Source organism: Undibacterium umbellatum, from assembly GCF_014284125.1.
GTDB lineage: Bacteria > Pseudomonadota > Gammaproteobacteria > Burkholderiales > Burkholderiaceae_D > Undibacterium > Undibacterium umbellatum.
Genome location: NZ_JACOFX010000030.1, coordinates 1 through 40628, shown reverse-complemented (window position 1 = coordinate 40628; position 40628 = coordinate 1). Strand labels below are relative to the sequence as shown.

At 49.4% G+C, this 40628-nt stretch carries 33 protein-coding genes and 1 riboswitch; of the genes, 16 read left to right on the top strand and 17 right to left on the bottom strand.

Translation table 11 applies throughout. The features are described 5' to 3' along the window. The 7 genes from H8L47_RS29575 to H8L47_RS27770 form a co-directional block, all read left to right on the top strand. Window positions 1–200: hypothetical protein (locus tag H8L47_RS29575; protein WP_222616709.1), on the top strand; the 200-nt coding region annotated here is incomplete at its 5' end. Between the two features lie 529 nt (window positions 201–729). Then, the gene (locus H8L47_RS27795) at window positions 730–1326 is read left to right on the top strand and encodes a GspH/FimT family pseudopilin (protein WP_186957081.1); all 597 of its coding nucleotides are present in this window, start codon (window positions 730–732) and stop codon (window positions 1324–1326) included. 7 nt (window positions 1327–1333) lie between these two features. Next, on the top strand, window positions 1334–1888 hold the full coding sequence (gene pilV, locus H8L47_RS27790) for a type IV pilus modification protein PilV (protein WP_186957080.1): 555 nt from the start codon (window positions 1334–1336) through the stop codon (window positions 1886–1888). An 11-nt stretch (window positions 1889–1899) separates the two neighbouring features. Beyond that, a complete protein-coding gene (locus tag H8L47_RS30375; protein WP_186957079.1) occupies window positions 1900–2856 on the top strand; it encodes a PilW family protein in 957 nt (318 codons plus the stop codon). Further along, complete coding sequence (locus H8L47_RS27780) at window positions 2853–3413, top strand: pilus assembly PilX family protein (protein ID WP_186957078.1); 561 nt, start codon at window positions 2853–2855, stop codon at window positions 3411–3413. The genes H8L47_RS30375 and H8L47_RS27780 overlap by 4 nt, the downstream gene beginning before the upstream one ends. Before the next feature lie 50 nt (window positions 3414–3463). Then, window positions 3464–6961, top strand: a complete 3498-nt coding sequence (locus H8L47_RS27775; protein WP_186957077.1) for a pilus assembly protein — start codon at window positions 3464–3466, stop codon at window positions 6959–6961. Between the two features lie 33 nt (window positions 6962–6994). Beyond that, window positions 6995–7435 carry a type IV pilin protein gene (locus tag H8L47_RS27770; RefSeq protein ID WP_329605504.1) on the top strand — a complete coding sequence of 147 codons (441 nt, stop codon included), beginning with the start codon at window positions 6995–6997 and terminating at the stop codon, window positions 7433–7435. A gap of 17 nt (window positions 7436–7452) precedes the next feature. Here H8L47_RS27770 and nrdR read toward each other — a convergent pair whose 3' ends face one another. After that, window positions 7453–7905 (bottom strand): transcriptional regulator NrdR, encoded by a 453-nt coding sequence (gene nrdR / locus H8L47_RS27765; RefSeq protein WP_186957075.1) that lies wholly within the window; start codon window positions 7903–7905, stop codon window positions 7453–7455. 123 nt (window positions 7906–8028) lie between these two features. Beyond that, the gene (gene glyA / locus H8L47_RS27760) at window positions 8029–9279 is read right to left on the bottom strand and encodes a serine hydroxymethyltransferase (RefSeq protein WP_186957074.1); all 1251 of its coding nucleotides are present in this window, start codon (window positions 9277–9279) and stop codon (window positions 8029–8031) included. Between the two features lie 90 nt (window positions 9280–9369). Continuing rightward, window positions 9370–9506, bottom strand: a riboswitch (ZMP/ZTP riboswitch). A 199-nt stretch (window positions 9507–9705) separates the two neighbouring features. On the opposite strand from glyA, the gene H8L47_RS27755 reads away from it, so the two are divergent. The 6 genes from H8L47_RS27755 to H8L47_RS27730 all read left to right on the top strand — a co-directional run bounded on the left by H8L47_RS27755 (window position 9706) and on the right by H8L47_RS27730 (window position 18255). Further along, window positions 9706–10458 carry an SDR family NAD(P)-dependent oxidoreductase gene (locus tag H8L47_RS27755; RefSeq protein WP_186957073.1) on the top strand — a complete coding sequence of 251 codons (753 nt, stop codon included), beginning with the start codon at window positions 9706–9708 and terminating at the stop codon, window positions 10456–10458. Window positions 10459–10601: 143 nt separating this feature from the next. Further along, window positions 10602–11000, top strand: coding sequence for a tol-pal system-associated acyl-CoA thioesterase (gene ybgC / locus H8L47_RS27750; protein WP_186957072.1), 399 nt, complete (start codon window positions 10602–10604; stop codon window positions 10998–11000). Between the two features lie 61 nt (window positions 11001–11061). Then, the gene (gene tolQ / locus H8L47_RS27745; RefSeq protein WP_186957071.1) at window positions 11062–11757 is read left to right on the top strand and encodes a protein TolQ; all 696 of its coding nucleotides are present in this window, start codon (window positions 11062–11064) and stop codon (window positions 11755–11757) included. 16 nt (window positions 11758–11773) lie between these two features. Beyond that, on the top strand, window positions 11774–12217 hold the full coding sequence (locus H8L47_RS27740; protein ID WP_186957070.1) for an ExbD/TolR family protein: 444 nt from the start codon (window positions 11774–11776) through the stop codon (window positions 12215–12217). A gap of 10 nt (window positions 12218–12227) precedes the next feature. After that, window positions 12228–14090 (top strand): autotransporter assembly complex protein TamA, encoded by a 1863-nt coding sequence (locus H8L47_RS27735; protein ID WP_186957069.1) that lies wholly within the window; start codon window positions 12228–12230, stop codon window positions 14088–14090. 1 nt (window position 14091) lies between these two features. Continuing rightward, window positions 14092–18255: a translocation/assembly module TamB domain-containing protein gene (locus tag H8L47_RS27730; RefSeq protein WP_186957068.1), complete on the top strand. Its 4164-nt coding sequence runs from the start codon at window positions 14092–14094 to the stop codon at window positions 18253–18255. 81 nt (window positions 18256–18336) lie between these two features. On the opposite strand, the gene H8L47_RS27725 is transcribed toward H8L47_RS27730, so the two are convergent. The 8 genes from H8L47_RS27725 to H8L47_RS27690 all read right to left on the bottom strand — a co-directional run bounded on the left by H8L47_RS27725 (window position 18337) and on the right by H8L47_RS27690 (window position 25775). Then, complete coding sequence (locus tag H8L47_RS27725) at window positions 18337–21210, bottom strand: M16 family metallopeptidase (protein ID WP_186957067.1); 2874 nt, start codon at window positions 21208–21210, stop codon at window positions 18337–18339. Between the two features lie 107 nt (window positions 21211–21317). After that, window positions 21318–22112, bottom strand: a complete 795-nt coding sequence (locus H8L47_RS27720) for a hypothetical protein (RefSeq protein ID WP_186957066.1) — start codon at window positions 22110–22112, stop codon at window positions 21318–21320. Between the two features lie 130 nt (window positions 22113–22242). Then, a complete protein-coding gene (locus H8L47_RS27715; protein ID WP_186957065.1) occupies window positions 22243–22752 on the bottom strand; it encodes a DUF2867 domain-containing protein in 510 nt (169 codons plus the stop codon). A gap of 2 nt (window positions 22753–22754) precedes the next feature. Further along, window positions 22755–23141 carry a DUF6463 family protein gene (locus H8L47_RS27710; RefSeq protein WP_186957064.1) on the bottom strand — a complete coding sequence of 129 codons (387 nt, stop codon included), beginning with the start codon at window positions 23139–23141 and terminating at the stop codon, window positions 22755–22757. Next, on the bottom strand, window positions 23131–23313 hold the full coding sequence (locus tag H8L47_RS27705) for a hypothetical protein (RefSeq protein WP_186957063.1): 183 nt from the start codon (window positions 23311–23313) through the stop codon (window positions 23131–23133). Before H8L47_RS27705 ends, H8L47_RS27710 begins: the two co-directional genes overlap by 11 nt. Continuing rightward, window positions 23310–23699 (bottom strand): DUF6463 family protein, encoded by a 390-nt coding sequence (locus H8L47_RS27700; RefSeq protein WP_186957062.1) that lies wholly within the window; start codon window positions 23697–23699, stop codon window positions 23310–23312. The genes H8L47_RS27705 and H8L47_RS27700 overlap by 4 nt, the downstream gene beginning before the upstream one ends. Then, on the bottom strand, window positions 23683–25035 hold the full coding sequence (locus H8L47_RS27695; RefSeq protein WP_186957061.1) for an ABC1 kinase family protein: 1353 nt from the start codon (window positions 25033–25035) through the stop codon (window positions 23683–23685). Before H8L47_RS27695 ends, H8L47_RS27700 begins: the two co-directional genes overlap by 17 nt. Continuing rightward, the gene (locus tag H8L47_RS27690; RefSeq protein ID WP_186957060.1) at window positions 25032–25775 is read right to left on the bottom strand and encodes a TetR/AcrR family transcriptional regulator; all 744 of its coding nucleotides are present in this window, start codon (window positions 25773–25775) and stop codon (window positions 25032–25034) included. Before H8L47_RS27690 ends, H8L47_RS27695 begins: the two co-directional genes overlap by 4 nt. A 274-nt stretch (window positions 25776–26049) precedes the next feature. Here H8L47_RS27690 and H8L47_RS27685 point away from each other — a divergent pair, with 274 nt between their 5' ends. Next, a complete protein-coding gene (locus H8L47_RS27685; RefSeq protein WP_186957059.1) occupies window positions 26050–26667 on the top strand; it encodes a DUF3885 domain-containing protein in 618 nt (205 codons plus the stop codon). A 26-nt stretch (window positions 26668–26693) separates the two neighbouring features. Here H8L47_RS27685 and H8L47_RS27680 read toward each other — a convergent pair whose 3' ends face one another. Together H8L47_RS27680 and H8L47_RS27675 are read right to left on the bottom strand one after the other, a co-directional pair. After that, window positions 26694–28952 (bottom strand): helicase C-terminal domain-containing protein, encoded by a 2259-nt coding sequence (locus H8L47_RS27680; RefSeq protein WP_186957058.1) that lies wholly within the window; start codon window positions 28950–28952, stop codon window positions 26694–26696. Further along, entirely contained in the window at window positions 28949–30619 is a 1671-nt protein-coding gene (locus H8L47_RS27675) for a VRR-NUC domain-containing protein (protein ID WP_186957057.1), read from the bottom strand. Before H8L47_RS27675 ends, H8L47_RS27680 begins: the two co-directional genes overlap by 4 nt. Window positions 30620–30821: 202 nt before the next feature. On the opposite strand from H8L47_RS27675, the gene H8L47_RS27670 reads away from it, so the two are divergent. Beyond that, a complete protein-coding gene (locus H8L47_RS27670; protein ID WP_110257271.1) occupies window positions 30822–31187 on the top strand; it encodes a hypothetical protein in 366 nt (121 codons plus the stop codon). Between the two features lie 60 nt (window positions 31188–31247). Continuing rightward, window positions 31248–32186 carry a DUF5655 domain-containing protein gene (locus H8L47_RS27665; RefSeq protein WP_186957056.1) on the top strand — a complete coding sequence of 313 codons (939 nt, stop codon included), beginning with the start codon at window positions 31248–31250 and terminating at the stop codon, window positions 32184–32186. A gap of 49 nt (window positions 32187–32235) precedes the next feature. Here H8L47_RS27665 and H8L47_RS27660 read toward each other — a convergent pair whose 3' ends face one another. The 5 genes from H8L47_RS27660 to H8L47_RS29570 form a co-directional block, all read right to left on the bottom strand. Continuing rightward, on the bottom strand, window positions 32236–35553 hold the full coding sequence (locus H8L47_RS27660; RefSeq protein ID WP_186957055.1) for a type I restriction endonuclease subunit R: 3318 nt from the start codon (window positions 35551–35553) through the stop codon (window positions 32236–32238). 41 nt (window positions 35554–35594) lie between these two features. Then, window positions 35595–36974, bottom strand: a complete 1380-nt coding sequence (locus H8L47_RS27655) for a restriction endonuclease subunit S (protein ID WP_186957054.1) — start codon at window positions 36972–36974, stop codon at window positions 35595–35597. Beyond that, on the bottom strand, window positions 36971–37990 hold the full coding sequence (locus H8L47_RS27650; protein ID WP_186957053.1) for a PDDEXK nuclease domain-containing protein: 1020 nt from the start codon (window positions 37988–37990) through the stop codon (window positions 36971–36973). The genes H8L47_RS27655 and H8L47_RS27650 overlap by 4 nt, the downstream gene beginning before the upstream one ends. Beyond that, window positions 37987–40320 carry a type I restriction-modification system subunit M gene (locus H8L47_RS27645; protein ID WP_186957052.1) on the bottom strand — a complete coding sequence of 778 codons (2334 nt, stop codon included), beginning with the start codon at window positions 40318–40320 and terminating at the stop codon, window positions 37987–37989. Before H8L47_RS27645 ends, H8L47_RS27650 begins: the two co-directional genes overlap by 4 nt. 116 nt (window positions 40321–40436) lie before the next feature. Further along, window positions 40437–40628: hypothetical protein (locus H8L47_RS29570; protein ID WP_222616708.1), on the bottom strand; the 192-nt coding region annotated here is incomplete at its 5' end.

Below are 40628 nucleotides of genomic sequence, written 5' to 3'. Positions count from 1 at the left end.
TGAAACGATTACGCGCCAATGATAGTGCTGCAACCAGTGTGAAAGTAGGTTATCGTCAGGCTTTTATTCCGCATACCCCCGCTTATTCAGTTAAGCGGGGGTTTTGCTTTTGTGCGCGCAACAAAAAAAACAAAAATAACAAACAAAAACAAGGTCAAGACCTCTCAACAATGAGGCACCCAAACACAGAGTCGCACTGAGGAAGACATGCGGGATTCTTTGAGACAAGCAAGAACAGCAAAAACAGGAGAACTTCTCTGCTGTTACTCCGGGTCTTTGGCTCTTCACTTCACTCTTTATTTTTATGTTGCAGAGAGCGATTTGTCGCAGTAGGTTGCGCCGCGCGCACCACTTGTGTACTTTGCACATCTCCGGGATCATCACAACCAACGAGACTGGAGCTCCAGTTAGATAGCACCAGCCATTGTTGGCGAGAGGATGCTGGGCTTAGCTCCCTTGCAACCAGGATTGTTTGTTGAATAGTGCTCTTTAATGCACGACCCGGGCTTTGTGTGCAGAGGCTGGCATTTCAGCGTAAAACCTTCAAATCGCTCCTGCACGGTCAAGAGGATGCCAGACTTGTTTATATTGCCATTCAAGGTCACAATGATTTTGTAGGGTAACAGCTGTATATCTTCCACTCATCAGTAGAAGCTTACCGTTAATCGCGAAAGCATTGATGCATGCAGGCAATCAAATATATGATGTACAAACATAAGGCGAAAGAGTATGAACATGCAAAAATATAAACTGCTGCACTCACAACATGGCTTTACCTTGCTAGAACTATTAGTCGTGGTAGCCATCGTTGGCATCATTACAGCTATCGCCTTGCCAAACTACAGGTCGTTTCTCGTCAGTAATCGTAGTGCAACAAATACAGCTCTTTTGCATGGCGCGATCACACATGCAAAAACACTGGCTGGAATTAGCGGTGCGGTCACCATCTGCAAAAGTGAGAATCCTGATGCGCCCACACCGACTTGTTCCAATGTGGTCAGCAATGGTGCCGCAAACACTGGATGGGGTAGTGGCTGGATTCTTTTTCAAGATAGAAATGCCAATGGTCAATATGATGTCGGCGACACCCTTGTAAAGGTACAGCCGCCCTTGTTTTTGGGTGTTGCCGCAGGCTCTATCATTCCCGTACCAGCCGCACAATCCATTACCCTTGGAGGCATAGGCGGCACCACGATTGCCGGCGCTGCCATGTATTTTTATGTCAAACCACCGGATTCCTATGTAGGTCCTACCTATAACCGATATGTCTGCCTTTCCACCATAAGAAAAGTCAGTGTTGTAAAAACTTTACCTTGTCCTGCTTGAGGCTGTCATGAAACAGTTTAATTTCTATAAACAAAAAGGCGTCTCGATGGTAGAAATCGTCGTGGCCATGGTCATTCTGTCGATAGGGCTTTTGGGCGTTGCCAGCTTGCAGGCGAATACCTTGAAATATTTGAAGGCCTCAAACTATCGCTCCGAGGCCAGCCAGGCTGTATATGAAATCGCAGACCGCATGCGTGCTAATTTTATGGCAATTCAGGTAAAGACTCCTGCTGGGACTATTATTTATCCCAACTTCTATAGTTATCAAACCGCATATAGCGCGACTGTAGCAAGTTTACCAACGGTACCGCCATGTGCGGTGCCTATCAGTTGCACGCCTAAAGAAGTTGCGGATAAGGACGTGGCGGAGTGGCTGAGAAACCTTGGGACCCGCATGAATGGTGGTGCAGGCAATATCAGTCAGAATGCTAATGGTGGCTACGACATCTATGTTATGTGGAAGGAAGTCAATTATACGGCGCTCGACCCTTCATGCCCGAATGGTACTCCACCCTCACCAGGTGCTGGCGTGCGTTGTATAAAATTAAGTATTACACCTTAAGCGAGGCGAATGTGAACGGTATTAATTTAAGATATTCCCAAGGGAGGTCCCTGGTTGAGTTGATGATATCCATGACAATTGGGCTTATCATTTCGCTGGCCGTGACTTCACTATTTGTCAATAACTCAAAAACATATAAAGTCTTCGATGACAAATCAGTCATGGAAGAGAACGGCAGGATGGCTTTAAACATGATTGCCTATCATGTGCGTATGGCACATACAGCACCAACGAAAAATACTTCAAATCAAGCTGAAAGCGGCGGAGGTGTTTCTACTTATGACACCGCTCTGTTCGGAGATGCAATTTTTGGTTGTAGTGGAGGCTTTCTTTCGCCTGTTGCCGTTCCCGCTGCTTGTAATCCAGCCACTACGGGCCCTGATAGCCTGTTGATCCGTTATGTGGTTGATATTGATAATGCCAATGCGGCTGCAGCTTCACTTGCTGCGCCAACTGATTGTTTGGGGCAGATGGTACCGTCAGGTCCTGAAAATTTTACAGTAGAAAATCGTTATTACATCGCGAGCAATCCTGCAACAAATCAAAGAGAACTTTATTGTGCGGGAAATGGCGGTGTTCCACTTGGCGCCCCATTGCAGGCTGGAAGGCCAATCATGGAAAATGTAGTTGATATGAAAATTATCTATGGTTATGACCCCAATTATACTAAATCAGTAAATAGTTTTTATAGCGCTGTCGATTTGGCGTCTCCGACCGTGCCGGAACCAAATGAAGCGTTGCGATACCCGCTGCCACTTGATCCCTCGGATAAGGATAGCAAGTGGAGCCGTGTAATCTCAGCAAAAATCTGTATGGTAATGCGTTCTGGCAATGATGGACTGACACCAAAACCCATGACATATACAAATTGCTCTGGCTCTGTCGTTACTGCGACGGATAAACGCCTATATTCAACGTTTTCAACTGTAGTTGGCATACGTGGCCGCCTTCCTGGAAGAACATTATGAAAAATCTACACAACTCCCAAAAGGGCTTTGTCATGTTGACAGCCATGGTATTTCTCCTGGTTTTGACGATTCTGGCCCTGACTGCTGTGCGCAGAGCAACACAGGGTGAGAATATAGCCAAGAATATGGGGGAACAGAACGTTGCTTTTCAAACGGCTGAAACCGCCTTGCGTTACTGTCAAAAAGATTTTGAGCTTACTCTTGCTGGAGGATCAGCATTACCTTTGGGTACTGTTCAAACAGTGCATGGCATACCCATCAATTTGTATCAGGGCGGATTTCCTGATTTCCTTCTCCCTGACCTCTGGAGAACGAGAAGTAACTGGATCACTCGAGGATTCAAGCTGCCCGCCAACACTGTGCAGTATGTGTCCGAGCAGCCAGAATGCATCATCGAGGAATGGATCAAGCCAAATAAAGATGGCTATGGACTGGGCAGTAATGCGGGTAGTGCAAATTTGAAATCATCCTACGTAATTACTGCAAGAGCTCAGGGAGTGAATTCTAATTCAGTAGTCTGGTTGCAAGTAATCTGGTATCTCGGTAGTGGCTCGTAATTTTCGCTGTACGCTACTCAAGGCAGGTAAAGTAAATTGAAGAGGACATCATGACGAATAATTTAAGAAAACCAATCAGCTACTATTTGATCTGTGCACTGGCTGCACAGTTTGGCTGGTCTGCTTACGCACATGCAGGCATTTCACAAATGCCTCCACTGGTGAAGCCTAATGTGCCACCAAATATTTTTTACACGCTGGATGATTCTGGCTCCATGATGTTTGAGATGTTGCCCGACAATATCGCAAGAACTGGCAATAATGACGCAAGTGGCACTGGGTATAGTAATTACTGCACTAATGCTGGCGGTTGCTGGGTTACCAGTATGTTCCCAAGGCCTGCGAATATTTATAATATTGCTGGTGACTACGCTCTGCAGAATCGTGTGGTTGTTGGTTTTAATCACAATATTACAGTAGCGCGCTGGCGCTCGTCGGATGTCAATAAAGCGTATTATGACCCCAAGGTTTTGTATCAGCCTTGGGCGAGCCCTACAGGTGGTCTAATGGCACCCGCCAACCCCCAGGCTGCCCTATTGAATCCCGTTGCTCCTGACGGTGGTACGAATACCACTGTGATGAATTTGACGCAGAATCAAACCTTTGCCGATGGCTATGTAGCATGGCTGAATAATGCGGCAACTGCTTATGATACTGCGGGCCGTACCATATTTCCAGCTTTGTACTACATTTATAACCCGGGCGGTAGCTGCAACAAGAGTACCTTGTCTTGCTATACCAGGGTTGAAATCAAGACTGGCACAAGCTTGCCAGCCAAAGCTGCTACGCGTACAGATTGCCCAGGCAGCTCTTGTACCATTGCGCAAGAACAGCAAAATTTTGCTAACTGGTTTCAATACTACCGCTCACGTATTCTTGCAGCGCGTGCTGGCACAGGGCAGGCATTCTCCAAGCAAAGTGCAACCTTGCGGGTAGGCTTTGGTACGATCAATACCGCTGGCACTGTGATTAGCAGGATTTCCGACGATTTTAGTGATCCCAACAAAACCGCCTTCTTGAACACCCTGTACAAGCATAGAATGCCTGCGTCAAGCACACCTTTGCGCAAGGCGGTTGATGAAGTAGGGCAGTATTTCAGGAATCGGACCGCCACAGGCCCATGGCAAACACAATATGGCGTTGGTGCAACCACGACACAACTGACATGCCGCCAGAACTATAATATTTTGATGACGGATGGCTATTGGAATGATGCTGCCGCTGGCGGTGGTCGCACTCTCAATTACGATGGCACGGCTGGTCCCACTATCACAGGGCCAAATGCATCAACTTTTACCTACAATCCGGCGAATCCAGTCGGACCATACGCAGATACCTTTGATAATACACTGGCAGATATCGCGTTTTACTATTGGTCGCGTGATTTGCGCGAGGACTGGGGGCCTGAAAAGAAAAATGTTCCAGTCTCTGGTGCCGATCCAGCTTTCTGGCAGCATTTGGTGCATTTTACAGTCGGCCTCGGAGTAGCCGGTAATTTGAATTACCCTGGCGATTTGCCTGCATTAACTGCTGGAACCAAGCTGTGGCCAAATGGCGCATCAAATCAAATTGATGATCTGTGGCACGCTGCTGTAAATTCACGCGGCAAATTCTTTAGTGCATCCAATCCTACAGAGTTTTCTGCTGCGCTTGAATCGTCATTGAATACGATTTCTGAGCGCGTAGGTGATGCTGCTGCGGTCGGTACATCCAGCAATACAGTCGGTAGCGGCACTAGTTTATATACTTCCAGCTACCGTACGTCTGACTGGTCTGGCAAGATTGTGCAAAGACCATTGGACGCAGACGGCAACCTGACAGCAACTGGCTGGGTTGGCTCCGTACCTGCATTTGCGACAAGAAAAGACCAGGTGTACACCTATGTTGATGCAGCGACAAAAGGGCGAAAATTTGAACTGGCGAATCTGACCCCAACTGATCAGGCTTATTTTACAACTGAAGCGGCCACTTATACTCCTGCCAACTCTGTCACGGGAGCCAATATTGTGGACTATATAAAAGGCGGCCCTGACCTTGCGATATTGCGGCCACGTACCCAGGCATTTGGTGATTTTGTAAACTCAGCACCGCAGTACCTTAAAGAAGGCAATAATGATGGTTACAATTTCTTGCCAGCGACTGCTCCCGAAAAAGCAAATTCGTATAATGATTTCCTGACATCCAAGGCTGGACGTGCCCCTATGGTCTACATTGGTGGCAATGATGGTATGTTGCATGCACTTGATGGTGCGACCGGTGCCGAGAAATTTGCTTATGTGCCTAAAGGCATTATGAGCACGTTGCCACAACTTTCCAGAACGACTTACGGGCATAAATTTTATGTGGATGGTACGCCTACATTGGGTGATTACTGGAATTCAGGCTGGAAGACTGCACTGGTAGGAACGACTGGTGCGGGTGGTCGCTCTGTGTTTGCACTTGATGTGACGAATCCGACAGGCTTTGATCAAAGCAAGGTTTTATGGGAAGTCACCTCAGCAGACCAACCTGATCTTGGATATACCATAGGCAATGCAAAAATAGGCCGTATGCCCAACGGTGACTGGGTTGCAGTACTGGGAAATGGCTACGAGAGTGCAAACAAGCGTGCAGTCTTGTTTTTGATCCGGCTAAAAGATGGGCAAGTCACTAAAATTGATACTGGTGTAGGTAGTGCGGGAGCTCCAAATGGCTTGTCTTCACCAACCTTGCTGTTCAACGTAGACTCGACCATTAAGGCGATTTATGCTGGCGACATCCAGGGTAATCTGTGGAAATTCAGTACAAGTAATAGTGGGGCATCTGTTGCCTTCTCTGGGGTACCTTTGTTCAAGGCAGTGCGCTCAAGCAAACAGCAGCCAATTACTGCGCAACCAGACCTTACTTTTCATCCCAAAGGCGGAGTAATGGTACTGTTTGGAACCGGCAAGGTGTACGAGACCGACGATGCCTTGAATACGGATGTTCAATCCATGTACGGAGTATGGGACAATACCGGTGTTGCAAATGTTACAGCGAGTGCCATTACTGGAGGTCCGTCAGCACTGCAAAAGCAAACGTTGACTGCGTCTGGTAACAGTTATACTGTTGATAATAAGACGGTGGATTATGCTGTGAAACGCGGCTGGTATTTAGATCTTGATACCGTCCTTTCTACTGGTGAGCGCATTACGATAGACCCACAAGTGTATTATGATGAAGTCATCTTTACGTCTATTATTCCTGCTGGTGCGACAGATACTTGCTCCTCTGACGGAAAATCAACGACATTTATCTTGCGTGCGTTGACGGGTGGTATTTTTCCTTACCCGGTATTCGATACAACTGGCGACGGTAAAGTAGATTCGTCCGATACATTGATCGCAGGCAAACAAGGTACCTTGACCTTCGGTACTACGATTTTGCAAAAAGGGAATAAGTCGATTATCTATCAACCACCATCATCGGGATCTACTGATGTGAATGGACCTAAACCGACTAAAATGGATATTTCTCAAGGCGCGAATCCAGCGACCCGTGTTTGGAAACAATTGCTGCGCACAGATTAAGAAGTCCAACAGATAATTAAGTAGAGGTGTTAAGTGTTGCTACGTAAACGTGAAAAGGGTTTTACCCTGATAGAACTCATGATTGTTGTTGCCATAATGGGTATATTGGCAGCAATTGTCGTGCCGTCCTACCTTGATAATGTGAGGAAGGGGCGTCGTAATGATGCAAAGGCCAAACTGACGGAGAATGTGCAGTTTATGGAAGCTTTTCTGTCAATTAATGAAAGATACGATCGCGATAAAGGAGGGACGAACGTCGCGTTGCCAATTCTGGTTAGTCCCGCCGGAGCAACAGGGGGTAATGTAGACTACAACATTAGTTTTTCTGCACCGACCACGGCGGTAACCTATACGATCCAGGCTGTTCCAGTCAACAAGATGGCTGGAGATGCCTGCGGGACTTTTACGATCAACAATGCTGGCGCGCGTACCGTATCAGGCTCGCTTAGCATGGCAGACTGCTGGTACAAATAAGCGGTATTTTTTGTACCTCAGTTCTTCCTGACCTCTTGTATCGCCTCGGCAAATTCGGATACATCCTCAAAGCTTTTGTAGACAGAAGCGAAGCGGATGTAGGCGATTTTGTCGAGGCGTTTCAATTCGCGCATGACCAGTTCACCCAGGTGGCCGGAAATGACCTCGCGCTCTCCGCTGGACAATAATTTTTCTTCTATTCTTTGTATGGCGGTCTCGACTGCTTCGGCTGATACGGGTCGCTTGCGTAATGCGAGCATCAGGCTGGCGCGCAGCTTGGTTGTCTCATATTCTGTACGGCTGCCATTTTTCTTGACGATGACGGGCATCACCAGTTCTATGCGCTCATAGGTAGTGAAGCGCTTGTCACAGTCGGCACACCGGCGGCGCCGGCGTATGACATTGCCTTCTTCTGAAACGCGAGTGTCTATGACCTGGGTGTCATCGAGGTGGCAAAAAGGGCATTTCATAGCGTATGGTGCTCCGTTGGTTTTTCTAATTGTTTTTTATATTTTGATGATACAAAAAAGCCACTCAAGCGAGTGGCTTTTATTGTGCTGTCTGATACTTAAGCCTTGCTTCAGTCGAATCTCTTAAGCTTGATACACTGGGAAAGCATCTGTCAATTGTTTGACTTCGGCCTTCACGCGTTCTATCGTCGCTGCATCATGCGGATTGTCGAGTACGTCGGCAATCAGATTACCTACTTTAACTGCTTGTTCTTCCTTGAAACCACGGGTGGTGAAGGCAGGGCTGCCCAGACGGATACCGGAAGTGACCATCGGTTTTTGCGGGTCGTTAGGGATGCCGTTCTTGTTGCAAGTCATATGGGCAGAACCCAGTATGGCTTCGGCTTCTTTGCCTGTCAAACCTTTAGGACGCAGGTCGACCAGCATAACGTGGGATTCGGTACGACCAGAAACGATACGCAGGCCACGTTCAGTCAAGGTGTTTGCCAATGCAGCAGCATTCTTGACGACTTGTTCCTGGTAAGCCTTGAATTCTGGCGTCAGTGCCTCTTTGAACGCAACTGCTTTACCAGCGATGACGTGCATTAACGGGCCACCCTGGATGCCTGGGAAGATCGCCGAATTGATCTTCTTGGCGATCGCTTCATCATTCGTCAAAATGATACCGCCACGTGGGCCGCGCAGGCTCTTATGAGTCGTGGATGTGACTACATCAGCGAAAGGCACAGGGTTAGGATAAACACCCGCAGCGATCAGGCCAGCATAGTGGGCCATGTCAACCATGAAGTAAGCGCCGATTTCTTTGGCGATTTTGGAGAAGCGTTCAAAGTCTATGCGCAAGGCAAATGCAGAAGCACCGGCAATGATCAGTTTAGGCTTGGTTTCGCGCGCCAGTTTTTCCATTGCATCGTAATCGATATCTTCTTGCTCATTGAGGCCATAAGACACGACGTTGAACCATTTGCCTGACATATTCAAAGGCATGCCGTGGGTCAGGTGGCCACCTTCAGCCAGGCTCATGCCCATGATGGTGTCGCCCGGATTCAGCAAGGCAAAGAATACGCCCTGGTTGGCTTGTGAGCCAGAGTTAGGCTGTACATTGGCAAAGTTGGCATTGAACAATTGCTTCAGGCGATCAATAGCCAGTTGTTCGACGACATCCACGTGCTCGCAACCACCGTAATAGCGCTTGCCTGGATAGCCTTCTGCATATTTATTGGTCAACTGGGAGCCCTGGGCTTCCATGACTGCTGGGGAACAATAGTTTTCAGAGGCGATCAACTCGATATGCTCTTGTTGACGGACGTTTTCTTTTTGTATCGTAGCAAACAGTTCTGGATCTACGTTGGCGAGAGTATGATTTTTTGCAAACATGGCGGTTCCTGATTATTCCTGTTAATAAACAATGATTGTTGTTAATGAGGTGTCTGAAACGGATAGGGGGCAGCCTCATTGCTTTTACCATCAGGCTACCCAGGCGCACGGCTGGAGTCAGTTTGACTCCGAAATCTCACGCTTCCCGATGGATCTCCATCTTGGGCCAGGATGCTTGCCCGTCTAACAGGGCAGATATGGCCACTTCGCCAGTCACGTGAGATGAAATGGTGCAAGGATTTTACGTGATGACGTTTGAATGGGCAAGTGTCAGCGTCGCTATTGAAAAAATTAATGTTCGCACAAGTATGTATCCCGAAATTTTCGACGCTCAAGTATTGGATGGCAAAAGCACTTAAAATAGTATGCTTCAGAGCTGCATATGTCAGCTAGGCAGGTTACCTACAAAAAATGAAGGAATTCAGCATGATCGTATTGATTACCGGCGCAAGCTCAGGTTTTGGTGAAGAAATGGCGCGCAAATTTGTCCGGGAAGGGCATAAAGTCATCGCAGCAGCCCGCCGCACTGACAGACTGGATGCCTTGAAAGCTGAACTCGGCGCAGCCTTGTTGCCAGTGACACTGGATGTCACCAGCAAGGACTCCATCCAGCACGCGCTGGCAGGTTTGAGTGCAGAATGGAAAAACATAGACGTACTGGTCAATAATGCCGGCCTGGCACTGGGCACTGAACCGGCACACCTGGCTTCCCAGGATGAATGGGATACCATGATAGACACCAATACCAAGGGTCTGGTCACAGTCACCAGGGCAATTCTGCCAGACATGGTGGCACGTGGCACTGGCCTGGTCATCAATATAGGCTCTGTGGCTGGTGAAACACCTTATCCAGGCGGCAATGTTTACGGCGCAACCAAGGCTTTTGTCGATCAATTCACCCGCAATTTGCGTGCTGACCTGGTGGGTACAGGGGTGCGTGCCACCAATATTGCTCCCGGCCTGTGTGGTGGCACTGAATTTTCCAATGTACGCTTCCGTGGCAATGATGATGCGGCAGCCAAGGTCTATGAAGGCACAGTACCGCTGACGGCTGTCGATATCGCTGAAACAGCCTGGTGGATCGCTACCTTGCCTGCGCATGTGAATATCAACCACATAGAGATGATGCCAACTTGCCAGGGTTATGGACCACTTGTGATCAAGCGCGCTACAGCGTGATCCTCCAGCAGTTTCTGAGATGTGCTACTGCCGTCAACGATGACGGCAGTAGCCAGTACTCGCCTCCCGCATGGCATATATCCCCTTGAGCATGAGTGACAAAGAGCAAATATACGCACTGAATAGCTGGTAAAGTTTATACTATGAAAACAGAATTTGTATGGCCAGTCAGGGTCTACTATGAAGACACGGATGCTGGCGGCATCGTTTTTTACGCGAACTACCTGAAGTTTTTTGAGCGTGCCCGTACTGAATGGCTCCGGGCTGCGGGCGTCAATCAGCAGCAAATGGCCGATGAACATGGTTTGATGTTTGTCGTCAAAGCCACCGCAGTCGAGTATCATGCACCCGCCAGGCTTGATGATGAACTAAGACTGACTGTTGTGGTCGAAAAGCTGGGCCGCGCGTCTGTACAGTTTGTGCAAGAGGCCTGGTGTGGTCAGCGTTTGCTCGCCAGCGGCAAAATCAAGGTGGGCTGTGTCAGCAAGGCTGAAGTCAGGCCAGCGGCGATTCCTGCTGAAGTGTTGGCGAAGATAGGCTGAGATTATTTTATATTTTAGGGCGGTAACAATGCCCGCTGTTTTGTTTTTGAATTGATTCAATATGACTGTTACCCAAGACCTCTCATTTTTAAGTCTGATCGCAAATGCCTCGATTCTGGTGCAATTGGTCATGGCACTGTTGTTAGGCGTGTCGCTGACCAGCTGGACTTACATCTTCAGCAAAATGTTCGCTATCAAAAAAGCACGCGGACAAACAGAAGAATTTGAACGCAACTTCTGGTCCGGTGGTAATTTGGTTGATTTGTATGCTGCTGCAACGAATAGCCGTCGTGCTGGCCGCGATACCAGTGGCGCTCTCGAACGTATCTTCGAAGCAGGCATGAGCGAATATCATAAGGTCAAGACCGCCAACAAGGCGGCGCTGGATGCTGGTGCCATGCTGGACGGTGCGCGTCGTGCTATGCGCGCTTCTTATCAGCGTGAAATGGATTTGCTGGAGTCGCACTTGTCCTTCCTGGCTTCCGTCGGCTCTGTCTCCCCATACATTGGTTTGTTCGGTACAGTCTGGGGCATCATGAATTCTTTCCGTGGCCTGGCCAATGTACAGCAGGCGACACTCGCAGCCGTGGCCCCCGGCATTGCTGAGGCCCTGATTGCGACGGCAATTGGCTTGTTTGCGGCTATTCCTGCCGTGCTAGCCTATAACCGTTATTCCCACGATATCGACAGGCTGGCGATACGCTTTGAAACTTTTATCGAGGAATTCTCGAATATTCTCCAGCGTCAGTCACGCTAAGGACGAATGAAATAGCATGAGTACCCTGCGTGGCGAACGTAAACGCAAATTCAAGGCAGAGATCAATGTCGTTCCGTATATCGACGTGATGCTGGTGTTGCTGGTGATTTTCATGGTGTGCGCGCCGATGACCAATCCCAGCGTCATCAACCTGCCCACTGCCGGACAATCTACCCAGCCGCCATCTGATTACATAGAAATCACTTTGCGACCCGATGCGGCTTCCACCATCAGCATCAATAGCAAAGCTGGCAGCAATGGCAATAACCGTCAGGAAAGCAAGGAAGAAGCAAAAGACCGCAAGCAGTTGATGCAAAAACTGCGCGAGTATCATGATGCCAAACCTGAGTTATCCGTATTGGTATCTGCTGATAAAGGCATGATTTATGACGAGGTCATACAAGTGATTTCAGAAGCAAAAAAACTCGGCATCAATCGCGTTGGTCTGGCGACCAAGTGAGTTTTCTTAGATGCAGATAAACCTGCGCCCGCTACTGATATTCTTCTGTGCTGTTGGCTTTTGCAGTGCAGGCACGGTCAGGGCGCAGCAGACTGTGCCAACTGAAGCTCCAGCCGCTGGCTTGCCTGCACCTGATGGCGATAGCGAAGCGTCTGCCAGTACGATCAGCACGGCCAGCAGCGGCCGCTTGCAACTGGTGGCTGCCAAATCGCGTTGGGCAGATTTACTGAGGGAGCATATCCCGGAATTTGCCAACAATGCCGAAGCACAAAATATCACCCCCGCACTGATCAAGAGATTACGCCTGGATATCAGCAATATCCTCTCCACAGAAGGCTATTTTTCGCCGCAAATCCAGTTTGACAACCCCGATCAGGCCGCAGCCCCTGGCACAGCAAGTAAAATCATCCGTGTCACAGTCGAGGCGGGGCCACGCACAGTCATCGAGAATGTATCACTAAAAGTGCTGGGGCCCATGGCCGATGCCATTGATGCAGGCGACAAAGCCGTTACTAAAAGACGGCGCGCCCTGCAGGAAGACTGGGGCCTGGCAGTGGGCCAGCCATTTCGTGAAAATGACTGGTCAGACTCGAAGAACCAATTGCTGGAGAGTCTGAGGTCTGACACCTATGCCGCAGCCGGCATGACCTTCAGTGAAGCAAAAATTAATGCTGATCAGCATAGTGCAGTCCTAAAGGTTGACGTTGATAGCGGACCGGTTTTCACTTTGGGTGAAATGCGCGTCACTGGTTTGCAGCGTTATCCATCCTGGCTGATAGAGCGCTATCAGGCGCCTCGAAAGGGAGAAGTATATTCTCGTTCGCGCTTACTGGATTTCCAGCGCTCTTTGCAAAACTCGCCTTACTTTGCGACCGTGGCGGTGGGTATAGATCCTGATCCTGAAAAAGCCGACGCTGTGCCAGTTGATGTTACTGTCGTGGAACGCCAGGCTCGCGATCTGAGTTTTGGTTTGGGTTACAGCACCAATACTGGCTACCGCAGCGAGGTGGCTTATCGTGATCGCAACATCCTTGACCAGGCTTGGGATTTGCGCAGTGCCGTCAGGCTGGAGCAACGCCGCCAACTTGGCTACGTCGATATTTACCTCCCGCCCCGGGAGAGCAAATTCCTCGATTCTTTTGGTGTGCTGGTAGAGCGTGAGAATATTGCTGGCGTACGTTCCAGCCGCAGCGCCCTGGGTGTAAAACGCACCAGTACACGCGGGCATCTGGAACAGCGCCTGGGCTTGAATATCGTCAGGGAAAAAATTTCTCCTGATGGTGAGGCAGAAGAAGTCAACAAAGCCCTGGTTGCCAGCATAGGCTGGACCTGGCGCGATGTCGATCAGCCCTTTGATCCGCGCAAAGGGCAGATTTTGCAATTTGATCTTGCTGCCTCCGAAAAAGCATTGCTGTCTGATCAGCGCTTCATACGCAGTTATGCGAAATACCAGCGCTGGATACCAGTACGCAAAACCGACACTGTGATCTTGCGCGCTGAACTTGGTGCTGTTTTTTCCAAAGATGAAGAGGGTATCCCGGAAGACTATCTGTTCCGTACCGGTGGCAGCACCACAGTGCGCGGCTATGGGTATCAAACCCTGGGCATACAACATATAGGCAGCACCCGTGGTGGTCGCGTCATGGCAACGGCCAGTGCAGAATATGTGCATTGGTTGAATTCATCCTGGGGCGCTGCCACTTTTCTGGATGTGGGCAATGCTGCCGACAACTGGCGTGAGTTGAACTTAAAGCAAGGCATGGGTGTGGGTGCGCGTTATAAAACCCCCGCAGGCCCGATAGCACTTGATCTGGCTTATGGTCGCCAGGCGAAAAAAGTGCGACTGGATTTTTCTATCGCTATCGCGTTCTGATATGAGTGCAAACGACAAAGATCAGGTAGAGAAAAAACTGCCCGCTAAAAAAAAGCGACGTCCTTTGCGCCGCTTAAGCTGGTTCACGGCAAAGTTGTTTCTGCTATTGATTTTTGTATCTGGCCTCGTTCTGACCTGGATGTACAAAACTGAAAGCGGCACGAAAACTGCGTTGTCCATGCTTGAAAAGCTGAGTGTCGGTAGCCTTAAGTTCAGTGGTGTGCAAGGCACACTGGATGATGAACTCAAGCTTGATGAATTCAGTTTCATTTCCCAGGATTTGCATGTCAAGGGAAGCGCTGTCATATTGCAGTGGCGGCCAACTGCCTTGTGGCGACGTCACATCGATATCACTAGTCTGCAGTTAATTGCATTGACTGTTGCCACCCGTTCAAGTGAAAGTGCGGCCAGCATACCTGTTGATATCGGTCTGCCCTTTAGCCTGAATGCACCCAGGCTGGCATTGGGGCGTTTGCATATCGCCAGCTTGATGGATGGCGGCAAGCAGGTAGAAACCCTGCAACTCAGCGGCTTGACTGGCAGTTTTTCTTATCAGGACAAGCAATTCAAGGCACAAACGATACTGACCAGCCCCTGGGGCAAGCTAACAGGCAATGCTGATCTTGGCAGCCTCGCGCCTTTCAAATTGAATAGTCGCCTGAGCCTGCAAGGAAAACTTCAGGAAGGCATACCGCCAGTTACCTTGCAGGGCGTGGTTTCTGGCAGCCTGCATGACATGCAAGTTGCACTTGAGGCGGCGCTGGATAGTGCAACTGACAAAACCATCAAAAATCAGCACCTGCAAGGTCATGCCAAAGCACGCATCAGCGCATTCACTGCACCGTATGTACGCGAGCTGGATATCGATGTTCAGCATCTTGACCCATCTGCCTGGCAAGCAGGTGCACCGCAAGCAGACTTGCGCATATTGACGCAACTGAAACCAGTCAGCGCTGACAAGAAAAAAAATCCTGAATTTGGTTTGACCGGCCCCATCACTATTCACAATGCCCAGGCTGCCAGTATCAATAAGCAAGGCTTGCCTGTGCAGTCGCTCAGTACCAAATTATTCTGGCAAGGCCAGCACCTGAGCTTGAAGGACCTGGCTGTGCAACTGGCAGGCAAGGGCAAGTTACACGGTGAAGCCGATATCAACTGGCAAGCAGCTGACCTACAAGCTGACTTGAAGCTAAACCTGGTCAACATCGACCTCAATCAAATCGACCAGCGTCTGCATGCCAGCAATATACAGGGCAAGTTTTTTGCCCAGACCGCAAAAGATAAAAGCATCAAGCTGCAGGCAAAGTTACAGGACGCTCGCGCCAGCCTGAATGCAGAAGCCAGTTATCAGCATGAAAAACTGCTCTTGAAACTGGATAAAATTGATTTGCAGGCAGAAGACGCTCACTTGCAAGGCACAGGCGATATCAGCTTCGCTGGCAAGCAGGTATTCAATCTCAAAGCCAGCCTCAAGGACTTTGATCCGGCACGCTGGGTGGCAACACCTGCAGGTCGTTTGCAGGCCGATTTCAGTGCTCACGGTCAGCTTTTGCCACGGCTGGATGTACAAGCGAATCTGCAGCAATTGCAAGGGCAATATGCAGGTCAGGCTGTGCAGGCAGGTATGGACATGCGCTGGCTGCAAGATCAACAGCTACAAGTCAAACAACTGGATCTGCGCTTTGGTAAAAATACCCTGACGGGGCAAGGTAACTGGGGTAGTGCAGATGATATCTTGAAGCTCAATATTGATGCCCAGGATTTAAGCCACCTGAACCCCTTGCTCAGCAATTGGCAATTGGCCCTGGGAGGTAATCTGAAAGCCGATGCCACTTTGCGTGGCCGCTTCAATCAACCTGCCGGCAGTCTTGACGCCCTGGCAAAACAAGTCATCATCAAGCGCGGCAATCAGCAAATCAGCATCGCCGAGTTAAAGTCGCGCCTGAATCTGGCAAATGGTATCAAGGGACAATTTGAAGGGGAGATTGTTGCCAGTCATATTGCTAGTGAGGTGCCCGCTTCAAGCAATGCAACTAACACGTCCGTCAGCGCTGCCGTCAACCACAAGCCAGACAAAATCGAACAAGTGATTTTGAAACTGCAGGGTAGGCGCGATGCCCATAAGCTGAGTCTGGAAACCATTTTCCCCAATAAACAAACCCTCAGCCTAGCTGCCAGTGGAAGTATGCAGGCTGACGCAAAAAATGACGCTGCCTGGTCATGGAATGGTCAATTGCAGGCATTGAATTTAAACGGCCAGCCTGATCTGCGCTTGCAAAGTTCAGCGTCTCTGCAAGTATCTGCACAGGCTGTGCGTCTGGGTAGCCTGTCGCTGCAAAGTGCCATGGGTAAGCTGCAACTGGATGAACTGGAATGGACTCCGGCCGCACTCAAGACCAGTGGCCAGGTCAGCGATGTCCAGGTAGTGGAAATTACCAACCTGTTTTATCCTCAGCACGCAGTCAGCGGCAACCTGAAGTTGAATGCGCAATGGAAATTGCAATTAAAAGAGAGTGCTCAAGGCGAAATCAAATTGCAGCGCCAGAGTGGTGATTTACGCTTCAATGATCCTGAAGGAACCGGTACTTCAGTGGCCCTCGGGATAAGGGCAGTGCAATTGCAGATGAAGCTGGGTGGCCTGGTAGCAGGTAGTGCGGGCGAAAATGTGAGCCTGGATTTAGTTGCTGATGGTAGTCGCCTGGGACAATGGCAAGTCAAGGCAAATACGCAGTTGAGCAAACAAAACGATGCCTGGACAATTCTGGCAAGCGCGCCACTCAGCGGGCAAATCACTGCAGCCGTGCCTGATCTGCAATGGCTGGGGCCTTTCATCAATCCTGGCGTGGTGCTTAAAGGTAAACTGAATGCCGATGCACGCCTGTCAGGCAGCATAGGCAAACCAGGCTACCGTGCCACTCTGGCCGGGCGTGAAATGGAAATCGCCTTTGCATCCGAAGGTTTGCTGTTGCCAAATGGCAGCTTTGATGCGCAGATAGAAGACAAACACCTGAAAGTGACGAACCTGCAATTTTCTAACACCGTCACGAACATGCCACGTCATGCGCAATTCCAGGGCGTGAACTGGATAGGAAGAAAAGGCGAATTCAAAGCCAGTGGCGATATCGACATCGGCAAGGAAACCGGCAGCATACAGGCGCAATGGACCCAGTTCCCGCTCCTGCAACGCAAAGACAGGTGGCTGGTCGTCTCCGGTGAGGCGAACATCGTTGAAACCAATAATATCTGGAGCCTGACCGGCAAAGTGCTGGCTGATGGTGCTTACTTCAGGCTGCCAAAATTACCCCCGCCAAGTCTGTCCAGCGATGTCGTGGTGATACGCAAGACTGACAAGGCAGTGGCCAAGGCGGCTGAGGCGGACAGCAATCGCAAAAGCTTGAAAACCCGTGTCGATGTCAGTTTCGATATGGGGCCGCGCTTTGTCTTCGTTGGTCGTGGCCTCGATACCGGGCTGGAAGGCAGCTTGCGCCTGCGTTCCATCGATGGCAGCCCCTTGCAGGCAAATGGCTCGATACGTACCCTGAAGGGCGTTTATGAAGGCTATGGACAGCAATTGGAAATAGAACGCGGGATACTGAATTTCCAGGGGCCACCATCCAATCCCGGCTTGAACATCCGCGCCCTGCGCAAAGGCTTGCCAATCGAAGCTGGCGTGGAAGTGTTCGGCACAGTCAGCGCGCCACAAGTCAGGCTGGTGTCTGAACCTGACGTGCCCGATGCAGAAAAACTCTCATGGCTGGTGTTGGGGCGTGGCTCTGATCAGCTCGCCAGCGGCGATGCCTCGCTGCTGATGTCGGCAGCAACGGCAATTTTCGGGGGCGATGGCAGCCGCAATGTGCCGCGCGACATCGTGCAAGGCCTGGGTTTTGATGAGTTTTCGATAGGCTCTTCTTCAAATGGATCATCCAGCCGTTTGCCAGGGCAAACCATTGCCGGTTCCACAGGCACCAGCAATGCCACGACAGACCAGGTCGTCAGCGTAGGCAAGCGCCTCATGCCTGGCCTGGTACTATCAGTTGAACGTGGCTTGTCTGACGCCAGTGGCGGCATCAAGCTGAGCTGGCAATTGACCAGGAGGATCAGCATCATTGGCCGCGCTGGCAATGAATCTGCGGTGGATGTGAATTACACTTTCTCCTTCAATTAAGGCATACAAAAAATAAGGGGCAATCCATGAAGATTGCCCCTCCTGATTGCCCTTGCTGTATAGTCTTGAGCCAATTGGATCTTACTTGCTCGCCTTTTTCTGCTCAGGATACATCACGATCTGCGCATAATTCTGAAAGTTGAAATAACGCTGGGCGGCTTCCTTGATTTGTGCTGGCGTAATCGCACGTATGCGTTTTTCCACCGTCAATATGGATTCAGCGTCGGTTTTGTAGAACACCGTATTTTGCAAGTGATTCAGCCAATTCTCATTGCTGCGCAATTCTTGCTGGTGTTCTTTCAGCCATGACTGCTTCACCTTGTTCAAGTCTTCCACTTGCGGGCCAGATTGCTGCAGTTTTTTGATTTCGGCAAACAGGGCCGCAATGACCTTGTCCACATTCTCAGGGCTGCATGGCAGCTCTGCATCTATGCTGTACCTGTTTTGTGGGATGCGTTCAAACGATCCATTCATGCCGCCACTATAGATCAGGCCCTGCTTTTCACGCAGCACGTCGATGATCTTCAAGTTCAAGATATCCACCATGGCATGAAAGCGACCATTTTCTTCTCTTGAGTAGGTCGACGGGCCATTAAAACTCAAGACCACGGTACTTTTCTCTTCGCCACCGATATACACGTCTTTCTTGGCCACACCTTGTACGGGATTTACATGCAAATCCTGGTACTCCGTCTTGATATCAGCATTCGGCAAGCTGGCCAGATAAGTCGCAATCAGGGGTTTGATTTTATCCAGTTCAAAACTGCCGACAAAAATGAAATGCATGTCCTTGGCACTGCCGTAGCGTGACTGATAAATTTCCATGCTGCGGTCCAGCGAGATTTTGTCAAAATCTTCTACCCTGGCCAAACGCGAGACGCGTGGATGATCTTTATAGATAGTCGTTGTAATTGCATCTGAAAAAATAGCTTCAGGACGTGCCGAGGTGTTTCTGGCAAGTTCTTTTTGCGCGCTGATCAGTGTCTGGAACATCACCTCATCCTTGCGCGGGCTGGTCAGGCGCAGGTACAGCAATTGCAGCATGGTTTCTATATCATTGCTGCTCGATGCGCCACCTATGCTCTCGGAATAATTATCCATGCTGGTCCTGACATTGGCTGATTTGCCTGCCAGTGTTTCCTGCAAATCTTTTTGACTGAACTTGCCCATGCCCATGCCCCAGACCACAGGATTGCTATAAAAAGTATTGTAATAATCAGCGTCAGGGAACAAAGACATGCCACCAGCCCGACGCGCGCTCAACAAGACTTGATCATTCTTGAAATCAGTTTTTTTCAGTGTGACCTTGACGCCATTCGATAAAGTCATTTCTACAAGACCCAGCAATTTGTTTTCTTTTTCAGAAACGATCTGGCCGGGTTGGGGTAGTGTCGCCATCAGGCTGGCATTGGCAACATTTTCTGCCTTGGCCTCGGCTGGCTTTTGTTCTGCCTTGGCAGCCATACCCAGCAAATCTGCTTCGCTCGGTATGGTTTCGCCCGCCTTGTTTGATCCTACGTAAAACATCAGTTTGACGCTATCATCCGGCGTCGCTTGCTTGGCAAAGCGATTCATTTCTTCCAGCGAAATACCATCGGCAAATTCCTTGAAGTACAGGTATTCGTTCTTGATGCCAGGGATCGGTTCATTGGTCAGGAAATTGCGTATATATTCTGCCGCAAAGCTGGCCGAGTTGGATTTGCTGCGCTCATTGAACATGCTTTCATATTCACGTGCTTCGATCTTCTTGGCCCTGTCAAGTTCGGCAGCCGTAAAACCAAATTGGCGCACACTGTTTTTCTCATGCATCAATGCATCCAGTGCTGGCTGTATGCCTGCTTGCGACAGCATGGCAGTCGATATGAAAGAATCATAACCGGATACCACAGGCTCACTACCAGCAGAAGCCCCGAGGAAAGGTGGCTTGGCCTGCTCGGTCAATGCGCCCAGACGGCGGTTTAACATGGCCTTGTACAAACCTCGGACAATATCCTGGCGGTAGTCGGCAATCACATTATGCGGCGACTGTTTTTCCAGCGGATAGCGCAACATCAGCAAATTATTGGTGGCTTCCTTATCGGTAATCACCAAGGCTTTGGAGGCAGTATTTTTGGGGATGCTGATTTCAGGCCTGGCGCGCGCAGGCACGGGGTTTTTCAAACCTGAAAAATACTTGTGTACCATCTTCTCGGCTTCATCAGGCTGTACATCGCCAATGACGACCACAGCCATCAAGTCTGGCCTGTACCAATCCTTGTAAAAACGGCGCAGGGCATCATGCTTGAATTGCCTGATGATGTCCTCTTTACCTATGGGCAGGCGCTCGGCATATTTTGATCCATTGAATACCTCGGGCAGTAACTGGCGTGTCATGCGGTCACTGGCACCTTTGCCCTGGCGCGCCTCTTCCAGAATAATGCCGCGTTCCTTGTCTATGTCGGTGGCCTTCATCTCCACGCCTTGTGCCCAGTCAGCCAATACCTGGAAACCTGTCTTCAGGTAAGCAGGCTTGTCGGTAGGGATGGGCAGGATATATACCGTCTCATCAAAGCTGGTATAGGCATTCAGGTCAGCACCAAATTTCACCCCTATGGATTGCAGGTAAGAAATCAGTTGATGCTTCTTGAAATGTTTGGAACCATTGAAAGCCATATGCTCAGTAAAATGCGCCAACCCTTGCTGGTCATCATCCTCCAGCACAGACCCCGCTTTGACGACCAGACGCAACTCCACCTTCTTGCGTGGCGTATCGTTTTTTTGGATATAGTAAGTCAGGCCGTTTTCGAGCTTGCCCCGTTTCAAATCAGGATTGATGGGGATGGGGTCATTTAAGCGTATCTCTGCCAATGCTGGCAGACTGATAGGCAAACTGACGAACAGCAAGAACAGCGTGGTTGCCAGGCCTTTGCCTGGTGTTGATGATTTTGTGGCTAAGGTTTTTACGGTGTTTGGCATGAATAGCAGCGAAGGCTAGATAAAAATGCCAGTGTACCTTGTTGGCGAGATGCCGGTGGAATGGGCTTTGTATCGATTTGCTACAGGGATGTGTGCCTGAACTATGTTTAGCTACCACAACCCCCGCCGCAGCCACCGCCGCAACTTGAGCCACCCCCATCGCAGCTACCGCCGCCGGAGTCACAACTGCCATTGTCAAGACTGCTACTACTGCCGCTGCTTCCGCAAGATGAGCCATTATTGGCCGCCTGTGCTTGCTTTTTCACCATTTCTTCATAGGCCAAGGTAGAGATCAAGCCTGCCGCCAGCAACTGTGCCGCGCCTAAGCTTTCCGGGTAGGTGGATTTGCCCGCACCTACGCCTCGCGAGTTCATATTCTGGAAACCTACACGGGCAGATGTCGCAAAGTAAGAATAATCATGTGGCATATGCAGCTTGCCATCCAGGGCAAACAGGCGAGGGACAGAGGAGCTGCCAGGCCAGCTACCTTCTGCTCTCTGTGCCGTGACCAGGCAATTGGCCAGAGCCAGATCCATCTCGCTGGCCATCTGTTCTGCTTCCACATGCGGTATGGTGCTGCCAAAGTGTTTGCAGCAAAACTTGTCCAGATGGATGGATGACCAGTCATTCCATGCATGCCAGACAGAATCTGCCGCCTTTGACGGTAGCGCACAAGCTTGTTTGCTGCGCTGGACACAACTGAAGAACATCATCAGCCCCTCAGCTGCACGGGTAAAAAAAACGGCATCACTAGGGATGCCGGGGAATTCATTTTTTGCAGTTGTCTGCCAATGCAGGAACACTGCATTTGGTATCTCAACCAACTGACGCCTGTAGTCGGAAAATTCGGTGATATTCCTGGCCCGCATCATTTGGTATTTTTGTTTTAATTTACTTAGCATCGTCTTTAATCTCCTTTTCTCTCTTGTTGTAGTGATTTCATCTTAGAGAGGATTTGTGACAAATGCATGACAAAAATGATGAGGGAAAATACGTATATGGTTTATCTCCTACTTAACGGAAAATTCTCTTTTATGCCTTGGCGAGAATGGCAGGCGCAATGACTTTATGCGCTGGCCCGACGAAAACCATATACGCTCTCCCCAGATTATTGTGTACATGCACCACGGTGCTGAGAACGATAAAGGGCTGGCCATCCCTGGTTTGCTTACAGACCGATACCTTGACATCCAGATGCTTGTCAGAATCGCAGAGTATGACTTCTTCATCTGACTTGTACACCAGTGAAAATATTCCGGCCTTGTCACCGACCTGATAGTCTTCTGCAGACTTGCTCTTGTTCAGTGCCTTCATCCCACCCACATTCTTTAAACCAAATAAAACCACCACGCGATTACGTATGCCCATCAAGGCATTGACCCAGGCTGGCGTTTTGGCAAAGGTGTTCATATAGATTTGCATCGCGCTTAATCCTGCATGATCGAATGGCGTTTGAAAGCAATCATAAAAATAGGCACCGGGTATATCTTCAGCAATTTTGCTCTTGGCAGGGATTGCGGTTTCTTTTACTTTTGGGTTCATGATCATGCCTTTGCGTGGCTAAGCGTGAAAGAACGGTATATCAGGGCAAATGCAGGCGGAAATGCCAACCAAAAACCCGAGTCCGGCATCAGTACGACGCCGGTCACGCTGAGTAAAAAAATACCCCAGGCCAGTCTATTGCTGGTGCTAAAGTCTCTGGCCTTTTCCAGGCTCGTAATTGCCGCGCCCAGCATGGCGAAAACAGGACCAAATAGAAAAAACCAGACTGCCAAACCTATCATAGGGTCTCTGCCAACAGAGTTGAATAAACCCTTTTGCCACATCCCGATAAACACATCCCCAAAAAATATGCCAGTTGCAATCGTATGCAAAACGGCGACGGCTATTAGCCAATAGCCTGTCCAGGCTAAGCCAGATTTAGTGCGCATTTGTACTTCTCCCTTTGGTCCAGACGATATCTGTATTAACGACGGCACCCATAGTCTTGAGCATATTTGTCAGCCCCAGGTAGATGCGGTTAAAATGAGGCAAGTCTTCATGCCAACCCGGCACGATTTTGCTATCGCTTGCTACGGCGGTTTCTGTGATCTTGTTTCTCATGCGCTTAGCCTTTCGCTGGAACGCCTGCTCATCAAGGCAATTGCTACAGGCATGACCAACCAAAAACCGGACATAGGCATCAGTACTACGCCGAAAATACAGAGAAGCAACATGCCCAGGCCCAGCGAGCTGGCTTGAGTAAAATCAGGTTTGCGTTCCAGGCTGTTGATAGTCATTCCCAGCAGTAAAACCGGGCCGCCAAACAACAAGAACCATATTGCAGCTGACCGTAATGGATCACGATTGACAGTATTGAATACGCCACGTTCCAGCATGCCCAGATAGACTGGGCCATAGATCAGCATGGACACGACCGGATGCAGCGCCGCAACGACGATCAGGTAACGGCCTATCCAGATTTTTCGGGGTTTAATTTGGGTTGACATGAGCTGCGCCTTGCCTGGTCCAGGCTATTTGTGTATTGACGACAGCCCCCATTTTCTTGAGCATATTCATCAGCCCCAGATAAGCACGGTCAAAATAAGGCACGTCTTCATGCCAGCCTGACAGGATGCCCGACAGCAGCCTGCTATGTTCGGCATTGATGGTTTTGGGGTAGGGTGATTTATTACTGAAATCAAACTGGCTGTCTTGAAATGCTTCCATCTTCCAGGCATGCAGGTCGGCAAGTGCGGTCATGACGCTATGATCAAATTCATCTTGCGTGACCGTATCAGAAAACAGACCCAGATCTATATATGCCAGGCGCAGGATGCGATTACGCTCCACTTCATCCTTCATCAAAAGGGCGCGCCAGCTCCGTGCCATCGCATCACAAAAGCTGAACGAGATTTTACTGGTGCAACCAAAATCCAGCACCGCCAAACGTCCGTCTGACATGAATAAAAAATTGCCAGGATGCGGGTCCGCATGCACGCGGCCCAACTCGCAAACGCTGAACCAGAACCAGTCAAACAACAATTGCCCAAAGTGATTGCGCTGTGCCTGGTCAGGTGCTGTCGCCAGCCAGGCATCAAGATGCAAGCCATCGAGCTTTTCCATCGTCAAGACGCGCTTGCTCGACATCTCATCGAAGCATTTGGGTATCACGATGCCAGGCAGGTTCACATGCTCATGAAACCAGTTGAGCTGCATCGCCTCATGCTCATAATCTAGCTCTTCACCCATCTTGATTTCCAGCTCACTCATGAAGCGGTCTATGACTTCCTTGCGTGGCAAGATGGTAGTACCCACCGCCAGGGTTTGAAAGATGCCACGCAGCATGCGCAAATCACTGCCTATGGCAGATGCAATGCCGGGGTACTGCACCTTGACTGCCAGTTGCCTGCCATCAGCCAACTGTGCATGATGTACCTGTCCCAGACTGGCTGCTGCAAAGGCATGTGCGTCAAATTGCGCATACAGGTGTTCTGGTGCCATGCCAAATTCACGCTGGAAGACTTTATGGATAAGGGCGCGGTTCAGTGGCGTGACCTGATGGCAGCCTTTCGCCAGTTCGCGGCGTATGCCTTCCGGTAAAAAGTCAGCTTCCATGCTCAGCAATTGCGATACCTTGAGGGCACTGCCTTTTAGCTGGTTGAGCGCCCTGAACAGTATGCGTCCCAGCTCAGTTTCATGGCGTTCTTGCGCAGCTTGCTTGTCGTCATCGCTGCGCAACATTTGCCGCGCCTTGTGTCCCAGCTTGCTGGCACCAGCCTGCGCCAGTGCCAGGCCTGTAATGGCAGTTCTGCCCAGCTTGCTGGCGGGCGGTGCCTTGTTCATCGTGCATCCCCCAGGCCACGTCCTAATCCATTCTGCACGAGCTTGACCATTTCCAGCAAGCCAGAACCATTTTGCATGATGCGCGATAACTGGTTGCGCAGCATGAAGCTGGCCAGCTCAGATACTTTATTGACGATGCCACTCTTCAAAGCCATGACCAGTATCGCCAGTGTCATGTCCACCAGTTGCGTGGTATTCGCAAATTCTTCTGAATCGTCCTTGAGCCAATAAGCGATGACAGCAAACAGATAATCACCAAACAAACCACCAATCAGGTTCTTGAAATCGCAAGGTGAAATATCGCCACGTTGTTCGGCCTCTTCCAGCAGGCTGATGATTTCCTGCTTCAGGGTTTGCTGACCAGGCATATTGTCACGCATCATCAGCAATGGTGATTTGCCAAAAATATCACGTGTAATTTCTACAAATTCACGATCACCCAGCAAGATCTCCAGCAAGGCATCGACCAGCCTTTGCAGCTTTTCTTGCAGGGTAAATTCTTCCCAACCCGGCGTTTCTTGCGCCACTTCCAGGGTGATTTCTATACTCAGTTCATAATAAGCCAGCAGGATTTTTTCCTTGCTGGGGAAGTACTTGTAAATCGTCGCATCCCCTATGCCCGCCTCACGGGCAATCTGCTTCATGGTAGCGGCGTCATAGCCTTTTTCAGTAATCAGATCGACCGCAGTGCGTATCAAATTGCGCCGGGTTTGCTCTTGCTGGGACTTGGAAGTTTTCATAATCGAGACGAACTTCTATAAAAATGGTGATTGAGTTCCATTAATATATACATAGTTTCGTTAAATAACAAGGTTTACTTGTTTAATGGAGTGTTTGTGTTGATTGGGGCGAGGGGGCTGTAGGTTGGGCTGGCAAGGCGTAGCCCGACCTATGCACTGATACTTCGTAGCCTGGCGGTGCCCGGATCAATCACAAGATACATACACCACAAGGCTTAATGGCATACTGTAGGCAATAAGCAGATCAATATATGACACGCACGTTCGGACATACATGCATATAAACCAAGAATTTTCGACTATACATTCCAGGATAACGAGCAGCTTCAAACATGATGTATTCGCTCGCCCACTTTTTTACACATACCCAGCTGGTTTGCGCTTTGAATTGTCTGAAAGCGGAAGCTCGCTTGATCAATTCATGACTGCCATGCGAAAGGCCACATCAATATGCAAAGACATTTTTGCAAGGGAAGCAATGATCACGGTTTGCTTGCAAAAAATTGTCGGGGCGAATCGATTTTCTATGAAATCAGTTTTGCGTGAGCTACACACGGCAGGTATTTCAATCCCTCGTCAGCGCTGTATATGGACAGCACAGGATGAAGATGATCAGGTTTACTGGGTAAATCTAGCTTTCGAGATATCATCAACGGCGCTTCAAAGTTTATTGTGGTGCGCATTTGCTTTTGACTTTTCTATACGTCCGAACCCGCATTGCAAGGTCTATTTATTCAATCTGCAAAAAGGAATTGCCGTTTTTCCATATGACGACAGGGGCATGGACGTAGCAGGAGAAAATCACGAATTACTTTTGCATTTGTACAATAAATATAACAGGCAATTATTGGATTGCGACAGACTAGCAATGGATGCGACATTTACAGCATAAAGGTGATCATTTCGGCACTTTTTGACTCACCTCACCGCCCACCATCCCGGCAACAAAGCCCGCACATCCCCACGCGCAAACCTGTCATCAATCAAATACACCACACCCTTATCATCCGTCTGCCGTATCACCCGCCCGGCAGCCTGCACCACCTTTTGCAAGCCAGGATAAAGATAAGCATAGTCATACCCAGCCCCAAAGATCTTGTCCATGCGCAGCTTGATCTGCTCATTGATGGGATTAAGCTGCGGTAAACCGAGCGTGGCAATGAAAGCACCAATCAGCCGCGCGCCCGGCAAATCGATACCTTCACCAAATGACCCGCCCAGCACTGCAAAAGCAATACCCTGACTATCCTCAGTAAATTGCGCCAGGAATTCTTCACGATCGGCTTCATTCATACGCCGGGTTTGCAAACGCACCGGAATATCAGGATGCTGGTTGATAAAGCTGCTGCTGACTTGCTCAAGATAATCAAAACTGCTGAAGAAGGCCAGATAATTACCCGGCTGCGCCTGATACTGTTGCGCCATCAAGGCGACGATAGGTGCAACAGAACGGGCACGGTCAGCATAGCGGGTAGAAACACTATCCACCACATGCACCTGCAACTGATCAGCAGAGAAGGGCGATTCCACATCCACCCAAGCCGTGCCATCTGGCAAGCCTAGCGTGTCGCAATAGTAATTCCAGGGACTGAGAGTGGCCGAGAACAGCGCCGTCGTATGGCTGGCTGCAAAACGTGGTGTCAGAAAAGCAGCAGGCACGATATTGCGTATGCATAGCGTTGATGCACCATGCTCCTTGCTGATATCAAATATCGAATGATCAGCAAAGCTTTCTGCCAGACGGTTGAACAGCAAGGCATCCAGATAAAACTGTTGCAAATCCGGTGCGAGCTGGCTGGGGTTATCCGCAAAATAAAGACCGATTTCTGTACATAGCCGCGTCAGTGCCGTCAGCAATTTCTCAGGTGTCTCTGCATGGGCCTGATAATCAGCTTCCTGTTCTTTTTCCAATTGCAGCCAGGCGCGATACAAGTTGTTCAGAGGTTTTTTGAGTGCTGGCGGAGGAGTTTTGCGCAAGCGTTTCAGGCTGTCGCGTTGCAGCTCTGCACTATACATCTGCCGCGCCCGCGTCACCATATTGTGCGCCTCATCTACCAGCACGGCGACACGCCAGTTGTTGACTATCGTTAAGCCATGCAGCAAAGCATAGAGATCAAAATAATAGTTATAGTCGCCTATGATGACATCGGCCCAGCGCGCCATTTCTATGCCCAGATAATAAGGGCAAACCTGGTGTGCCAGGGCGACACTGCGCAAGCCTTCCTTGTCCAGCAATTGCTGTTCAACAGCGGCGGCACGCGCAGCAGGCAAGCGATCATAGAAACCTTTGGCCAGCGGGCAGGCATCACCATGACAGGCTGCTTCAGGGTATTCACATGCCTTGGTTTTGGCTACCAACTCCAGCGTGCGCAAGCCCAGGTTAGGCGTGCTGTTTTGGATATTGCCCAGCGCATGCAAAGCCAGTTGCCGTCCTGATGTTTTTGCGGCCAGATAAAAAACCTTGTCCAGCTTATGCTCCGCTGTCGCCTTCAACAGCGGGAACAAACTGCCTATGGTCTTGCCTATACCCGTAGGCGCTTGCGCCAGCAGGCAACAGCCGCGCTTGCTGGCCTTGTACATCGCTTCTGCCAGTTGCCTTTGCCCCGGTCTGAATGCCGCATGTGGAAAGACCATATCACCCAAAGCCAGATCACGCGCAGCACGATGCGCCACTTCCTGCTCAGCCCAGGCAATAAAGCGGCTACACAGCAGCACAAAAAAATCTGCCAATTCAGCAGCAAGCAATTCCTGCTGCAATACCGTTTCTTTTTGACTTTGTATATTGAAATACACCAGCGCCACACTGATCTTTTGCAAGCCCAGTTTCTGGCATAACAAATGCCCATACACCTTGGCCTGCGCCCAATGCAAATGCCGGTGATTATCTGGCATGGCATGCAAGTCACCCAGAAAGGTCTTGATTTCTTCTACCTGCTGCAAGTCGGGATCATAACCATCAGCGCGGCCACGCACTTGCAAGCTGCCATGCTGGCCTTCCAGCTTCACTTCGCGCTGGTAGTTGCCGCTTCTGCGCAAGGCCACAGTTGCATGCCCGGCCATGCCTTGCTCGGCAGTGGGCGAGGGCGTAAAGCGCAAATCGAGGTCACCTTGCTTGGCCGTGAACTCGCACAAGGCACGCACGGCCACGGTATAACTGGCGGTGCTATTACTGCTCACTGTTCAGCCTCTTGCCATTCCAGGTAGCACACTGTCACAGGCATATCATGTGTCGCGCAAAAGTCCAGCCAGCGTTTCTGGTTGTCCTGCAACTTGTCGCCTGGCCCTTTGACTTCTATCATCTGGTAACGCCGCTCTTGCGGCCAAAACTGTATCAAGTCTGGGAAGCCATTACGGTTGGCACGTATGTCGAGCAAGATGCGCTCAAAACTATGCTTCAAATGTTGAGCAGGTATGCAAGCCAGCGCCATCTCCAGCAAGTCTTCAGACAGCGCACTCCAGAACACAAAGGGTGATTGCAAACTAGACTTGGCTGCATAAGTTTGCCGTATGGTCTGGCGATAAGCCCCCGTATCAAGCTGCGCAAAACAGGCAGCAAAATCATCCGCTCGCCGCGCCTGGAAATCAACACTCAATAAATCCGCAGGCCCACGCTGGAAAGGATGAAAAAACGCCCCCGGTATCGCCTTGAAAATCACAGGCCAGCACAACAAACCAAACAGAGAATTGATAAGCGCATTCTCCACATAAAACACCGGCGCATCATCACTATGCAAATGATCACGCACCACATACTCGACCACATAATCCTCTTGCGGCAAGGGCAGGCGCAAGGCCAGCTCTGTCGGTGGCTTGCTGGTCGCCTTGGCGGCTTTAGCCAGCCCCAGCTTGCGACTAAGGCGCGGCGCAATACGCAACATCTGCTGATGCTCTGCCTCACTCTCTGGCGCTTGCTGTGCCAGCGTCAGCAAATCATAGGCAGCCTGCGTCTGTTCGCTTTTCTCCAGCACACGTATGGCACGCAAGCGCGCACCAGGATAAGTGCAGCCCGCATACACCTGCTGCGCCAGCGCCCAGTCCTTTTGCTTTTCCAGGTGCTCGCCAATCTGATACAACAAGCGGTTACGGCGGCTGGCCAGCCAGGCATTGTCCAATGCATGCAAACCAGTCGCAGCCAGTTGCGCCAGCACCTCAGGCACAGGCTGCTCCCCATGAAAAGCCTCACGACAGGCATGCAAAGCCAGATAAGCATCGATATCCGCCCGCTTGCCAAAGCCACGCGAAGCCGCAGAAAACTCCACCTTCTCATACTGGAAAATACCCAGGTCAGACAACACAAACTCAGACCAGTCCTGATACAGATTGCCAAAAAACAGCAACCGCAAACGGTCACACAAATCCTTGTTCAGCACCTGGTAAGCCACATCATCCACAGCACTGACCGCACCTGAGCACCAGGCAGAAAAAGCCCGGCTGCCCGTATTCCGCAAGCCAAACAAACCCAGTTGCTCAGCCTTGGGCAATTTCTTTTCCGCAGGCGTCATCGCCAACACCAGCGCCAGTTCAGGCTTTTGCAGCAAATCAAACAAGCCAGCAATATCGACCACTGGATCAGCCTGCACCCAGCCCACATCCACCAGCGCCTTCATGGCTGCCCAAGTATCACCAATTTCGCCATACACCAGCTTGCTGGCCCTGAACACGCAACCCTTGCGCATCACCATACGCACAAACAAAGCCCGCGATGCCTGCGGCAGGCTGCCAAACTGCGCAATAAACGCCTCTTCATCATCAGCCAATAAATCCGCATAGCGCCCACCCACCCAGTCCAGCACGGCCTGGAAGTTTTCAAGGTAGTAAAAAGGATTATCCAGATTGGCAAGCATGGGGGAGGGAGTAGCGTTTAAATAACTGTATATGCATACAGTTTAGCTCAATGTTAGACACTGGGCAAACGCCAGGGATTACAATGTAGGCTTGCAGCTCCTTCCCCTTCAAGGGGAAGGTCGGGATGGGGATGGGTTTCAGTCGAAAACCCCAGGTGCGATTTGCCCTCCCATCTGCTCACAATTTTCAAAAGATCAAAAAATGAACAAAGCCGAAGCCATCCAAATCGCCAACGATTCCCTGCAAGCCAACGTCCTCAACGAAGGCAACACCCAATTCTCCCAAGTCGTTCGCTACGGCAACGACGAAGGCTGGTGGCTCAACATCCCCCTGACCAACTTCAGAAAAGAAAACCACTTCCTCATCTGCAGCGAAAAAGCCAAAATCATCCGTCACCTGATGATCAAAGCCAACAACATCCTAAGCCCCGCCACCAAGTTCCGCGTCAAGGACGGCATCGCCGACATCTTCATCTCCTCCGCCAACCCCAAGCGCCTGACCGATGTGCTGCAAGGCGGCAGCAAGTACAGTTTTAACAAGCATTTGGTGGATGAGCATAGGTATTGAGTTATTGGCGCTTCGCTCTGATAATGCGTCAATTGCTACTTTAAAAGACAACAAAATAATATGAGTGAAATCAGCTTATTCCGCCTGAGCGATGGCAAAGCCACCATGCTGCAAGGCGATACATCCGGCCTTGAGCGACCTTTACAGACACTGATAGAAAATAACCTGACAAACCTGCTGCGCATACGTTTTCTGGCATCTGAATACAGTACAGGTAAAACTCACGGAGGGCGCATTGATACGCTAGGCCTGGATGAAAACGCCTGTCCAGTGATTTTGGAATACAAGCGCTCTGTGTCTGAAAATGTCATCAATCAAGGCTTGTATTATCTTGATTGGTTGATGGATCATCAGGCAGAGTTCCAGCTATTGGTAGCAAAAAAATTGGGTGAGACTGCCGCAGCCAGCATAGACTGGAGTGCCCCACGCCTGGTGTGCATAGCCGCTGATTTCACCAAGTTTGATGCACATGCAGTACAACAGATAGATCGCAATATTGAGTTAATACGCTATCGCTTATTTGGTGAGGATTTACTGCTATTGGAACAAGCCAACGGTGGCAGCAATCCCACACCTAAAACGATCAGCAAGTCTGTCAGCGAGGTCACTCCTGCTAATCGACCCAGGAGTGGCGACAAGTCATACGCAGAATGGTTGCATGAATTGTCTCCACATCTACGCGAATTATTGACGACCGTTGAGGACTTCATTGCCTCACTTGGTGATGACGTAGAGCGAAAAGAACTAAAGCTCTATGCTGCATTCAAGCGCCTGAAAAATTTTGCCACTGTTGTTCTACAAAAGAATCGTATCGTGTTGTATTTGCATCTCGATCCAGAGCAATTTGCTGTCATGCCTGCCAATTGCAGGAATGTGAGCAATAGCGGCCACTGGGGAACTGGTGATTTGGAAGTGTCGGTTTCAAACGGTGATGATTTTGAAAATGCCAAGTCGCTCATATTACAAGCGTATGAGGGTAGGGTGACTACGCCTTTTTGATTCAATTCATCAGCGCAATTCTCTCCGCGATGTGGAGAGAATTGGAAACTCACGGCGCTGGTCGCGTCAATAAATCAAAAATCACCTTCGCAAAACCGGCATTGCGTTTAGGGTCAGACAATAACTGCATCATCTGGATTTGATGCACTTCACTACTATCCAAAATTGCGTCGTCTACTGCCTTGGAAAAATCTCCCAGCATGGCTTGTTCTGCGCTGTTGTTGGCGATCTGCTGCATGACGATAGTGTTTTCCCTGACCTTGTCGCTGATGGTATAGGCGTAATTGACCATGTCCTGGTCACTTAACTGGTCAGTGATGAACAGTTCGTTGAGTCTATGGACAATCTGCGACAAGAATTCGGTTTTCTTGTCTTTGGCCTTGGCTGTGCCTGCGCCTTCACCTGGCACTAGCTGGTATTCTTCCTGATCTTCTTTCAGCATCAAATGCTGCTGGCGGATTTTGGATACGCGGTAGTGGCTCAAAGAGATAGTCGATAAATCGATATCGTCTTCATCAACGATGGTTTCTCGCAGCATGGGGCGCAGGTTGCGGGCGTACAGGCTGAGTTTTTCCAAATCCTTGTCGTCGTAATCGACGATTTGCGACATGAATTCATAAAAGCGCACAAAAGTGCCCAGGTCTTTTTTGAAAATCTCCAGCGCATCCCTGGCTTTCTTGCAGTCTTTAAGACTGTTTTCTGCATTGGCAATCAATACCGCATCATTGAACTTCTTTGTGCGTTCAAACATTTCCTTGGCTTGCTTGTAAGCCTCTACCGCATGCTTATAGCGTTTTTGCCAGCGCTCTACAGCGGGTTTGCAGATGTTGGCAATGGCGGCGTTGCTCTTGCTTTGTACAAAGAAGGCTTTGCAGAATTGTTCAACCTCTGTCCAGGTAAAAATATCCGCGGTACGCAATTTATCAAACAGGTCAAAAATCAGGTTGGGGTTGGATACGTCTGCCAGTTCTGCTGTTTGAAAATAAGGCTGGAAGGAGGAAAGGATATCTTCAGGCTCATTAAAAAAATCCAGCACAAAAGTACCAGTCTCTTTTTTGCCAGGGTAAGTACGGTTCAGGCGCGACAGGGTTTGCACACATTCCACTCCACCCAGCTTCTTGTCAACATACATGGCGCACAGCTTGGGCTGGTCAAAACCTGTTTGAAACTTGTTGGCAACGATCATGAGTTGATAATCATCGGTATCAAAAGCCTTGCGCATATCGCGGCCTTTTAAGGCCGGGTTCATATTCGACTCTGTGAATTTTTGATCCAGCAGCGCTTCGATGTTCGGGTCTTTGTCGTTAAATTCTACTTCGCCTGAGAACGCCACCATGGCCCGTATCTTTTGATAGGCAGGTTCGCTTTCACTTTTCTTGGCAATATAAGCGTCTAAAGATTTTTTATAGCGCACGGCCTCTTTGCGTGAGCTGGTCACCACCATGGCCTTGGCTTGCCCACCCAATAAACCCATGATATGCATTTTAAAATGCTCAACAATGATCATGACCTTTTGGCTAATATTGTGATCATGCAGGCGCACCCACTGGTTGAGCCTGACTGTGGCTTTCTTGCTTTCTACCTGTTGATCAGCATCGTTGATACACATTGCCAGGTTGTATGCCACCTTGTAATTGGTGTAGTTTTGCAATACATCCAGAATGAAGCCTTCTTCTATCGCCTGGCGCATGCTGTACACATGGAAGGCAGCAGGCTTATTGGTTTTTGATGCCTGTTCTTCAGGGCGAGGGCGGCGGCCAAATAATTCCAGCGTCTTGGTTTTGGGTGTTGCGGTAAATGCCAGATAGCTCAGGTTCTTGGAAGCACGGCGCGAGGCAACCGCAGCGTCGATGATATCGTCAGAGGTGATTTCATCTTCATCATTGGCGCTGCCATCCACCATCAAGACTTCTTTCAACTTGCGCGCTGTCGAGCCAGTTTGTGAAGAATGCGCCTCGTCAGCAATGACCACATAATTACGTTCTTTCAGGCTCACACTGTTTTCTATCGCCTGCAATACGAAAGGGAAGGTCTGTATCGTCACGATAATAATTGGCTGTGAGCTTTCCAAGGCCTTGGCCAATTTTTCTGATTTGGAACCATCACCTTCCTGATTATTGATACGCCCAACCACGCCGTCGGTATGTTCAAACTGGGCAATGGTGTCTTGCAATTGCGCATCCAGAACAGTACGGTCTGTCACTACAATCACAGAATGAAATTGCTTATTTCCCCGTTCATCATACAAAGACGATAACTGGTGCGCCACCCAGGCAATCGAATTTGATTTGCCTGACCCCGCGCTATGCTGTATCAGATATTTATGCCCCGGCCCCTCAGTACGTGCAGCTGTCAGTAATTTATTCACCACGTCCCACTGGTGATAACGCGGGAAGATCAGGCTTTCTTTTTTATACTTGCGGCCTTCCCAGTCTTCTCTTTCTTCTATCTGCAAATGCACATAGCGGCCCAAAATATTCAGCAGATTGTCGGGCAATAAGACTTCATTCCACAAATAATCAGTGGCGTATTGCGTGACATCTTCAGGCACTTCATTACCAGCGCCACCATCATGCGTACCCTTGTTAAAGGGCAAGAAGAAAGTATCTTCACCCTCCAGCCGGGTCGTCATATAGACTTCATACTGGCTCACCGCAAAATGCACCAGTGCACCGCGCTTGAAAGTCAGCAGAGGTTCAGGCTTTTTGGCGACAGGGTCAATAGGCAGGCGAGTAGCGCGGTACTGACGCATGGCATTGTGCACCGCCTGTTTAAATTCAGACTTCAATTCCAGAGTCGCAACTGGGATGCCATTGACGAACAAGACCAGATCAATGCGCCAGGCCTTTGCTTTTACACTGTTTGCCTCATCCGTACCCGTAGCGTCGTCATTCCCGCGCAGGCGGGAATCCAGTGGCGCAGCATCCGCCTCCTTCACCCAGGGGCTGTAAACCAACTCAGGCACCACACGCAAACGATTCTGCTTATAACGCGCCAAAGTATCGGGGTTCAAATCATGTTCAGGCGCAAACTGGCAAAGCGAAAAGCGCGTACCACGGTCTTTCAGTTCATGCCGCAAGACACCCAGGGTGCCAAAGGTACGCATCTCTTTATTCGCCGCATTCGGGTCAGCCTTGTTGAGCTGCTGTGCCAGCCGCTCCAGGAATTTTTGTTCAGACTGCACTGGATACAAGCCACAAAACTTTTGCCATTGCTCGTCTTGCGTATCTTTGACAAAGCCCAGCACATCTTCAGGATACAAAGCCAGCTCACGGTTGTAATGTTCCGCCTTGCCGAGCAGCCAGCCATTGGCCACAAGCTGGCGTATCATGTCGTTTTGGAAGGTCAGTTCGTTGGCTTTGCTCATAAAGAGGTTCTCTGGTGTAGGCTTGGTTTAATCAAAGGCTATCAGGCGGCTAAGGCTGTGTCGCTGAGGGCTTGCCAGTCGCGTACGTCGATTTTTCCGGTGACGGCTGCGGAGATTAGAGCTGTGCGGCGTTCTTGAGCCAATTCAATTTGTTTATTTGCTCTTTCAATCAAAAAGTTAAATTTTTCTTTTTGTCTCTTTATGAATAAAAAAACTTCATCTTGTTCTTCCAAAGGGGGACATGCAACCAATATCTCATTTAGGACTCCAATATTAATAACTCCCATTGTTCCACCTCGACTTAGTAACTCAAATTGTTTGAAAACCATTTCACTTTTGAGAAATTCACATAAATAAAGTGGATTGCAAATCGTTTTAACTTCGGCCTTGATCAAACGGGGATTAATAATCCCCGGCTCAGCGCTATTTGGAAAAACCGCTACTTTCCCAAATGTACCAACACAACTAATAAGGATATCCCCCGGATTTGTGCTGTAACGAAAGAGTTCTAAGAAATCGCGCTTTGAAACGTAGTAGTCGCCGATAGTAAAGTCATTCGGAATAACTTGTTCTTGACCGTAAACTTTATAGCCTTCTTTTACATACATGTCTTTTGTGATACTTGATCCAAAGGGACCAGCTATGATTCGATCACATAGGAATCTGAATTTCTTTACGCCCCAATGTTCCGGCACTTCGCCTAGCCACTCCACACCAGAGTCCCGCATGGGGGCGTTGGGGTTGAGGCCTTTGGTGACGGCATGACTAATCACCGCCTGCCGTTTTTCTTTCAGCAGCTTGATCAACTCTTGCTGCTTCGCGATCAGGGTATCGATCTTGGCGGTTTCGTGGTCGAGGAAGTTGGCGATTTTTTGTTGTTCGTCTTTCTTCGGAATACCGATTTTTTCTGATAAATAAGCCGCTGAATCCAAGTTCTGAATTCCTGTATTTTGTTTTATTGAACAAAAATTCAAATTCTCAAAATAGAAACGACTAAAAACATAGTTCATATAGCTACTGTCAAAATCTCGAAGCGGAGTCATCTTTGCGACAAAATTTGATGTCACAGCTTCAAAAGTTTTGTCAAACAGTACAACTTGCCCTACGAGCGTTTTTTCACCCCCACCGGACTTTTCTAGCAGTAAATCACCACGCTTCAGTCTTCGGTTTTGTTTTTCTTTAGCTTCAATCCTTCGAAACGTGTAGCCATCTTCGTTTATAGTTAAACGTTGCCGATCAAAATCAGCAACACGGATAACGATAGTGTCGTTACCATCTTGTTGCGGCTCTTCGCCCCAAATACCGTTGACACAACCATCAACTGTGCGTTTAAGTTGCATAACATGCCAATGCATTGGGACTTTATCCAACCACTCAACACCAGCATCCTTATACTCAGGATAAACCTTATACCTACTCATACCCCTTCCTCCTGCGCCAGATTCAACAGATAAAACTCATGCAGCTTCGCTTGCAGTAGCTTTTTGTCGGGCAGTTGGGTTTGGTATTCGGCTATCATGGCGGGGGAAAGGCTACGGCTCAGTGCGTATTCGACGACTTCATCATCTTTGCTGGCGCATAGCAGTACGCCGATGGCGGGGTTTTCATGTGGCTTTTTGTGGTCGCGGTCTAGGGCTTCCAGGTAGAAATTGAGTTTGCCCAAGTGTTCTGGCTGGAATTTGTCCACTTTGAGTTCTATCGCCACCAGTGCGTTTAAACCGCGATGGAAGAATAAGAGATCGAGTGCAAAGTCTTGTTTGCCGACTTGCACAGGATATTCACTGCCGACAAAACAAAAGTCGCGCCCTAATTCGAGCAAGAAATGCTTTAATTTGGCGAGCAGGCCCTGATGCAAATCAGCCTCGCTGTGTTGCTCTGGCAGACTTAAGAAATCAACGATGTAACTGTCTTTGAAGACGTTTAAGGCTTCGGGGTGTAATTGTGTCAGCACCGCTGACACTTTTGGCGGTTGCAATACCGTACGCTCAAAAAGCGCGGTATTGTACTGTCGTTCAAGATCACGACTAGACCATCCCTCTTGTACAGACATCCTTAAATAAAATTCACGCTCTTCGCTCACTTTGCTGCGACTGAGAATCGTCAGGTTATGTGTCCACGGCAATTGTCTCACCAGTGGTGCGACAATTTTGTCATCTTGATAAGCATCAAAAAACTGGCGCATACGGAACAGATTGCGACGTGTAAAGCCCTTTAAATTAGGCTGAGTAATCGCTAAATGTTTTGCCAGCGCATCGACAACACCATCGCCCCATTCTGCGGCCTTGATTTTATTGCTGATGTAGGCACCAACTTGCCAATACAGTTCTATCAAGGTGGTGTTCACGGCTTGATAAGCGTGCTGGCGTGCGGCGGTGATCAGGTGTACGACTTCAGCAAAATCGGGCTGCGCGCCATTGCTCAGGTTTGATTTGCTCATGAATGCACCTCTTGCAGCAGCTTCATGATTTCTGCACTGACTGCATCCAGATCCGCATCAATCTCTGCCAGGTCACGCGGTGGCTGGTATTGGTAGAAATGGCGGTTGAATGGGATTTCATAGCCGACGACACCGATTTGCTGGTCTTTATCGTCTTTTTTGCTGGCATCGATCCAGGCGTCTGGCACGTGCGGTTGTACTTCTTTTTTGAAGTAGGCTTCGTTGATTTCGTTGACTGTTTTGGATGGATCAAGGGCGACGTTTTCAAAATCACGCAGGTCGCCATCGGCTTTGTATTCTATGGTTTTGCCATCCACGTTAAACAGGCCATAGATAGGATCAGCCTTGGTTTTGTGGATTTTTTTGATGACGGGCAGGGCGGCTGGGTTTTTCCAGCTCACTGCGGCTTCGATGACTTTTTTGTCTTTGGCGTCCAGGCTGATGTTGGCCAGCTTGGCTGCCTTGACAATGGCGTCATCGTAGTCGTTCATGTCGTCAAACTGTGACTTGCCTATCTGCGCTTGCAGGGCCTGGGCTTTGAGCATGCTGGCTTTGGCACTTAACCAGGTATCGCGGTTGAGCAGGTCTTTGATTTGCTTTTCTTTGAGATCAGCAAAATGGATTTTGATGTAGCGGCGTATGGTGTCTTCATGCTGACCAAGTTCGCCATAGTTCATGCAATCCGTTGCATCGCTCCAGATAGCGCCTGGCAGATTGGCGAACTCTGCGTATGCCCATTGCATGATGCTGTTCAATGCGCCGGATTCAAAGCGCAGTGTAGCGATGCGTTCATCAGAGAACTGGTAAGACTGTCGTAGCGGGCGCTCGATGGTAATGCGGCGGTAGCCAAATTCATGGGTCTTGAAAATCTTGGCGGCAAAGGTTTTTGCTGCCTCCGTCTTTGGGTTTGCCGATTGTCTGCCGCGATTACTTTTTTGTTCGGTAGGTTTATCCAGTTCACGCGCATCAACGGCTTCAAAATCACCAAAGCAGCGGATGATGGTGGCGATGTCGTCGGCGCTCATTTCATTGCGCTTGCTGCCCAATGACTTGCGCATTTTGCTGTAAAGATTGCTGCCGTTGATCAGTTGCACCAGGCCTTTTTTCTCGTCAGGCTTTTTGTTGGACAGTATCCATACATAGGTGGCGATGCCGGTGTTATAGAACATATCAGTCGGCAGGGCGACGATGGCTTCCAGTAAATCTGCTTCGAGAATATAGCGGCGGATTTCAGACTCGCCAGAACCTGCGCCGCCAGTAAAAAGCGGGGAGCCATTGAGGATAATGCCTATGCGCCCACCGCCATCCTTGGCATCGCGTAACTTGCTGATGAGGTGCAACAGAAACAGCAAAGAACCATCTGATACACGGGGCAGGCCCGCGCCAAAGCGACCATCAAAGCCTTTTTCATTGTGTTCTTTGATGATGTCTTCTTCTATCTTTTTCCAATCAACACCAAAGGGGGGATTGGATAGCATGTAGTTAAAGCGTTCGCCATACAGTTGATCGTTGGAGAGGGTATTGCCAAGCTTGATGTTTTTGACCTCTTGCCCCTTGATCAGCATATCTGCTTTGCAGATGGCATAGCTTTCAGGATTCAACTCCTGGCCATACGCGCGTATGACGGCGTTGGGATTTAATTCATGTACATATTCCATCCCTGCCGACAAGAAGCCGCCAGTTCCTGCTGTAGGGTCATAGATGGTGCGGATGATGCCTGGGGTGGTCAGTGCTTCATTGTCTTCTATAAACACGAGTGAGGTAGTCAGGCGCACGATATCACGTGGGGTGAAGTGTTCACCTGCAGTATCGTTTGAACTCTCAGCAAAGCGGCGTATCAGTTCTTCAAATACCAGGCCCATATCATGGTTGGACACGGCGCTGGTGCTCAGATCAATGGTGCGTACTTTTTGCACGACCTTGTAAAGCAAATTGGCGTCGTTGAGCTGACCTATGAATTCAGCAAAATTGAAGTATTCAAAAATCTCACGCGCATCTTTAGAAAAGCTTTGGATATAGCTTTCGAGGTTGGCTTTGATACCGCTTTCACCCAATTTGGACAAATCCATTTTGGATGTGTTGAAGAAACTCAGGCCACCAGTCGCACGCAAGAGCAATTTTTCCTGCGCCTCTTCGGGCAAATTCATGCTTGCTATTTTCTGCTGTTCCGCCAGTACGGCTTCTTTGCTGGCTTCCAGCACACATTCCAGGCGACGCAACAAGCAAAACGGCAAGATGATGCGACCATACTGGCTTTGTCTAAAATCACCACGGAGCAGGTCGGCAATTGCCCAGGATTCGGTGGCAAGGTTATTGGATGTTTGTGTCATGGATGATTCTTTGTTCTTCAAAATCGTTGAGCTGAAGCAGTTACATCGCTGCTTGCAAATGTGCATTGCAGACAAACGAGATGTTTTCGTATGCTTGCATTTGTTTGATTTGTATATTACCTGAATGGCAATTGGCTGCCTATGAGATTAGGCCAGGGGTATCGCAAAAAATGCGATGAAGTGAGGTATCCTGATTTTTTAGGACATTCCTGTTTGTTAAAATAAACGATCAGGAGAAATAATGAAACAGAAAAAGAGATATACACCGGAATTGCGGGAAGAAGCAGTGAAACTTGTGTTGGCACAAG

Coding starts and splice junctions, on each gene's coding strand:
- H8L47_RS27755 (WP_186957073.1), top strand. CDS start 9,706: ATGATCGTATTGATTACCGGCGCAAGCTCAGGTTTTGGTGAAGAAATG.
- H8L47_RS27660 (WP_186957055.1), bottom strand. CDS start 35,553: ATGAGCAAAGCCAACGAACTGACCTTCCAAAACGACATGATACGCCAG.
- H8L47_RS27650 (WP_186957053.1), bottom strand. CDS start 37,990: ATGAGCAAATCAAACCTGAGCAATGGCGCGCAGCCCGATTTTGCTGAA.
- H8L47_RS27775 (WP_186957077.1), top strand. CDS start 3,464: ATGACGAATAATTTAAGAAAACCAATCAGCTACTATTTGATCTGTGCA.
- H8L47_RS27665 (WP_186957056.1), top strand. CDS start 31,248: ATGAGTGAAATCAGCTTATTCCGCCTGAGCGATGGCAAAGCCACCATG.
- ybgC (WP_186957072.1), top strand. CDS start 10,602: ATGAAAACAGAATTTGTATGGCCAGTCAGGGTCTACTATGAAGACACG.
- H8L47_RS27705 (WP_186957063.1), bottom strand. CDS start 23,313: ATGAGAAACAAGATCACAGAAACCGCCGTAGCAAGCGATAGCAAAATC.
- H8L47_RS27655 (WP_186957054.1), bottom strand. CDS start 36,974: ATGAGTAGGTATAAGGTTTATCCTGAGTATAAGGATGCTGGTGTTGAG.
- H8L47_RS27645 (WP_186957052.1), bottom strand. CDS start 40,320: ATGACACAAACATCCAATAACCTTGCCACCGAATCCTGGGCAATTGCC.
- H8L47_RS27720 (WP_186957066.1), bottom strand. CDS start 22,112: ATGCTAAGTAAATTAAAACAAAAATACCAAATGATGCGGGCCAGGAAT.
- H8L47_RS27740 (WP_186957070.1), top strand. CDS start 11,774: ATGAGTACCCTGCGTGGCGAACGTAAACGCAAATTCAAGGCAGAGATC.
- H8L47_RS27695 (WP_186957061.1), bottom strand. CDS start 25,035: ATGAACAAGGCACCGCCCGCCAGCAAGCTGGGCAGAACTGCCATTACA.
- H8L47_RS27690 (WP_186957060.1), bottom strand. CDS start 25,775: ATGAAAACTTCCAAGTCCCAGCAAGAGCAAACCCGGCGCAATTTGATA.
- tolQ (WP_186957071.1), top strand. CDS start 11,062: ATGACTGTTACCCAAGACCTCTCATTTTTAAGTCTGATCGCAAATGCC.
- H8L47_RS27795 (WP_186957081.1), top strand. CDS start 730: ATGAACATGCAAAAATATAAACTGCTGCACTCACAACATGGCTTTACC.
- H8L47_RS27715 (WP_186957065.1), bottom strand. CDS start 22,752: ATGAACCCAAAAGTAAAAGAAACCGCAATCCCTGCCAAGAGCAAAATT.
- H8L47_RS27675 (WP_186957057.1), bottom strand. CDS start 30,619: ATGCTTGCCAATCTGGATAATCCTTTTTACTACCTTGAAAACTTCCAG.
- pilV (WP_186957080.1), top strand. CDS start 1,334: ATGAAACAGTTTAATTTCTATAAACAAAAAGGCGTCTCGATGGTAGAA.
- H8L47_RS27725 (WP_186957067.1), bottom strand. CDS start 21,210: ATGCCAAACACCGTAAAAACCTTAGCCACAAAATCATCAACACCAGGC.
- H8L47_RS27780 (WP_186957078.1), top strand. CDS start 2,853: ATGAAAAATCTACACAACTCCCAAAAGGGCTTTGTCATGTTGACAGCC.
- glyA (WP_186957074.1), bottom strand. CDS start 9,279: ATGTTTGCAAAAAATCATACTCTCGCCAACGTAGATCCAGAACTGTTT.
- H8L47_RS27710 (WP_186957064.1), bottom strand. CDS start 23,141: ATGCGCACTAAATCTGGCTTAGCCTGGACAGGCTATTGGCTAATAGCC.
- H8L47_RS27730 (WP_186957068.1), top strand. CDS start 14,092: ATGAGTGCAAACGACAAAGATCAGGTAGAGAAAAAACTGCCCGCTAAA.
- H8L47_RS27735 (WP_186957069.1), top strand. CDS start 12,228: ATGCAGATAAACCTGCGCCCGCTACTGATATTCTTCTGTGCTGTTGGC.
- H8L47_RS27685 (WP_186957059.1), top strand. CDS start 26,050: ATGCATATAAACCAAGAATTTTCGACTATACATTCCAGGATAACGAGC.
- H8L47_RS27670 (WP_110257271.1), top strand. CDS start 30,822: ATGAACAAAGCCGAAGCCATCCAAATCGCCAACGATTCCCTGCAAGCC.
- H8L47_RS27700 (WP_186957062.1), bottom strand. CDS start 23,699: ATGTCAACCCAAATTAAACCCCGAAAAATCTGGATAGGCCGTTACCTG.
- nrdR (WP_186957075.1), bottom strand. CDS start 7,905: ATGAAATGCCCTTTTTGCCACCTCGATGACACCCAGGTCATAGACACT.